This window comes from Caulobacter sp. FWC26, from assembly GCF_002742645.2.
Classification (GTDB): domain Bacteria; phylum Pseudomonadota; class Alphaproteobacteria; order Caulobacterales; family Caulobacteraceae; genus Caulobacter.
Genome location: NZ_CP033875.1, coordinates 911,752 through 968,393 on the forward strand (window position 1 = coordinate 911,752; position 56,642 = coordinate 968,393).

Below are 56,642 nucleotides of genomic sequence, written 5' to 3' on the forward strand. Positions count from 1 at the left end.
ACGAGTTTCCCAACAGCCGCTTCGTCGCCGACTTTATCGGTCAGGTGAACCTGTTCGAAGGCGTCTTGGCCGTCGATGAGCCGAGCCATGCGGTGATCAAGTCGCCGGACCTTCCGGTCGACATCTTCCTGGACCACGGCGTCACCGGCCCGCGCGGCGGCACGGTCTGGGCGGCGATCCGTCCCGAGAAGATCGAGCTGCACAAGAAGGAGGGTGACGAGGTCCCGAACCTCGGTGACGCGCCCAAGGGAACGAACGCCGTGCCAGGCGTGATCAAGCACGAGGCCTATCTGGGTGGTTCCTCGACCTACGAGGTCGAGATCGCCGGCGGTCGCCGGATCAAGGTCCAGCGCTCCAACCTGACCCGTTGGGACCAGGAAGACTTCAAGCTGGGCGAGACCGTCTGGCTGTGCTGGCACGCCTGTTCGCCGGCGGTGTTGCTGTCGTGACCCATGTCTAGTCTCAACCCGACCTTCCCGGCGAATGCCGGGACCCAGATTCAGCCTGAGCGTCGATCGACGTCGCGCTCACTTGATGCGCCAGCCCGTCTGAGCTCTGGACCTCCGATCTGGGCCCCGGCATTCGCCGGGGAAATCGGAGGTCTGGGATGACCGCGCGCCCTGTCGCCGGGATCATCTGTTGCACCCGCACGGTCGGGGTCGAGCCGGCCCAGGCAGTGATGAGCCGCTATGTCGACGCGACCATGGCCTATGGCGATGTGGCCGCGCTGTTGATCCCGTCGCTGCCGGGGCGGATGCGCGCGGCCGAGGTCGCTGAACGCCTGGATGGTTTGATGCTGACGGGTAGCCCCTCGAACCTCGATCCGGCCCTCTATGGCGAGGAGATCGGCGACGCGCCGGGCCCGTTCGACGCCGCTCGCGACGGCATGACCGCTGACCTGATCAAGGCGATGCTGGACCTGGGCAAGCCGGTGTTCGGGATCTGCCGGGGCTTTCAGGAAATCAATGTCGCGTTCGGCGGCACGCTGCGGCGGGACATGGCCGCGAGCTCCGACCTGATCGCGCACCACGCGCCAGACGAGGTCGACTTCAACGGCATGTTTGACCACATGCACGATGTCGGCCTGACGCCGGGCGGGGTCCTTGCGCGGGCGTTCGGCGCGGTCGAGGCGGTGGTGAACTCAGTCCACTACCAGGGCGTCGACCGGCTGGGCGAGGGGCTCGCTGTCGAGGCCCGCGCCCCCGACGGCGTGGTCGAAGCCTTCTCCGCCACCGTCAACGGCGCCCCCGTGCTGGCCGTTCAGTGGCACCCCGAATGGAGGCCGGCGCAGAACCGGCAATCGCAGATTTTCTTTGAAATTTTCGGACGCGCCCTCAGAGGCGCGCCGCTCGTCGAGTCAGGAGCCGCCCCATGAACGCCCCCATCCGCAACCACGACATCGCCGAGCTCAAGCGCCTCGACCTGGCTCACCATCTGCCGGCCCAGGCTGATCACAAGGTCATCGCCGAGCTGGGCGGCAGCCGTATCGTGACCCGCGCCGACGGCTGCTACATCACCGACGGCGACGGCCATCGCATCCTCGACGGCATGGCCGGCCTTTGGTGCGTGAACGTCGGTTACGGGCGCAAGGAGCTGGCCGAGGCGGCGTACGAGCAGATGCTGGAGCTGCCGTACTACAACACCTTCTTCAAGACCGCGACGCCGCCGGCCGTGACCCTGGCGGCCAAGATCGCGCAGAAGATGGGCGGCCACCTGACCCACGTCTTCTACAACGCGTCGGGGTCCGAGGCGAACGACACGGTCTTCCGCCTGGTCCGTCACTACTGGAAGCTCAAGGAACAGCCGCAGCGGACGGTCTTCATCAGCCGCTGGAACGCCTATCACGGCTCGACCGTGGCCGGCGTGTCGCTGGGCGGCATGAAGCACATGCATGCGCAGGGCGACTTGCCGATCCCGGGCGTCGAGCATGTGGCCCAGCCCTATTACTTCGGCGAGGGCTTCGGCGAAGACCCCGCCGCCTTCCGCGACCGGTGCGTCAAGGAAATTGAGGACAAGATCCTGGAGGTCGGCCCCGAGAACGTCGCGGCCTTCATCGGCGAACCGGTGCAGGGCGCGGGCGGGGTGATCATCCCTCCCGACGGATACTGGCCCGCCGTCGAGGCCCTCTGCCGCAAATACGGGATCCTCTTGGTCTGCGACGAGGTGATCTGCGGCTTCGGGCGCCTGGGCCAGTGGTTCGGTCACCAGCATTACGGGATCAAGCCGGATCTGATCGCCATGGCAAAGGGCCTGTCGTCCGGCTACCTGCCGATCTCGGCGGTCGGCGTGGCCGACCATATCGTCGCCGAGCTTCGCGAGAAGGGCGGCGACTTCATCCACGGCTTTACCTATTCGGGCCACCCGACCTGCGCGGCCGTGGCGCTGAAGAACATCGAGATCATGGAGCGCGAGGATCTGATCACGCGCACCCGCGAGGACACCGGCCCCTATTTGGCCAAGGCCCTGGCTGGCCTGAACGACCATCCGCTGGTCGGCGAGACCCGATCGCTGGGTCTGATCGGCGCGGTCGAGATCGTCCGCGAAAAGGGGACCAACCATCGCTTCCTCGACAAGGAGGGCGAGGCCGGGCCGATCGTTCGCGACATCTGTATCAAGAACGGCCTGATGGTCCGCGCCATCCGCGACACCATCGTCTGCTGCCCGCCGCTGATCGTCAGCCACGCCGAGATAGACGAACTGGTCGGGATCATCGGCAAGTCCTTGACCGAAGCCGAGCCCATCCTCCGCGCGCTGAAGCCGGAGGCGGCGTCATGAAGCCGAAGCACAACAAGGCCAAGCGCGACCAGATCCTGGATCGCGGCGTCTCGACGATCGAGGAGGCCAAGGACTGGTTCGCGCGCCAGCACATCGAGGAGATCGAGTGCGTGGTGCCCGATCTGGCCGGCGTGGCGCGCGGCAAGATCATGCCGGTGCGCAAGTTCCTCGGCTCGCCGTCGATGAATTTGCCGCTGGCGGTGTTCTACCAGACCATCACCGGCGACTTCCCCGAGTTCGAGGGCGCGGTGAACGCCGTCCAGTCCGACACCGACATCTTCCTGACCCCGGACTTCGCGACCCTGGCCGCCGTGCCCTGGGCGCAGGATCCGACCGCCCAGGTCATCCACGACGCCTTCCACCCCGACGGCCGTCCCGTAGAGGAGGCGCCGCGCCAAGTGCTTCGACGGGTTCTGGCGCTCTATGCCGAAAAGGGCTGGAGCCCCATCGTAGCGCCGGAGATCGAGTTCTATCTCGTCGATCGCAACACCGATCCGGACTATCCGCTGAAGCCGCCGATCGGGCGTTCGGGGCGTCCCGAGACGGGCCGGCAAGGCTACTCGATCAGTGCGGTCAACGAGTTCGACGCGCTGTTCGAGGACATGTACGAATACTCCGAGCGCCAGGGGCTGGAGATCGACACCCTGATCCACGAAAGCGGCGTGGCGCAGATGGAGATCAACCTGCAGCACGGCCATCCGCTGGAACTGGCCGACCAGGTGTTCATGATGAAGCGTACGATCCGCGAGGCGGCGCTGGAGCATGAGATCTACGCCACCTTCATGGCCAAGCCGATGGCCAACGAGCCCGGCAGCGCCATGCACATCCACCAGTCGATCGTCGACAAGAAGGGGCGCAACCTGTTCTCGGACGAGGACGGCGCGGAGTCGGCGCTGTTCCATGGCTTCATCGCCGGCCAGCAGACCTATCTGCCGGCGATCATGGCCATCCTGGCGCCGTACGTGAACAGCTATCGCCGCATCTCGCGCGACAGCGGCGCGCCGGTGAACACCCAGTGGGGCTACGACAACCGCACCTGCGGCCTGCGCGTGCCGCCATCGGGGCCGGCCAACCGCCGGGTCGAGAACCGCATCCCGTCGTCGGACGCCAATCCGTACCTGGCGATCGCCGCGTCGCTGGCGGCTGGCTATCTGGGCATGGTCCAGGGGCTCAAGCCCAGCGAGCCGGTGGCGATCGACGCCGGCGCGCGGGGGATCGAGCTGCCGCGCAGCCTGTCGGACTCGCTACGCCTGTTCGTCGCCTGCCAGCCGCTGGTCGAGATCCTGGGCCCGACCTTCTGCGCCGCCTATGACCGGGTGAAGCAGGCCGAGTACGAAACCTTCATGCGCACCATCAGCCCCTGGGAGCGGGAGTTCCTGCTGCTGAATGTGTGAGCTTGTGATCACCTTCTCCCAGAGGGAGAAGGAGGGACCCGCGCCCAAGGCGTGGGAGGATGAGGGGTTGCAGCGGTGACTGACCAAACCCCTCACCCCTGCCCCTCTCCCTATGGGAGAGGGAATTGGTACGCCGCCACCGCTCCTGAATTCCCGGGCCTTCTGTCGCTTGAGGGCGATGTCCAAACCGAAGTCTGTATCGTCGGCGCAGGCTTCACGGGCCTCGGCGCGGCGATGGCCTTGGGGGAGAAGGCCGTCGTTCTCGAAGCCGACCGCGTCGGCTGCGCCGCTACGGGGCGCAACGGCGGTCAGGTCCATACCGGCCAGCGGCGCGACCAGACGTGGCTGGAGCAAGCCGTCGGGCGCGACGACGCCATGGCCCTGTGGCGGCTGGCCGAGGATGCTCGCGCCCACTTCAAGACCCTGACGGACGTCATTGCCTGCGACTGGCGCCCAGGCATGATCCACGCGCGCCACAAGCCCCACGGCGAGGGCGAGGACGCCGCCTATGTCGCGTTGATGGCCGAGCGTTATGGCTACGACCAGCTGGAGCTCATCGGCGAGGCCGATCTTGCCCATGAGCTGGGGACCGACGTCTATTTCGGCGGCCTCATGGATCGCGGCGGCGGTCACGTCCATCCGCTGAAGCTGGCCCAAGGCATGGCGGCCCGGGCCAGGGCGGCCGGCGCGATGATCTATGAGCGCACCCGCGCCCGGACCTGGCGTCGCGAGGGCGGCAAGATCGTGGTCGAGATCGCGACCGGCCGCGTGACCTGCGACCGGCTGATCCTCAGCGGCGATGGCCAGCTCAACGCCATGGCCGGGACGGCGCAAGCGCGGGTCATGCCGATCAACAACTTCATCGCGGTCACCGCGCCTTTGGGGCGCTTGGCCGACGAGATCATCCGCTCGAACGCGGCCGTCTCGGACAGCCGCTTCGTCGTCAACTATTTCCGCAAGACGCCGGACGGACGGCTCTTGTTTGGAGGCGGCGAGAACTACCGCCCCGGCTTCCCGAGCGACATTGCCGCTCTCGTCCGCAAGAACCTCGCCAAGGTCTATCCGCGCCTGGCGGGGGTCGAGATCACCCACGCCTGGGGCGGAACGCTGGGGATAACGCTCAGCCGCATGCCCTTTGTCAGCGAGATCGCGCCGGGGGTGCGGGTCGCCTCCGGCTATTCGGGGCAAGGTGTGATGCTGGCCCCCTATGTCGGCAAGCTATTGGCGGAGGGGGACGCCCAGGTCTCGGACCTGATGGCGCGTGTCCCGACCCCGCCGTTCCCGGGCGGTCGCTGGCTGCGTTGGCCGCTGACCGTAGCGGGGCTTAGCTGGTACGCGCTGCGGGATCGGTTGTGAGGCTAGCCTGCCTTCCTCCCCCATGGGGGGAGGGGGACCGGCGAACGCCGGTGGAGGGGGCTCCCGCCGCCGCACGCTTGCGCGACCCCCTCCGTCACGCTGCGTATTCGCAGCGCGCCACCTCCCCCTAATGGGGAGGAAGGTTCGTACGCATTGACACCTCCACCCGGACCCCGCTCTCCTGACCGCATGACCATGACGACCGCTCCCGCCGCCAGTCTCGCCGACGCCTTCGCGCACGCCGAGCGGTTGTTGGAGACCGATCCGCGCCTGGCCGCCGAACAGGCGCGGGCGATCCTGGAGGTCGTCCCGCGCCACGCCGACACTACACGCCTGCTGGCCGCCGCCTTGCGCCTGTCCGGCGACGCCGAGGGCGGGCTGGCGACCATCGCGCCGCTGACCCAGGCCCTGCCGAACCTGCCGTTGGCCCAGCTGGAGCTGGCCCTGTGTCTGGAGCGTCTGGGCCGTACCGCCGAGGCCGCGCGCGCCTTTGACCGCGCCAGCGCGCTGGAGCCTCGCCTGTCCGAAGCCTGGCGAGGCCTGTCCGAGAGTCTGGAGCTTCTGGGTGATCGCCAGGGCGCTGAACGCGCGCTGGCCCGTCAGCTCCGCGCCTCGACCCATGACCCGCTGCTGATCGAGGCGGCCACGGCGCTGTCTGAGAATCGGCTGGGCGAGGCCGAACGAGTGCTGCGCGAGCGCCTGAAAGCCGACGCCGGCGACGTCGCAGCGATCCGCATGCTGGCCGAGACCGGCGCGCGCCTGGGACGCTACGCCGACGCCGAGGCGCTGCTGACCCGCTGCGTGGAGCTGGCGCCCAACTTCGCCGCCGCCCGCCACAACCTGGCGACCATGCTCTACCGCCAGAACAAGAACCTCGAGGCCCTGGCGCAGATCGAGATGCTGGTGGCCAAGGACGCGCGTCATCCGGGCTACGCCAACCTTTATGCGGCGATCCTGGCGCGGCTGGGCGAATATGATCGCGCGATCGCCGTCTACGATCAGGTTCTGGCGGACTATCCCAACCAGCCCAAGGGCTGGATGAGCTACGGCCACGCCCTCAAGACGGTAGGCCGCCAGGCCGACAGCGTCGCGGCCTATCGCAAGGCTCTGGATCTGGCCCCGACCCTGGGTGAGGTCTGGTGGAGCCTGGCCAACCTCAAGACCGTCAAGTTCACGGCGGAAGACCTGGCCGCCATGCGCCAGGCGCTGGAGGCCGAGGGGCTTTCGGACGATGACCGTCTGCATCTCCACTACGCCTTGGGCAAGGCGCATGAGGACGCCGAGGCTTGGGACGCGTCGTTCGCCCACTACGCGGCCGGCGCGGCGATCCGGCGCGAACAGCTGGAGTATGATCCGGAGGAAAACACCGCCGACACCGTGCGCACCAAGGCGGTGTTCTCGCCGGCCTTCATCGCGGCGCGGGCGGGGCAGGGCTGTGCGGCGCCCGATCCGATCTTCGTCGTGGGCCTGCCGCGTTCGGGGTCGACGCTGGTGGAGCAGATCCTGGCCAGTCACTCGCTGGTCGAGGGGACGATGGAACTGCCTGACTTGATCGTCATGGCGCGCCGCCTCGGGGGCAAGACCGCCAAGCGCGCCGAGTCGACCTATCCCGAAAGCCTCGCCGATCTGTCGCCCGAAGACCTCAAGGCGTTGGGCGAGGAGTTCATCGAACGCACCCGCATTCAGCGCAAGACCGACAAGCCGTTCTTCATCGACAAGATGCCGAACAACTTCGCGCACACCGGGCTGATCCACCTGATCCTGCCCAACGCCAAGATCATCGACGCGCGGCGCCACCCGCTGGGCTGCTGCTTCTCGGGCTTCAAGCAGCACTTCGCGCGCGGCCAGGCGTTCAGCTACGACCTGACGGACATCGGCCGGTACTATGCCGACTATGTGGACCTGATGGCCCACTTCGACGCGGTCCTGCCGGGGCGGGTGCATCGGGTGATCTACGAGCGGCTGATCGAGGATCCTGAAACGCAGATCCGCGCTTTGCTCGACCACTGCGGCCTGCCATTCGAGGAGGCCTGCCTGTCGCCCCACGAGAATGACCGCGCGGTGCGAACCGCCAGTTCAGAACAGGTCCGCCGTCCGATCTTCAAGGACGCCGTTGAGCACTGGCAGAAATTCGAATCGCATCTGGGACCGCTCAAGCAGTCGCTGGGAGCGGTGCTCAATGCGTACCCAGGTACGCCTGTTATTTGACCATCTGCCCAACACCTCGCCATTTCTGCAACACTCACAGGAATTGACGACAAACCGGAAATTCAAACTTGCCCACCGATTAGGCGCGGGTCGAACATCGTTCCCTCAAAGCCGCAAGGGGAGCGACTGAATGTCGTCGGGATCGGTTCGTCTAAAGAAAGCGGGGGTCTACTCCGCCGCGTTGTTGGCCAGCAGCATGTTGTCGGGCGTCGCCTACGCCCAGGCGCAGTCCAGCCAGAACACCGCGCTTGAGGAGGTGGTGGTCACCGCCCAGAAGCGCAGCGAGAATCTGCAGGACGTGCCGGTCAGCATCCAGGCGCTGGGCGGGGAGAAGCTGGAGCAACTGCAGGTCAGCGCGTTCGGCGACTATGTGAAGTATCTGCCGAGCGTGTCGTTCACCAGCTCGGGTCCTGGCTTCGGTCAGGTCTATATGCGCGGCGTGGCCAGCGGCGGCGACGGCAACCATTCCGGTTCGCTGCCCAGCGTCGGCGTTTATCTGGACGAGCAGCCGGTCACCACCATCCAGGGCGCGCTGGACATCCACGTCTATGACGTCGCCCGGGTCGAGGCCCTGGCCGGTCCGCAAGGCACGCTGTACGGCGCCAGCTCACAGGCCGGTACGCTGCGGATCATCACCAACAAGCCTTCGACGGCCGGCTTCGCCGCCGGCGTCGACGCGGAGTTGAACCAGGTCGCGCACGGCGATACGGGGCATGCGCTGGAAGGCTTCGTGAACATGCCGCTGTCGGACAAGGTCGCGGTTCGTCTCGTCGGCTGGGATGTCCGCGACGGCGGCTATATCGACAACGTGGCGGGCACGCGGACCTATACGCGCGGCGACACCAACCCGGCCAACGACTATACGATCAACAACAAGGCGCGGGTGCGCGACGACTATAACTCCGTCTACACGCAAGGCGGTCGCGCGGCGCTACGCGTCGAGCTGGACGACAACTGGGTCGTCACGCCGCAGGTGATGGGTCAGGTCCAGAAGTCGAACGGCTCGTTCTCCTACGACCCCAAGGTCGGCGACCTTAAGGTCAAGCGCTTCTATCCGGAAAGCGCCAAGGACAAGTGGTACCAGGCGGCGATGACCATCGAGGGCCAGGTGGCCAATCTCGACGTCACCTATTCAGGCTCGTTCCTGAAGCGGAAGACGGAGACGAACTCCGACTACACCGACTATTCCTACTTCTATGATCAGGTCGGCTACGGCTTCTACTGGACCGACAACGCCGGCAACCTGGTCAACCCGTCCCAGTTCATCCAAGGCCTGGACGACTACAAGAAGGAAAGCCACGAAATCCGTATCGCCTCGCCGCAGGATCAAAAGCTGCGGTTCGTGGTCGGCGGCTTCTACCAGAAGCAAACCCACGACATCTTCCAGAACTACCGGATCGCCGACATCGGCAGCAGCATCTCGGTGCCTGGCTATACCGGCACCATCTGGCTGACCAAGCAGCAGCGCGTCGATCGCGACAAGGCGGTGTTCGGTCAGGCCGAATACGACATCACCGACAAGCTGATGCTGACGGCCGGCATCCGCTTCTTCAAGGCGCACAACACGCTGATCGGCTTCTACGGCTATGGAAAGGGCTACGGCTCCACCGGCGAGAAGGCGTGCTTCAAGGCGGCGGTGGTTCCGGGTTCGCCCTGCACCAACCTCGACAAGGGCGTGAAGGAAAGCGGCAACGTTCCCAAGGTGACGCTGACCTACAAGTTCGACGACGCCAAGCTGATCTACGCCACCTATTCCAAGGGCTTCCGCCCGGGCGGCATCAATCGGCGCAGCACCCTGCCGCCTTATCAGGCTGACTACCTGAAGAACTACGAAGCCGGCTGGAAGACCACGTGGCTGAACAACAGCTTCCGCTGGAACGGCGCGGTGTTCATGGAAGACTGGAAGAACTTCCAGTTCTCGATCCTGGGGGCCAACGGCCTGACCGAGATCAAGAACGCCAACCAGGCCCGCATCAAGGGTATTGAAAGCGACATCACCTGGGTTCCGGTCCAGGGTCTGACGATCAATGCGGCGGCGGCCTATACCGACGCCAAGCTCACCGCCAACTACTGCGGCTTCACCGACACCGCCGGCAATCCGGTCACCACCTGCGCGACCCCGCAGGCGCCGGACGGCACCTCGCTGCCCGTGACGCCGAAGTTTAAGGCCAACCTCACGGCCCGGTATGACTTCAGCTGGGGCGATTGGGACAACTACGTGCAGGGCTCGATCGTCGGCCAGAGCGCGAGCTGGACCGACTTGCGGCTTTCCGACCGCGCAGCGTTTGGCAAGCAGAAGGGCTGGGAAACGTTCGACGTTTCGGGTGGCATGGAGAAGGACGGTCTGTCGATCGGACTCTATGTGAAGAACCTGTTCGACAAGCGCGCCAGCCTGGACCGAAACGCCCAGTGCGCAACGAGCGTCTGCGGAACGCAGTACTACATCACGCCGAACCAGCCCCGTACCCTTGGGGTCAAGGTGGGCAAGGCGTTCTAGCCTGTTGTGGGTAGCGTAACGGGGGGCGGTCCATCGGGCCGCCCCTTTTTGTTCTCGGGGGGAAGCTGAATCGCGATGACGTCCCTGAAATCCAAGCCTCTGGGCATTTGGATGTGCGCCGCCCTCGTGGTCGGCAACATGATCGGCTCGGGCGTGTTCATGCTGCCCGCCTCCCTGGCGCCCTACGGCTGGAACGCCGTCATCGCCTGGCTACTGACCATCGGCGGCTCGTTATGCCTGGCTTACGTGTTCGCCAAGCTGGCGGGCGCCTTTCCGCGCGCCGGCGGACCCTTCGCCTATACCGAGGAAGCGTTCGGGCGCGCGCCGGGCTTTCTGGTGGCGTGGTCCTATTGGATCTCGGTTTGGGTCTCCAACGCGGCCATCGCCATCGCGGCGGTGAGCTACCTCAGCGTCTTCATGCCCGCCATCGCCAAGACGCCGGGCCTGGCGGCGCTGCTGACCGTGGCGGTGGTGTGGGCGGCGACGGCGATCAACTGCGCCGGGGCGCGGTCGGCGGGGTGGATTCAGCTGGTCACCACGATCTTGAAACTGATCCCGCTGATCGCGGTGGCGGGCCTGGCCTTTAGCGTGCTACACGCCAAGGGGGGCGCAGCGATTGCGCCGTTCGAACCCTCGGCCTTGTCCGGCGGCTCCATCACTGCGGCTGCGGCGCTGACGCTTTGGGCGCTGCTCGGGGTGGAGACCGCGACTATTCCGGCCGACAAGGTCAAGGATCCCGCGCGCACCATTCCCCGGGCCACCCTGGCTGGCACTGCGTTCGCAGGCCTTGTCTATCTGGTCGTCTCGTCGGGCGTCCTGCTTCTGACCCCCACCGCCGTGCTGCAGGGGTCCAACGCGCCGTTCGTTGATTTCGTGACCTATCATGGCGGCGGAGACTTCCGGCTTGTTCTGGCGGCCTTCGCCGCGATCAGTGCGCTGGGCGCGCTCAACGGCTGGTCGCTGATCCAGGGGGAACTGCCCGCCGCCATGGCCCGCGAAGGGGTGTTTCCGGCCTGGTTCGGCAAGACCACCGCCAACGGCACGCCGGTTCGCTCGCACGTGGCGTCGAGCGCGCTCGTCACGATCCTGGTGCTGATGAACTACGCCAAGTCGATGGCCGACGCCTTCACCTTCATGGCCCTTTTGGCCACCGCCGCGTCCCTCTTCGCCTATCTCTTCTGTTCCCTGGCGGTGCTGCGGCTTATGCAACAGGGGCGCATGGCGCCGTCCAAGGGGCTGGGCTTGGTGGCGGCCGTCGCGGCGGTCTATTCGGCCTGGACCTTCTATGGCGCCGGGTGGTCCGTGACCTTCTGGGGGCTGGTGCTGCTGGCCGCCGGCGTCCCGATCTACTGGCTGATGCGGAGAGCCGCCCGATGATGTCTCGCCTCGTTTGCGCCGCCGCCTTGGCCGCGCTGGTTCCGGCCGTCGCCTCGGCCCAGGTCACCTATGTTCGCGCGGGCAAGCTGATCGACCCCCAGGCCGGCAAGGTGCTGACCGATCAGATGCTCCGCATCGAAGGCGATCGCATCGTCTCGGTAGGCCCCTGGAAGGGGGCGCCGAAGGAGGGGGCCAAGGACGCGAAGGTCGTCGACTGGTCGGGCCTGACCGTCCTGCCGGGCCTGATCGACATGCACACGCACATGGTCGACGACGAGCAGAGCGAGAACATCGCCCTGCCGCTGCTGCGCACGGCGGCGCAGCAGGCCTATATCGGCGCGGGCCACGCCCGCTTGACCTTGATGGCCGGCTTCACCAGCGTGCGCGATGTCGGCGTCTGGCGGGCGCTGAGCGATGCGGCTCTTCGCGACGCCATCAACGAGGGACTCGTGCCGGGACCCCGAATGTCCGTCGCCGGCGCCTATGTCACCGCGCCGGGCGGGGGCGGGGAGATCACCGGCGTCGCGTCCGACGTGGCGATTCCCGCCGAGATGCGGCGCGGCGTGGTCGATGACGCCGCCGACGTCCACAAGAAGGTCCGCGCGCTGCTGGTCGGCGGCGCCGACTTCGTCAAGCTGATCGCCACCGGCGCGGTGCTCACCGAGGGCACCGAACCTGGCCAACTGGAACTCTCCGAGGATGAGATCCGCGCCGCCGTCGCGGAGGCCGCCAAGCGGGGGACCTATGTCACCGCCCACGCCCATGGCGCGGAGGGGATCAAGATCGCCGTCCGCGCCGGCGTCCGGTCGATCGAGCACGGCTCGCTGATCGACGACGAGGGGATCGCCCTGATGAAGGCCAAGGGCGCCTTCCTGGTGGCTGACATCTATAACGGCGACTTCATCGACACCTATGGCCGCGAGCACGGCTGGCCGGCGGGCATGATCCGCAAGAACCGCGAGACCACCGACGCCCAGCGCGAAGGCTTCCGAAAGGCGGTCAAGGCCGGGGTCAAGATCGCCTACGGCACCGACGCCGGCGTCTATCCGCACGGCTGGAACGCTCGCCAGATGCCCTACATGGTCAAGTACGGCATGACCCCGATGCAGGCGATCCAGTCGGCGACCACGGTGGCGGCCGAGCTGATGGGCAAGACCGGGCAGGTCGGCTGCGACGCGGCCGGCTGCTACGCCGATCTGATCGCGGTGAAGGGCGATCCGCTGTCGGACATCTCGACCCTGACCCAGGTGGCCAAGGTCATGAAGGGCGGAACGATGGTGAAGGACGATTGAGGCGTCGCGCGTCATTCGTTGTGCGCTGCAGCGCAATTTCGTTGTGCGACCGCAAAACAACTGTCATGACGCGGTGAGTAAGTGTCCGCTGAGTTGTCCAAGGAGGTCGCATGACCGAGAATCACTACTACGTCCGTCCCGTCGCCGGCGTGTGGCATGTGACCTGGAACGACTCGGCCGAACTGATCGGCGCCTACTCGTCGCAGCATGAAGCCGAGGCCCTGGCCCAGTTGCTGGCCCGCCACATGCGCGCCCAAGGCCGCAAGGCGGACGTCCACACGGCCGAGGCCGAGGCGCGTACGCCCTCGTGGGGTCGCAACCGCGCCGCCAATCAGGCCGCTTAGAGCCAGCCTTCGACCGCGCGGGTCACGACCGCGCGGGCCTCGTCCGGACTGAAGGTCGCCGGATCCAGGCACAGCTCCAGCCATAGCCCGTCCACCGTCGCCGTCAGGGCGATGGCGGCCAGACGCGTGTCGCGCGCGCCCGCATCGGCCAGTAGAGCCTCCAGCCGGGCGCGGAAATCGGCATAGGAGGCCGCGTGGATCGCGGCCATGCGCGGCTTGGTCTTGACCAGTGACCAGAACCCGATCCACGCGGCCAGCAGCCGTTCGTCCAGCACCGGCGGCGCGAAGCTCGCGCCTAGATAGGCCAGCAGTCGCGCGCGCGGCGTGTCTTCTGCGGTCGCCAAGGCCGCGTCCAGGGCGGCGTCGATACGCTGCGACACGGCCTCGTAGGCCGCCGCGATCAGGTCATCGACACCTTCGAAATAGTGGCGCAGCAGGCCCGGCGAGACTCCGGCCTCGGCGCAGATCGTCCGCACGCTGGTCCCGCCCACGCCCTCGCGCGCCAACACGGTCTCGGCGGCGGCCACCAGCGCCTGCCGACGGACGTCGGGCGCCTCGCGGGTGAAGGCGGCGCGGGTCATCGTCTGACCAATCTCGCCAGACAAGCTGTGTCATCCCGGACGGCCGAAGGCCGATCCGGGACCCAGGGGCGGCTTCCCCAGAGGTTCTTCACCCCCTGGATCCCGGCTCTCCGCTGCGCTCCGGCCGGGATGACACGATGATTCTGCCGAGGTGATCGCCTCACCATCCCTCCGGCGGCTTTGGCATCCGGCTTTCCGGGATCAAAGCGCGCATCTTGCGACCGAAGCTGCGCAAGCTGACCTCGCTGGTCGCCAGCGGGCCGGCGGTAAAGGTGCGCGAGGCCATGCCCTGCTGCACGCGGGCCACCAGCTCGGTATCCTCGGCGTTGACCTGCCGGTTGATGCGCCAGTTCAGATAGCGGGCGGCCTTCATCTCGCGCCGCTCGTCCGGCAGGGCGTAGGCGATCTCACGGATCATCGTCTGTTCGGCCGAGATCGGGATGAACTGCATGAAGTCCACCTGGTCCGGATAGATGTCGAAGGCGAAGTTCGGCCAGAGCTTGAAGTAGGTCCACAGCCGCTTGCGGTCTTCGGGCAGGTGCGCAACATCGGGCAGCAAGTCCTGATAGAGGCGCTCGGACGGGCTCTCGGACGGCTCGTCGATCAGTTGGCCCCACATCTTGTCGACATAGGCCTCCGCCTCGACCCCGTAGCCCTTGCCGAACAGCCGGGTCAGGCCCGGATGTGCGACCGGGATGTGCAGGCCGTCCGAATAGTTATCGCTGATGTTCTTCCAGTTCACCGCGCGCGGCCGCAGCGTGACGCGGCCAAACGGCTGAAGCTCCTCGAAGCGGTAGTGCGCCACCTCGTCCTCGTAGGGCGCCATCATGGTCGCCACCGAGGGGCCGTCGCCCTCGATGCGGACAAAGACGAAACCGCGCCAGATTTCGGTTTCGATGGAGGCAAGACCCTCCTTGGCCATGTCGAGGGCTGGATAATCATCGCGCATCGGCACGCCGATCAGCCGGCCTTCCAGATCATAGGTCCAGGCGTGGTAGGGGCAGACAATCCGTCCGCCGCAGCGGCCGACCGGTCCGTCCAGCAGCCGCGCCCCGCGATGGCGGCACACATTGGCGAAGGCGCGCACGCCGCCGTCCTTGCTGCGCACGACCACCAGGCTTTCGCCGATGAAGTCGAAGGTGTGAAAGTCGCCGGCCTTGGGGATGTCGTTCAGATGGCAGACGATCTGCCACGACGGGCGGAACACCTTGTCCTGCTCTTCCTTGAAGAACCGCTCGCTGGTGTAGATCCAGCCGGGCAGACCCCAGTCGGAGAGGGGGTCATGGTTGGAGATCTGGGTCACTTGCCCCCTCCGCGCGGAGCCTGTCCGCGGGCGCGCGCTGCGCGCGACCCGGGGGCGCTCCTCCCCCGTAGGGGGAAGAAGGTGGCCTTCTGCCCCCTTTGGGGGCGGACGACCTCGCGGAGCGAGGTCAGGTGGGGGGCCTTCTGAGCTTGCCGCATGATCACCGCCCCACCACCGACAGCTTCACGGCCGTGGCGAAGTCCTTGTCGCGCAGGATTTCGCGGGCGGCGTTGCGGCCCGGATTGCCCGAGACACCGCCGCCGGGGTGCGTGCCCGCGCCGCACATATAGAGGCCCGCGATCGGCGCGCGGTGGCTGGCGTGACCCAGCAGCGGGCGTGTGGCCCACAGCTGATCCAGCGACATGTGGCCGTGCATGATGTCGCCGCCGATCAGGCCGAACTTCCGTTCCAGATCCAGCGGCGACAGGATCATCCGCCCCAGCACCGAGGCCTTGAAGCCCGGCGCCCATTGGTCGACCGTGTCGATGATCAGGTCGGCGGCGGCCTCGCGCGCGTCGTCCCAGGAACGACCATCGGGAAGCTCCGGTGCGAACTGCTGGCAGAACAGGCTGGCCACGTGCTGGCCGGGCGGGGCAAGGCTGGTGTCGAGGCTGGACGGAATCAGCATCTCGACGATCGGGGCCTTGCTGATCCCATCGCCCTTCGCGTCGCGATAGGCCGCGTCCATGTAGTCGAGGCTCGGGGCGATCACGATGCCCGATTGGTGATGCTCGGCGGTCTCCCTGCCCGGCAGGCATGTGAAGCTGGGCAGCTCCGACAGCGCCACGTTCATCCGGAAGGTGCCGGAGCCGTTCTTGTAACCCTCGACCGCCTTGCGGAAGTCCGGGGTCAGGGCCGAGGGCGGCACCAGCTTCTTGTAGAGCAGGGCCGGGTTGACGTTGGCGCTGACGATCGGGGCCATGATCTGGCGGCCGTCGACCAGCTGCACGCCGGTGGCCTTCTGGCCATCGACATGCACCGCCTCGACCGGGGCGTCGAGCAGGATCTCCACACCCGCCGCCTCGCAGGCCTTGGCCATGGCTTGGGTGATCGCGCCCATGCCGCCGACCGCGTGGCCCCAGGCGCCCTTCTTGCCGTTCACCTCGCCAAAGGTGTGGTGCAGCAGCACATAGGCCGACCCAGGCGTATCGGCGCTGGCGAAGTTGCCGACCACGGCGTCGAAGCCGAAGGCGGCCTTGACCGGCTCGCTCTCGAACCAGCTGTTCAGCACGTCGCGGGCGCTCTTGGTGAACAGGTCCAAGAGGTCGCGCTTGCGCTGGCGCGACAGAAAGGCCAGGCGTCCGCCCTGGCGCAGAGCGCGCAGCAGACCAGGCAGACCATCGCCCAGATTCGGCGGCGTTTCCTGGGCCAGGTCGCGCAGGATGTCACCGATCTCGTCCAGCATCGCGTAGTAGTCAGGCAGCACTTCGGCGTCGCGCCGGCTGTACTTGCGGAACTCCTCCTGGGTGCGCTCCAGCCCCCCGCCCAGCTTGATGTACTTGTCGTCGCTGATCGGCAGGAAGTTCGAGATCGGCCGTTCCAGGAAGGTCAGACCCAGCTCTCGCAGGCCCATGTCGGCGATCACGCGCGGGTTCAGCAGGCTGACCGTGTAGCTGGCCACCGAGTTGCGGAAGCCGGGGTGGAACTCTTCCGTCACCGCCGCGCCGCCAACGACGCCCCGCGCCTCGCAGACCGTGACCTTCAGCCCGGCCTTGGCCAGGTAGAAGGCGCAGACGAGGCCGTTATGGCCTCCGCCGATGATGACCGCGTCGCGGGCCTGGGTGACCGCCATGGTGTGCTCCCCTGAAGATGGGGAGAGTGTTGCTATACGATCGTATAATAGGCAAGGGGCTTCAATTGCCCCCTCCGGGCCTGCGGCCCTCCTTCCCCAGAGGGGGAAGAAGGTCGCGCAGTCTTTCTGCCCCCTCTGGGGGCGGACGACCTCGCGGAGCGAGGTCAGGTGGGGGCAAGCGTCTGCGCCTTCCCGCGCGCCGTCAGCCAGTACATCACCGGCGTGGCCACCCGGCTCAGCAGCGTGCTGGTGATCAGGCCGCCGATGATGGCGATGGCCAGGGGCGAGTAGAGGCCCGAGCGCTCCAGGGCCAAGGGCAGCAGACCGCCGATCGCCGTCACGCTGGTCAGCAGTACGGGCAGGAAACGGACCTCGCCGGCCTTCTCGATGGCGTCGTGCAGGTTCATGCCCTCGCGCCGCAGCTGCTCGGTGAAGTCGACCAGCAGGATCGAGTTCTTGATCTCGATGCCGATCAACGCGATCAGGCCGATCGTGGCGGTGAACGATAGCGAGTTGCCGGTCAGGGCCAGGGCCAGCACCGCGCCGAACACACCGAACGGGATGATGCCGGCGACCACCAGGGCGGTCTTGAACTTCTGGAACTCCAGGACCAGCACGGCCAGGATGCCGAAGATCGCCACGAGCACCGCCGCGCCCAGGCCTGCGAAGCTTTCCGACTGCGCCTCGGCCTGGCCGCCCAGCGACAGGCGATAGCCAGGCGGCATCGGGACTTCCTTCTCCAGGCGCTGCACGATGTCCTCGGTCACCTTGGCCGTCAGATAGCCGGTCGCGACATAGCTGGTCACCGTCACCGTCCGCTCGCGGTCGAAGCGGTCGATGCGGGCCGGGCTCGAGCGCAGGGTCGGGGTGGCGATCGCGCCCAGCGGCGCGGCCTCGCCGTCGGCGGTCGGCACATAGACGCCGTTCAGGGCTGAAAGTGGATTGCGCGCCGCCCCGTCCACCTGCGCGGTCGGCAGGCGCACCCGCACGGCGTAGTCGTCACCGTCGGGATCGCGGAACCGCGCGGCCTCCTCGCCCGACAGCGCCAGACGCGTCACGCGGCGGGCGGCGCCGGCCGGCACGCCCAAGGCGGCGGCCTTCGCCTCGTCGACGCCGAGATCAAGGTCCGTACGGTCCAGGCGCATCGGGTTGCTGACATCGCGCGCGCCGGGCGTGTCTTTCAGCACCGCCTCGGTCCGGGCGGCCAGGGCTTTTAGCACCTCGAGGTTCTGGCCGGTGATGCGGATGGCGATCGGGGCGTCGATCGGCGGGCCGTTCTCGAAAGCCACCACGGTGATCCGCGCGCCGGGGTACTTGCCGAAGTCGGCGCGAAGGGCGTCCAGAACCTTGTCGCTCTTGCCCGGCTTCCAGGCCTCGAAGCTGGCATAGACCTCGGCGAAGCTGTTGGAGCTCTCGCGCTGGCTCTTGTTGTAGAAAATCTGCGGGTTGCCACGGCCCAGATTGCTGGCGCGCCACAGGATTTCGGGCTCCTTGGCCAGGCGAGCGTCGACGAAGCGCAGCGCCTGATCGGTCCGCGCCAGCGACGCGCCGTCGGGCGTTTCGATCCGGATCAGAAACTGCGGTGTCTCGGCGGGCGGGAACAGCGAGCTGCCGATCACCTTCACCAGCGGAACCGTGGTGGCGCACAGGGCCAGCATCAGGGCCAGGGCCAGCCAGGGGCGGGCTAGCGAGGCGTGCAGGACGGGGCGATAAAAGCGCTGAATGCCGCCGTTCACCGCTCGCAGGATCGCATTGCCCTCGGGGTCGGAGTGCTTGTCCAGGATCCGACTAGCCAGAAATGGAATGATGGTGAGCGACACGAGCAGGGATGCGCCCACCGTGCACAGCACCGTCACCGGCAGCGACTTGATGTAGGCGCCCGAGCCGGCGGGCAGGGCCATCAGCGGCAGGAAGGCCAGCATCAGGGTCGCCGTGCAGCCGACGACCGCCAGGCCGATTTGCCGCGCGCCATTGACGGCCGCCTCCGTGCGTTCTTCGCCCTCACGGATACGTCGGGCGATGTTCTCGGTGATGACGATACTGTCGTCGACCAGAAGGCCTAGCGCCAGCACGAAGCCGGCGATCGACAGCTGGTTCAGGGTGAACCCGAACGCCTGCAGCATCGACAGGCCGATCAGCAGGCTGAGCGGGATCGACACCATCACCACCACACCGGCGCGCGGTCCCAGCGGCAACAGGGTGATCAGCACCAAAACAAGCGCGATGCCGAAGTCGCGGAACAGGTTCTTGAGGCGATGCTTGACGTTCTCGGCCTGGAAGAAGGCGCGCTCCAGCTTCACCCCGGCGGGCAGGGCGCGCTCGTACTCGTCCAGGACCTTGCGGACTTCCTGGGTGATCTTGGCGACGTCCTGGCCGTCCTTCTGTTTGACGGTCACGAAGACGGCGCGTTTGCCGTTGAAGCGGGTGACGTGGGTGGGCTCCTGCTGGGCCCAGCCGATGGTGGCGACGTCCGAGACGCGCACCACCTTGCCGCCGATCGACCGCACGGGGGTGTCGCTGATGGTCTTCAGGTCGCGGAACGCGCCGCCGGACTTGACGTTGAAGCGCCGCTCTCCGGCCTGTACCGCGCCGATCGGCGCCTCGGCGCCGGCCGCGCGCAGGGCGTCGGTGACGGCGGTGGCGGGCAGCTTCAGGGCCGACAGCCGGGCCAGGTCCAGCGTCACCTGCACGTCCGACGGCGGCGCGCCCCAGTATTGCGCTTCACGCACGCCGGGCACGCGGTCCAGCCGTTCGCGAAGACGGTCGGCCACCTTTTCCAGGCGGCGCATCGGCAGGGTGTCGCTGGTCAACGCCACCTGCACGACAGACACCTCGGTGGTGCGAGCGCGCTGGATGTCGAGGCGGGCCAGACCGGCGGGCAGATTGCCCCGGATGGCGTTCACCTCGCGGACCACCTGATCGTACTTGCGCTCGGGATCGACGTCCCAGGTGAAGTGAACCGAGACGACCGCCGCCCCGTCCAAGCTGACCGACTCGACCTTGTCGATATTGTCGAGCCCGTCGACCGCGTCCTCGATCGGATCGACGACCAGTTGCTCCATCTCCGAGGGCTCGGCGCCCGGCAGCACGGCGCGGACGACCACGATCGGAATGGGGAAGTGGGGGTCTTCCGAGCGTGGAATACTGGTGAAGGCGTTGATCCCCAGCATCACCAGGAGGCCAAACGCCACGAGCGTGAACTGCCAACGGCGAACCGCGAACGTCGAAAGATCGAACTTCACGGCCTAGCGCCCCAGCCGGGTGGGATCGACCACGCTGACGGCCTCGCCGTCCGAGACGAAGCCCGCCCCGGCGGTGATGACCTGGGCGCCGTTCGGCAGGCCCGAAACGAGTGCGTTGTCGCCGTCGAAGCCGCCAAAGCCCACGGCCGTCCTCCGGGCCTTGCCGCCGTCGACCCGGAAGACGAAGGCGCGTTGGCCGTTGGCCTCCAGCACCGCTTCGGCCGGGACGCGGGCATAGGTGGTGGTGACGCCCGGTGCGGCGCGGACGCTGAGCGTGGCGTGGGCCACCTGGCCGCTGCGCAGCGCCGGCGGCGGCGCGGAAAGCTCGATCTCGACCAGGATCGCGCCGGTGCGGGCGTCCGCGGCCTCTCCAACCCGCGTGATACGGCCGTTCAGTGCGCTCGCCCCGATTTCCTCGACCGTTACGGTCGCCGTATCGCCGACCCGGACGCGCGCGGCGTCCCGAGCGGCTAGCGGCAGTCGGAGGACAAGCGGGCTATTGAGGTCGGCGACGCGCGCCACCACCTGGCCCGCGCCGACCACCTCGCCCGCCTGGGCGCGGCGCTCCAGCACTACGCCCGAGACGGGAGACACAAGGCTGGCCCAGCGACGATCGAAATGCGCCGCGTCAAAGGCGGCCTGGGCTGACTTCAGCGCACTGGTCCGGTCGTCGATGCGCTGGCGGCTGACATAGCCTTTCTCGAACAGCACCTTGTCGCGCTCCAGGTCGCGGCGCACGCGCTCGAGGTCGGCCTGGGTCTGCTGCTGGCGGGCGTCGACACCGGCGGGGTCAATGGCGGCGATGAGTTGTCCGGCCCGCACGCTGTCGCCGGCCTCGACCTTCATCGCGGTCAGGACGCCGGGAATCCGGAACGACAGCGCCATCTCGCGGCGGCGCTCCAGCGTTCCTGCGCCGGACACCGTGCCAGCGGCGTCAGGCGCGGCGACGCGAGCGGCCTCGACCGGCGTTGGCGCGGGGGGCGCCTCGGTCTTGGTCTTTCCGCCGCAGCCGCCTAGCGTCGCCGCCAAGAGGAGGGCCGCCAGGGGAGGAAGCGGTGTCCGCCACATAAGCTGTTCCAAATCAATCGGTGATAAGTTATCGGTGATTGATAACAGCGTCTTGTCAAGCTGGCCAGACGAGTCCTAGGACGTTTGGATGAAATCGCCGAAGATCAGATCTCCCCGTAAACCCAAGGGGCACGGGGCCGAGCGCCGCGAAGAGATCCTTGACGCCGCCCAGGGTCTGTTCGCGCAGAAGGGCGTGCATGCCGTCTCAACTCGTCAGATCGCCGAGATCGCCGGCATCTCGCAGCCGGCCCTCTACGCTTACTTCACCACCAAGGACGACATCGCCGCCGAACTGTGTGTGCGAGCCTTCGCGATCCTCGGGCAGCGGATGGCCGAAGCGCGGGTAAACTATACCCCGACGACCGAGAACTTTGATCGTTGCCTGCGGGTCTATATCGACTTTGGCCTCGACCACCCCGACGCCTATCGCGTGGCGTTCATGCTGGAGAAGAGCGTCGACGGATCGTTCCTGGAAAAGACCGGCGGAAAGCCGATGGCGGCGGGTCAAGAGGTGTTCCAGGTCTTCGTCGAGATGGTCGGCGAGCTGCACGCCAGCGGGCTAATGGCCGGCGACGACGTCATGGCGGCGACCCAGTCTCTGTGGGCGGGACTGCACGGGCTGGTCTCGCTGCTGATCGCCCGGCCGGAATTCCCGTGGATCGAGCGCGAGACGCTGATCGCCACCCACGTCGCCATGCTGCGCAGAGGGGCCCTCAAATAGGCGGCGCGCCTCTGCCGGGGCGTTGAAGTCGACGCTCTCGGCCTCTAAGTGAGCGCCTCGCTCTTTCGGGAAGGATCCCCCATGGCCAAGCTCCTGCCGCTTCAATCGTTCAGCCTGCAGGAGACCGAGGACGGCTACCGCCTGTTGGTTTCGGCCATCGGGGGCGAGTCGATCTACGTCTCGATCACCCCCGACCAGATGGACGACATCATCGACAGCCTCGAGAACGCCATGGGCGGCGAGGCGGACGGCGCCGAAGCCGAGGACGACGACGCGTTCTAAGGCGTGCTGAGCGATGCGAGCGCTTTCAGTCCTCTCGCCAGCGCCGCTGGCTTGCTCGCCGCGCCGAGCGAAATCCGCAAACCTTCGCCAGTGGCGCCGGGCGGCCTGAAGGCGTCAGCGCCGACCAGGGCCAAGCCGCGCTCGCGCGCCATCGGCGTCGCTGTCGCGTCCGGAAGCCAGACGTGCAAGCTCTCCGGGCCGCCGATGGCCTGGGGCAGAAGCTCCGAAGCCAGCCTACGACGCGCTACGGCCTCGGCGCGCACGCCCGCCAGCACCTTGGCCGCCACGCCCTCACGGATCCAGGTGGTGACCACGCCCGCCATCAGAGGGGCGGGCATCTGAGCTATGGTGTGCAGTGTTTCCGCCAAGCCTTCGGCGCGTCCGGGGGGGCTGGCGACATAGGCTAGCCGCAGCCCCGGAGAGAGCGCCTTGGCGGTGGTCGCGACATGGAACACGCCCTCGGGCCATAAGGCCGCCAGGGCGGGAAGGGGTTGGGCCGGCAACAGGCCATAGGCGTCGTCTTCCAAGACAGTCACCCCTGCCGCGCGCGCCACATCTATGATCGCCGTGCGCCGGGACCGGCTCATGGTCGCGGTCGTGGGGTTCTGGAAGGTCGGGGTGCAGCAGATCAGGCGGGGATCATGCGCCGCCATAAGCTGCGCCAGCGCCTCGGGCTCCAGGCCCTCGGCGTCCATCGGGCAGGCGACAAGTTTTAGTCCGCGCCGCCTCGCCGTCGCCAGAAGGCCGGGGTAGGTCAGGGTCTCAACCAGGATCGTATCGCCGGGCCGCGTCAGGTGATCGATCAGGGCTGTGAGCGCCGTCTGGGCGCCGCTGGTGACCACCACCCGGGCCGGGTCGATCCCATCCAGCGTGGGCGCGAGCCAAGCCGCGCCCGCCGCGCGTTGAGCCAGCGAGCCCGCGCCGGGATGATAGGCCATCAAGGTCGCGGGATCGGAGCGGGCCAGGATCGCACCGGTGGTCTCGCGCAGGAGGCCGGCAAGGTTCACCCCCTGAGGCGGGGGCGGCAGGTTCATCGACAGGTCGACGAGGCCGCTTTCCTCGTCTTCCGTCCGTCGACGGATGAAGGTGCCTCGACCGGTCGTCCCTTCGATAAGGCCCTGCTCGCGCGCGAGGCCATAGGCGCGGGTGACGGTGGTGAAGTCCACGCCTATCCGCAGCGCGACTTCGCGCTGGGCGGGAATCTGGTCGCCGACCTGCAATTCGCCCTCGGCCACCGCCGCCTCCAGCGCCAAGGCGATCCGACGATAGACGGGTCCCTCAAGCGTCTCGATCCGTCGCAGCCAAGCCGCAGCCGGATTCGGCGATCCCTTAGTTGCGGGCATGACGGCATATCCATACATTATGTTCGTAATGTATGGATCAATCCCGCGATTGTAGGAAGGGCTTTTGATGGCCGACGCCACCTATCCCAACGCTCCGACCCCGATAAGGGCCGGCTTGAAGTGCTGCTGCCCCCGTTGCGGCGAAGGCAAGCTGTTCCAGGGGTTCCTGAAGTTGGCGCCCGCTTGCGATCGCTGCGGCCTGGACTACGGATTCGCCGATCCGGCCGATGGTCCGGCATTTTTCGTGATGAGCGGCGTGGGGATCGTGATCACCGCCGTCTTCGCCTGGGTGGAGGTCGTCTATCGCCCGCCGATGTGGGTGCATCTGGTCACGGTGTTTCCCGCCTTCCTGGTGGGCTGTCTGGCGACCTTGCGTCCCGTAAAGAGCTGGCTGGTCGCCGCGCAGTACATCAACAAGGCCGAGGAGGGCCGCTTCGAAAGCCTTGGCCGCCACGACTTCGATCCGCGGCGGCTTTAGGCAGGCTATTTCAGCAGCAGCTGTCCACGACGGCTCAGCTCGTCCTTGATCTTGCCGGCGGCCATGCCGAGCAGGCCCGGCAGCGAGAGGTCGAGGCGGGCATGGTCGTCCAACACCTGCACGACGCCGGTGATGGTCTGACCCATGGCCACGGCCGAGAAGTTCAAGACATCGCCCGCCCAGCTTTGCGAGAAGCGGGCCGCATCGCCGCCAGGGATCTGACCGGCCAGCTGCGAGAGCCCTTCTTCCAGGCGACGCCGGGCTTCGGCCGCGCCCAACTGGTGGGGGATGTTGATGCTGACGGTCTTGGCCATGGTGTCCTCGTGATTCCGAGCCGTTGAAATGCGCGCGGTGGACGGCAAGTTCAATACGTCCGATTTTGTCGCATAAGCCGGTCAAGGTCGTTCCCATCAGATGAGGGACGACGACATGACCGACTTCGCCATGACCCAGCCGTTCGCCACGCCGCGCCGGTCTGCTCGTTTCGTCCGCCCGGGGCGTCCGGGTGGCTTGTGGGGCGCCGTCCACTATGCCGGCGTGCTGCTGGTCTGGCTGGCCCTGTTCGTTGTCGACCGTCCGCTGGCCCTGAAGGTGATGGCCGAACGCCGGGCCGACTCGCCAATCCCGCGTCACTGGGGCTGGTAGAGGTCCGCAAACGGCGCCATGCCTGCGGTCATGTTGATCGCCGCTTCCGCTCGCCCGGTCTCGCATCCGCTGAAGGCCCCGTTCCGCATCTCGCGTGGGGTCAAGACCGCCGCCGAGGTGGTCGAGGTGGTCGCGCGGGCCAACGGGCATGTCGGGCGCGGCGAGAGCGTGCCCTATGCGCGCTACGGCGAGACGGTGGAGAGCGTGCTGGCGCAGTTGTCGCCGGCCCTCGCGGCCGACGACGTCGAAGCCGCCTGCGCCGCTCTGCCGCCGGGCGCGGCCCGCAACGCGCTCGACCTCGCGCTATGGGACCTGCGCGCGCGACGCACGGGGGTCAGCGTCGCCGAGGCGACGGGGCTTAACACCCCGGACGATCTGGTCACCGCCGTCACCATCAGTCTCGACACCCCTGAGGCCATGGGCGCGGCTGCGCGCGCGGTCGCGGATGCGCCGCTCATCAAGATCAAGCTCTCGGCCGAGGACCCCGCCGCCCGTCTGCGCGCCGTGGCCGTCGCCGCGCCGAAAGCACGGTTCATCGTCGATCCCAACGAGGGCTGGACTTTTGAGATCCTGAACGACCTGAGGCCTCTGCTTGCCGATCTGCCCATCGCCCTCGTCGAGCAACCTCTGCCGGCGGGCGAGGACCAAGCGCTGGAGGGCTGGGATCCCCCGTTCACCATCTGCGCCGACGAAAGCGTCCATGTTGGCGGCGACCTCGCCGCCCTGCGCGGGCGCTATGGCGCCGTGAACCTGAAGCTCGACAAGACGGGAGGTCTGACGGAGGCCGTGGCCATGCTGAAGGCTGCGCGCACCCTGGGCTTTCAGGTGATGACCGGCTGCATGGTCGCCTCGTCTCTGGGCGTCGCGCCGGCCCTGCACCTCGGCGGGGCCAGCGACTTCGCCGATCTCGACGGCCCTTGGTGGCTAGCGACGGATCATCCCGGTGGCTTGCGTGTGGACCGGGGAAGGATCGCGCCGCCAAAGCCCGGCTTCTGGGGAGATGGTCAGGCCGCCGAAGGGCTATGGCTGTAATTCGCTTCCCCGCTAGGGGAGGAACCCAGCCGCGTGTTCCCCGTGTCGACCCCGCCGCCGCAAGAGCCGCATCGGACGACTGGCTCAAGCCGTGCGCCACAGCGGTGTGTCAGAATTTCTGGTGGGCCCTCGTTTCCTGACAGCCAGCGATCGCCCCAGGCCATCAGCGCAGCGATCAGTGGGAAAAGGTCACGTCCCTCCTGGGTGAGACGGTACTCCCAGCGCTCGGGCTTTTCCTGATAGCGCACGCGTTCCAGCATGCGGCGGGCGACGAGGCGCTCCAGGCGATCGGTCAGGATGTTGCTGGCGACCTTCAGTTCAGCCTGGAAATCGCTGAAGCGACGCAGGCCGTAGAAGGCGCCCGCGACGACGTGCGCGGTCCAGCGGTCACCCAGCACCTCGATTCCGCGCTCCAGCATGGGATGCAGGCCCTCGCCGCCGACGTCGTCATGGCTGGCGCGGCGCGAGTGTCGGGCGCGGGGGGCGGGCTCCAGGCCAGCGCCCGGGCCGGGCGACAGGGTGATGTCGCGGACCTTGACGATCTCACCGCAAGCGGCGCAGCACAGAACCGGCTTCAGCGGCTCTCCGCAGGTGGTGTGGATGATCTGGTGCGACGGGCAGGCCGGATCGAAGCGCCAGCGCATCTCCCAGCCCAGCAGCATCAAGGCCGAGTCGTAGAGATCGCGGCCCATCGGCGTTAGGCGATACTCCGACCGTGGCGGGCGATCCTGATAGAGCCGTCGCTCCAGTACGCCGCCCGCTTCCAGGCGCTTGAGGCGATCGGTCAGCAGCGAACGCGCAACGCCGGTCATTTCGACAAAGCCGTCGAAGCGGCTCACGCCCATGAAGGCCGCATAGAGCACCAGCAAGGTCCAGCGGTCGCCAATCAGGTTCAGCGCGCGCGCGGCTGAACTGCGGCGCACCAGCGCCGTACGGGCGGGGTCTGAAGCCGTCGGCGGGACCATGGCGGGCTTGGTGGAGCGTTTCGGTCTGGCGAGTCAATGTTCGACGATGGCGTGGACTCCCGACACGTCGCTTGTATAATCGGACTAACTAGAACAAGCGGGGGTGAGGCCATGGTCTATATACTGGGCGGCTGGCAGAGCGATTTCGCCGCCAACTGGAGCCGCGAGGGCCGCGAGCTGGCTGACGCCTTCGCCGAGGCTGTGGGCGAAGGCCTGGCCGCCGTGGATCTGGATCCCGAGGACGTCGAGACCGGTCACGTCGGCAACTTCGCCGCCGAACTGTTCGCCGGCCAAGGGCACCTGGGCGGCATGTTCGGCTTGGTGCATCCCGCGTTCGATGGCCTGCCGACCGCACGCCATGAGGCGGCCTGCGCCTCGGGCAGTATCGCCATCCTGGCTGCGGCCGCCGAGATCGAAGCCGGGCGCTATGACCTCGCCTGCGTGGTGGGCGTCGAGCAGATGCGCAATGTCCCGGGCCAGAAGGCGGCCGAGAACCTGGGCAGCGCGGCCTGGGTCGGGCACGAGTTCCAGGACGCCCGCTTTCTATGGCCGCGCGCCTTCTCCGACCTCGCCGACGAGTACGATCGCCGTTATGGGCTGAAGTACGAGCACCTGATGGGCATCGCCGAGGTGAACTTCGCCAACGGCAAGCGCAATCCCAACGCCCAGACCCGAAGCTGGAACTTTGGGCCCGACGCCTTCACAGCCGACGAGGTCGCCAACCCGGTGGTCGAGGGCCGCACCCGCAAGCAGGACTGCGGCCAGGTCACCGACGGCTCGGCCGTTGTCTTCCTCGCTTCGGAAAAGCGCGCTCGCGCCTATGCCGACAAGCGCGGGATCACGCTCGACAGCATTCCGCGCATCAAGGGCTGGGGCCATCGCTCCGCGCCGCTCAGCTACGCACGGAAGATCGAAGCCAGCCGCGATCAGGACTACGTGTTCCCGCAGGTGCGCCGAGCCATCCTGGACGCCCGCGCCCGGGCGGGGATTGCGCCGGATGTCTCGGGCCTTGACGCGGTAGAGACCCACGATTGTTTCACCGCCACCGAATACATGGCTATCGACCACCTGGGCCTGACCGCCCCGGGCGAGAGCTGGAAAGCCGTCGAGAACGGCGACATCGCCATCGGCGGCAGGCTACCGATCAACCCCTCGGGCGGCCTGATCGGGACGGGCCATCCGGTTGGCGCCACTGGGGTGCGTATGGTTCTGGATGCCTGGAAGCAGACCACCGGGCAAGCCGGCGACTACCAGGTCGAGGGCGCGAGAACCGTGCAAACCCTGAATATCGGTGGCTCCACCACGACGACGGTGAGCTTCGTGGTCGGGACTTAAGGACGAAAATCCTCCCCCTGGCTGAGAAGGATCCATTTCCCGCATCGCCCCGTATCAACCGCATACTTCCGTCCAGAGTCTTTCATGGCCATCCTCAGCATCCTCGCCGTCAACGCCGCCGTCTCGGCGGTCGCGTTCCTCGCCCTCTGGGCTGTCAGTCTACGGACGAAGGACGTCAGCTTCATCGACGCCTGGTGGGGCCCCAGCATGGCCTTGCTGGCCTGGAGCTCCCTGCTACAGGGACCGCACACGCCGCACGGCCTGCTGCTGACCGGGCTCTGCACCCTGTGGGCCGCGCGGCTGGGGATCTATCTGCTGTGGCGCTGGCGCAAGCACGGCGCCGATCGTCGCTATGTCGCGATCTTCGCCCACTATGAGAAGACCAAGCGCTGGAACTTCGCCACCACCTCGCTGATCATCGTGTTCGGTCTTCAGGCGGTGCTGAGCTATCTGGTCGCCCTGCCGGTGCAACTCGGACAGGGACCGGGCCCGCTGGGCGTCCTCGCCTATGCCGGCGCGGCGCTGGCCATCATCGGCATTCTGTTCGAGACCATCGGCGATGCTCAGCTCACGGCCTTCAAGGCCAATCCCGATAACGCCGGCAAGGTCATGGACAAGGGCCTGTGGCGCTATACCCGCCACCCGAACTATTTCGGCGACGCCTGCGTCTGGTGGGGCCTCTATCTCATCGCCGCCGAGACGGGTCTCGGCGCCTGGGCCTTGCCGGGTCCGGTGCTGATCACCTTCCTGCTCACCAAGTGGAGCGGCGTGCCGACCACCGAGGGCAAGATGAAAAAGTCCAAGCCGGGCTATGCGGAGTATGTGGCGCGGACTAGCGGGTTCGTGCCGTGGTTTCCGAAGAAGGTTTGAACAAAAAGCGGTGTCATCCCGGAAGCCTCGTAGAGGCTATCCGGGACCCAGGGGTGAAGGAACGCTGTGCGCGCCGCCCCTGGGTCCCGGCTCTACGCTACGCTTAGGCCGGGATGACACGGATTAGGTTCAGGAGGGGGCGCTTACGCCGCCCCCAGCTTCTCGATCAACGCCATCGCCGCCGCCGGATTCCTCGCCTTCGCCCCCGCGATGAAGTAGGCGAACACGTCGCCGCGCTCGGCCCACTTGCGGGTCTGGGCGACCACGCCGTCAAGCTCCTCGGAGGTCATGCCGGTGGGCTCGTCCTCGCGGCTGCACATCAGGCGGGCGTAGGTGAAGTCGGCGGTGGGCTGGTCGATGCACGGCCACTCAGGCGCCTCGTCATCGACGGCGTAGACGATGGCCACGCCATATTTGGCGCAGAGGTCGTAGAACTGCTGGCAGGCGAAGGTCGGGCTGCGAACCTCCACCGCATGGCGCAGGCGAACGCCCTTCTGCTCGTTTGGCAGTAACTTCAGAAAACCCTCGAAATCCGCCGGATCGAACTTCTTGGTGGCCATGAACTGCCAGTTGATGGGACCAAGCTTCGGACCAAGCTCCTCCAGCCCCTGCGACAGGAATTTCTCCAGCGAGTCGTTGTTCTCCGACAGCACCCGGCGGTTGGTGCAAAAGCGGCTGGCCTTGACCGAGAACACGAAGTCGTCCGGCGTCTCGTCGCGCCACTTCATCCAGCTGTTGGGCTTGAAGGTCGAATAGTAGGTGCCGTTGATCTCGATGCTGGTCAGCTTGGAGGACGCGTATTTCAGCTCGTCTTTCTGCTTGAGGTCATCGGGGTAGAAGGTCCCGCGCCAGGGCTCGAACGTCCAGCCGCCGATGCCGGTTCGGATCTTGCCCATGTGCAAATGTTCCCTTGATGTTCCGGTGGCGCACCGTAGAAAAAGGAGCGGGGACGGCAAGCCTCGAGACGCCCCACCTGACCTCGCTTCGCGAGGTCGTCCGGCCCCAGAGGGGGCGGAAGGCGCCCTTCTTCCCCCTCTGGGGGAGGAGGGCCGTCAGGCCCGGAGGGGGCGAGTGATCAACACTCCACCCGGTTGACCGACAGGCCCACCGCCAGGCCGCCCATCGAGGTCTCCTTGTAGATCTCGTTCATGTCCTCGCCGGTGCGCTTCATCGTGGCGATGACCTTGTCGAGCGACACCGAGTGCTGGCCGTCGCCCAGCAGGGCCAGGCGGGCGGCGTCGATGGCCTTGATGGCGCCCATGGCGTTGCGCTCGATGCAGGGGATCTGCACCAGGCCGCCGATCGGGTCGCAGGTCAGGCCGAGATTATGCTCCATGCCGATCTCGGCGGCGTTCTCGATCTGGGCGTTGGTCCCGCCGAGCGCGGCGGCTAGCCCCGCCGCCGCCATCGAGCAGGCGACGCCCACCTCGCCTTGGCAGCCGACCTCGGCGCCGCTGATCGAGGCGTTCATCTTGTAGAGCGCGCCGATGGCGGCGGCGGTCAGCAGGAAGGTGCGAACCTGTTCGGGCGTTCCCTTGTGGAAGCGGACGAAGAACCGCAGCACGGCCGGAACCAGGCCCGCCGCGCCATTGGTCGGGGCGGTGACCACACGGCCGCCGGCGGCGTTCTCCTCGTTGACCGCCATGGCCCACAGGTTGACGAAGTCCATCGCCGCCAGCGGATCGCTCATCTGGCGCTCCATCCGGCCCAGGATGGTCTGGTGGATCTGGCGGGCGCGGCGCTTGACGGTGAGGCCGCCGGGCAGCACGCCCTCCTGGCGCATGCCGCGATCGATGCAGGCCTCCATGGCGCCGAAGATACGGTCAAGACCGGCGTTCATCTCGCCCTCGCTCATCCGCGCGCGCTCGTTGGCGGCCATCACCTCGGCGATGGAAAGGCCCGCCTGCTCGGCGCGGTCCAGCAGGTCGGCCGCGCTTTCGAACGGGAAAGGAATCTCAGGGCCAGCCTCGGGCGGGGTGTTGCGGCCCATCTCGCTTTCGTCGCGAACGAAGCCACCGCCAATCGAGAAGTAGGTCCGTTCAGCCAAGAGGGCGCCAGCCTTATCGAAGGCGCTGAACGTCAGGCCGTTCGGATGCTGGGGCAGGCGCTCATGGCCCAGCCAGACGATGTCTGTCGCCGCGTCGAAGGCGATATCGACCTCACCGCCCAGCTTCAGCGACTGGCTGGCCTGGCTTTCCAGCAGGGTGGCTTCGCCGGCGTCGGGATCGAGCTCCGCCGGCACGAAGCCCATCAAGCCCAGGATCACGGCGCGATCGGTGGCGTGGCCTTTGCCGGTGAGGGCGAGGGACGCGTAGAGCCGCGTTTCGACCCGCGCGACGGAGGTCAGCTTACCGGCGTCGCGCAGCCGACCGATGAACAGCACTGCCGCCGTCATCGGGCCCATGGTGTGGCTGCTCGACGGGCCGACGCCGAGTTTGAAGAGGTCGAAAACGGAGGCGGTCATGGGGGAGGTCGCAAACTCAAGGTGTCATCCCGGAAGCCTCGGAGAGGCTATCCGGGACCCAGGGGCGGCGCGCACGGCGCTTTGTCACCCCTGGGTCCCGGCTCTACGCTACGCTCCGGCCGGGATGACACGGGAAGGAGCGTTTCGGACGAACCCTACTTCCGCTCGGCCTTGCTGGCGTCGCGCGCGGCCTTGAACTCCGAGCCCGCGCCCCAATCGGGCCAGCGGGTCGAGCCGGCCAGATCGCGGCCAACGCTGTAGACCAGAGCGATGTCGGCGCTCATGCCGTCCAGACGCCAGTTGTCGTTCCACTCGTCGGCGGGCTGGTGGTAGGCGTTGATGCGATAGGCGTCAGCGGCGGCCTTGCCGGCGGCGACACCCCCCTCGACCAGATCTTCGCCGGAACCAAACGAGATCGCCGGCACGCCGCGCTTGGCGAAGGGGAAGTGGTCAGAACGGTAGAAATAGCCGGCCTCTGTGGCCGGGTCGGGCGTATACACGCGGCCGACGGCCTTGCCCTTGGCGATCAGGTCGTCGAGCAGGTCGAGCTTGGCGTTGCCCGAGATCGTGAAGTCCTTGGCCGGGCCGGTCGGATCCAGGGCGTCGGTGTTGATGACGCCCGCCGTCTTGGCCAACGGATACAGCGGATTGGCCGCATAGTACTCCGAGCCCAGGAGGCCCTTTTCCTCGGCGGTTACGGCCAGGAACACCATCGAACGGTCCGGCTTGGGGCCGCTGGCGGCCAGACGGCCCATCTCCAGCATGGCGGCGATGCCGGTCGCGTTGTCGACGGCGCCGTTATAGATCTTGTCGCCCTTGGCGTCCGGCAGACCGACGCCCAGGTGGTCCCAGTGGCCGCTGAAGATCACGGTCTCGTCCGGACGCTTGGCGCCGGTGACCTTGCCGACCACGTTCTTGGAGACGATCACCTCGTGCTTGACCTTGTAGTCCGCCGAGAAGGTCGCGCCCTTCAATTCCACCGGCTTGAAGTCGCGGCTCTGCGCGGCCTTCTTGAGGGCGTCGAAGTCGAGCCCGGCCTTCTTGAACAGATCCACGGCGACGTCGCGCTGAATCCAGCCCTCCATCGGCGGGTGCGACTTGGCCGGCTCCTTGCGGACGATGTCGAACATCGTGTTGGTGTTTGAGTTCTTCACCGTGGCCCAGCCGTACGAGGCTGGCGCGGTCTCGTGGACGATCAGCAGGCCGGCCGCGCCCTGGCGTGCGGCTTCCTCAAACTTGTAGGTCCAGCGGCCGTAATAGGTCATCGCCTTGCCGCCGAAGTCGCCGGAACCGGTCTCGAAATCGGGATCGTTGATCAGGACGACGACGACCTTGCCCTTCAGGTCCATGCCCTTGAAGTCGTCCCAATTGCGCTCGGGCGCCTTGACGCCGTAGCCGGCGAAGACGATCGGGGCGTCCTTGATAGAGACGGCGTTCACGTTGGTCATCGCCGCGCGGATGGCGACCTGTTCGCCCTGGTTCAGCATGATGTGGTCGGCGCCGACCATCACGTGGGCCATCACCGGTCCGTCGATGTCGAACTTGCTGAGCGGCACGTCCTGGGTCCACAGGCGCTTGCCGTCCTTCAGATCGCCGCCCGGCTCTAGGCCCACGGCCTTCATCTGTTCGGTGATGTAGGCGACGGTCTTCGTCTCGCCGGCTGTAGCGGGGCCTCGGCCCTCGAAGGCGTCCGAAGACAGCGTCTTGATGTGGGCGGCCAGCTTGGCGGGGTCGATCTTGGGCGCGTCCGACGCGTGCGCCAGCATGGGCGCGGCGAACAGGGCGGTGGCGAGCAGCAGGCGTTTCATCGGTAAGCCCTCTTGGAGCAAATCTTGTCGTTGGGCGCGGACCCTAGAGCGCTCTTGCCCCAAGGGGAAGCGGTTTACCGCTACTCCTAATTCCGATCTCCCCGGCGAATGCCGGGGCCCAGATCCATCCGGCGCCTCTTGGGTGTTCGCGCCAATAGACAGCGCACTTTTCGGAGGCGCTTGCGGGCTCGATCTGGACCCCGGCGTTCGCCGGGGAAGCCGGTTTAGAGGGCGCTGACCCGCCGTCCGTCCACCGGCCAGCGTTCCAGCGTCGTCCCATCCCAGACGTGCAGGGCGTCATAGAGGTTGATGGTGGGGTCGCAGTGACCCGGTTGCAGCCAGACGATGTCGCCGACTTGGGGCGCGTCGGAGGGCCAGGCGCGGGCCGGATCGGCGTCGGCGCTGGCGACGGCCTTGTCGAAGCCCAGCGGGTCGCGACCGCCGGCCTTCAGCACGTCGATCAGGGCCGGATGGGCGATCATGCCATGCTCGTCGCCCATGGCCCGCCATAGCGAGCCCGTAGCGGCGCCGGCCACGACGCGGGCGGGCGGCCCGTCCATCGACACGGCCTTGAAGCCGGCGTCGCAGGTGACGTGGCTCTTGTGATTGGCCGAGACCACCGAGCTGGCGATGAATATCGCCGGCTCGAAGCCCCAGGCCTGTCCGTCCGGCGCGCCGCAGGCGTCGTACTCGACGTCCATCACCGCATAGGAGCCCGCCTGCAGCTCGGTGTAGACGCCGGAAGCCAGATCGTAGGCGTGGGTTCCCGTCCCACCGCCCGTCACGACCGGCGGCGGAAGCCCCGCCTCGGTCAGCTCCGCGACCAGGGCCTTGAGCGTGGCGAACGCGGCCTCGTCGGCCGATCTGCGCAGGCCAAGATCTTCCATGTGCTGCAGGTGGCCGAGATAGGCCTGGATTCCCGCGAACCGCAGCCCCGGCGCGGCGTCGGCGGCGCGCGCCAGCCGCAGGGCGTCTTTCGGATAGGCGCCGGCGCGGTGGGTGCCGAGGTCCAGGTCGATCACCACGTCCAGCGTCGCGCCCGCCGCCACCGCCGCGTCCGACAGGCGATCGATTTGACCCTCGTCGTCGGCGACCGCGCCAACCGTCGCTCCGGTCTTGGCCAGGGCCGCCAGCCGCGCCGCGCCCCAGGGCGGGGATGGGGCGGTGACCAGCACGTCCCGTACGCCGCCCGCGACATAGGCCTCGGCCTCGCCGACGGTCTGGCAGCACAGGCCAACCGCGCCGCCCTCGATGATCAGGCGGCCCAGAGCCGAGCATTTGTGCGTCTTGCCATGCGCGCGCAGGCGCACGCCGGCCGCATCGCACAGCGCTTGCATCCGGGCGAGGTTTCGCATCAGCGCCGTGCGGTCGATGACCAAGAGCGGAGTCTGAGGGAGGGCGGTCGCGGGCGGCAGGTTCATGTCTCTCCCCAATGTTTCTATCGTCATCCCGGGCGGCGAAGCCGACCCGGGACCCAGGGGCCAGAGGCAGTGTGGCGGCCCCTGGGTCCCGGCTCTCCGCTATGCTGCGGCCGGGATGACACGGCTTTATGAGCTAGATTTGACCGCTCAAGACCTGCGCGAACAACCCCGGATCGACATTGCCGCCCGACAGGACGATCGCGACCGTCTTGCCCGCCACATCGACCTTGCCGGTGAGCGCCGCCGTCAGGGCCACGCAGCCGCCGGGCTCGACCACCAGTTTCAGGGTCGAGAAGGCGTAGCGCATCGCCTCGGCCACTTCGGCGTCCGTCACCGCGACCACGCCGGACAGGGTCTTCTGGTTGATCGGCCAGGTGAGGTCGCCCGGAATCGGCGTCAGCAGGGCGTCGCAGATCGAGCGGGCGTCCTTGTCGATCGTTTCCCGCTGGCCGCTTTCGAGCGAGCGGCGCGTCTCGTCGAAGCCGGCGGGCTCGACGCCCCAGACTTCAGTAGCGGGCGAGAGGGCCTTCACCGCCGTCGAGGTTCCCGCGATCAGCCCGCCGCCGCCGACGCAGCAGATCAGGCTGTCCAGGCTCGCGCCCCGTGCGGCGGCCTGGGCGACGATCTCCAGGCCCACCGTCCCTTGGCCGGCGATAATGTGCGGATCATCATACGAGGGCACGACCACGCAGCCGCGCTCAGCTGCGATCTGATCGGCGATGGTGATACGGTCCTCGGTGAAGCGGTCATAGAAGCGAATTTCAGCGCCGAAGCCTCGCGTGCCCTCGACCTTCACCGACGGCGAGTCGGAGGGCATCACGATCAGGGCTGGGCAGCCGATCAGCTTGGCGGCCAGCGCCACGCCCTGGGCATGATTGCCGGACGAGAAGGCCACGACGCCACGCGACCTCTCCGCGTCGGTCAGTTGGCTAAGGCGGTTGTAGGCCCCGCGGAACTTGAAGGCGCCTGCACGCTGCAGCGTTTCGGGCTTCAGGAAGATCCGCCCGCCCAGACGTTCGTTCAGAGCAGGGCTCTCGATCAGCGGCGTCTCGACGGCAAGGCCCTTCAGGCGTCCGGCGGCGGCTTGGATATCGGCGAGGGAGATGGTCATGACGCGACGCTAGCGTGTGGAGCGGAGTATCGAAACCCTTCCCGACCTCTGCCGTTAGCGCCATATAAAGACGGGCCATAATGTTCAGGACGACTCGATGAAGACCGCCGCCTCCGCCGCCGTGGCTTGCTTGACGCTTGCGGGCGCCGCGCTTGGATGCGCCGCGCCCGCCTTCGCCGGGGAAGCGTTCGTCGGCGTCTACAAGCATGACGTGACCTTCATCGGCAAAGCCGTCGGTCTGGGCGCCGCCGGCCGCGAGGGCGGGGCCGACATCCATCTGGGCTATCGCACCAACCGGATCGAGAGCCTGGACTGGCTGGGTAAGCCCCAGGTGCACGCCATGGTGTCGATCAACACCAACAACACCTCCAACTTCGCGGCGGTGGGCTTCAACTGGAAGGTCGAACTGGGCCAGCCAGGCGGCTTCTATCTGCGCCCCGGCATGGGCCTGGCCTACACGGACGGCAAGGCCGGCCTGCCGCCCGCCAACGCGCCGAACCTGACGCCGGAGGAGCGTGCGCGCCGCACCTGGCTTTACTACAACCGCATCGACTTCGGCTCGAAGGTGTTGTTCGAGCCCGAGCTGGCGCTGGGCTATCAGGTCAATGACAAGGTGTCGGTCGAACTGTCGTACACCCACCTGTCGAACGGCCAGATCTTCCACCAGGGCAAGAACCAGGGGCTTGACGACGCCGGGGTCCGGCTGGTTTACGCCTTCTGACTTCGCGAGAGGCCGTTTGACGAGCCTCCCGGCGCCGCCCACAACTGATCGAACGCTCGGGGTCGAGTCCTGTCGAAGGACCTCGCGGCGTCACCCGGCAGGCGACAAGGCGTATCTCAATCATGGCTAACGTGACCGTTGTCGGCGCCCAATGGGGCGACGAGGGCAAGGGCAAGATCGTCGACTGGCTCAGCAACCGCGCTGACGTCGTGGTGCGCTTCCAGGGCGGCCACAACGCCGGCCACACGCTGGTGGTCGACGGTAAGGTCTACAAGCTGGCCCTGCTGCCCTCGGGCGTGGTTCAGGGCAAGACCTCGGTGATCGGCAACGGCGTGGTCGTCGATCCCTGGCACCTGCTGAGCGAGATCGACAAGATCGCCGACCAGGGCGTGGCGATCACGCCGGACCTGCTGATCCTGGCCGACAACGCCTGCCTGATCCTGCCGCTGCACCGCGATCTCGACCAGGCCCGCGAGGCCGCCTCGACCCAGAAGATCGGCACCACTGGCCGCGGCATCGGTCCGGCCTACGAGGACAAGGTTGGCCGCCGCGCCATCCGTGTCGCCGATCTGGCGGACCCCGAAGCCCTCAAGCCGAAGATCGACCGCCTGCTGGCCCACCACGGCGCCCTGCGTCGCGGTCTCGGCCTGCCCGAGGCGTCGGCCCAGGAACTGTTCGACGCGCTGATGGAACTGGCACCGCGCATCCTGGCCTACGCCCAGCCGGCCTGGCGCGTGCTGGACCAGGCCTACAAGGCCGGCCGCCGAATCCTGTTCGAAGGCGCGCAAGGCTCGCTCCTGGACGTCGACCACGGCACCTATCCGTTCGTCACCTCGTCCAACACGGCGGCGGGCCAGGCTTCCGCCGGTTCGGGCATGGGCCCGTCGGCGACCGGCTATGTGCTGGGCATCGTCAAGGCCTACACCACCCGCGTGGGTGAGGGGCCGTTCCCGGCCGAGCTATTCGACGACGTTGGCAAGCACCTGTCGACCGTCGGTCGCGAGGTCGGGGTCAACACCGGCCGTGCGCGTCGTTGCGGCTGGTTCGACTCGGTGTTGGTGCGGCAATCGGTGGCCATCAACGGCATCCACGGCGTGGCTCTGACCAAGCTCGACGTGCTGGACGGCCTGAAGACCCTGAAGATCTGCGTCGGCTACAAGATCGGCGACAAGGTGCTGGATTACCTGCCGGCCGGCCTTCGCGATCAAGCCGCCGCCACGCCGGTCTATGAGGAGATCGAGGGCTGGACGGAAAGCACCGCCGGCGCCCGCTCTTTCAAGGACCTGAACGCCAACGCCATCAAATATGTGCGTCGCGTCGAGGAACTGATCGGCGCGCCTGTGGCCTTGCTGTCGACGAGTCCCGAGCGCGACGACACGATCCTGATGCGTGACCCGTTTCAGGGATAAACTGGTTTAGGCCGGGCCATCCCGGTCGCGCTTAAATGCTTATTGAACATTGTGGGCGTTAACTCTCGCGACTTTTGGTTCGCGGGAGTGAGCGCTTGGCTCTCCGGGATATTCTCGATGACGGTCAAGCGGGCTCAATGCTTGGGGTCACTCGACGTAGCCGTGTAGCGCGGTTGACAGCAACCGCCATGGTCGCCGCTCTGCTCGGCTTTTATATTGGCCGTTCGGCGCTGATCGTGTGGGTGATTGCTAACGCCGTTTGCGAATTTTCGCTGCTCTACCTTGAGCGAGCGTATCGGCCTGACTGGGGGCAGGGCATCGTCCGGTTCATGCGGATCGCGCCGCCCTCGGCCTTCGCGATGGTCTGGTCGTTCATGGCCGCCTATTGCGTCATCAACGGTCCGATGGCGATGCGATACGCGGCGATGCTGATTTTGTTCGGCATGGTCGTGGAGGGTGTCCGCTACGCCATGAACAGCTTGGCGGCGATGCTGGCGCTGACTGTCTGGCCGTTCCTGATGCTGGCGGCGCTGCCGCTGTTGGCCAAGCACTTCGTTCTTGTGGACCGGCTCGCGGCCTTCATGATCCTGCTGGGCCTGGTCGGCTATGTCGCCGACGCCGTGCGCACCATGCGGGCCTCAGCTAAGGCGCGCGAGGAGGCCGAGGCCAAGGCCCTTGAGGCCAGCCGCGCCAAATCCGCCTTCCTGGCGATGATGAGCCACGAGCTGCGCACGCCGATGAACGGCGTGCTGGGTCTGGTCCACGCGCTACGGGGCACGAGGCTGGACAAGCGGCAGGCCGAGTATCTGGAAATGATCGAAGAGTCGGGCCACGGCTTGATGACGATCCTCAACGACATCCTGGATCTCTCCAAGATCGAGGCCGGCAAGCTGACCTTGGAGACGGCGCCCTTCGACGTCCGCAAGCTGACGCTGCAGACCCGGGCGATCTGGAGCGAGAGCGCTCGGCTCAAGGGGCTGGACCTGATCCTGGAGATTGATCCAGGCGCTCCTGTTTGGGTTTTGGGGGACGCCGCGCGCGTGCGTCAGATCCTGATGAATCTGGTTTCGAACGCCCTCAAGTTCACCGAGACCGGGCGCGTGGTCATGCGCCTGGAGGCCGCAGACGCCGGAGGCGTCGTGCTCGTGGTGAGCGATACCGGTGTGGGCATCGCCGCGGACCAGATCACCCGCCTGTTCACGCCATTCGGTCAGGTCGACCCTTCGATCGCCCGGCGCTATGGCGGCACCGGTCTGGGTCTGTCGATCTGCCGTCAACTGGCGGCTCTGATGGACGGCGAGGTGCTGGTTTCCAGCGAGGCAGGCGTTGGGTCGACCTTCACCGTTCGACTGCCGCTCGCGGCGACCCCGGCGCCGACGACGGCTTCTGCCCGGGCTGAGACGCCCTCCCTGGAAGGCGCGCGCGTGCTGGTTGTCGACGATAACGTGGTCAATCAAAAGGTCGCGTGCGCGATCCTCGAGGCCGTGGGCGCGGTGGTTGCGGTCGCGGAGGATGGCCATTCGGCCCTCGCCCGCCTGCGGATCGAGGACTTCGAGGTCGTTCTGATGGATGTCCATATGCCGGGCATGGATGGGGTTGAGGCAGTACGCCGCATCCGCGCCGGCGAGGCCGGGCGCACCGATATCCCCGTCGTGGCTCTAACCGCCGACGCCATGGCCGGCGACGCCGAGCGTCTGATGGCGCAGGGGTTTGACGACGCTCATCCAAAGCCGATCCAGCCGGCGGGACTGCTGGCGACGGTGGCCGCCCAGCGCAGGAGCGCTTCGCCCATGACGACGGACCGACGGCAGCCGGCTTTGCATTAGGCGAGCTTCCGGTTGCAACGGCCAAGTTGGCGTCGCTCTGGTTAGCGTTTGTTAGCCAACGCCGTTCTATGAAAGCTTGTCTTTCTGGGGGATCTTTTTGTCCGCTCTCGCGCGTATTCGCCGGCCCAAGCTCAACAAGGCCGATCGCATGATGCGAAGTCTACGCGCTTTGGAGCGTACGGCCTCGACCAGTCGCGTCCTCAATCTTCTCGCCGTGGAGGCCGATAGCGCGCATCGCCCCGAGTACGGCGAGGCGCCGCTCTTTCGCAACCGCTTGCTGAATACCGCGATCGTGCTCAAGCACCGTCTGCGGCACGACGACATCTATCTGTTCGACGACGCGCGCCCGACCGCGACCAAGATCATCATTCCGTTCGACCGCAAGGACCTTGGTCTTGGCGGGCAGTCGCTCTTTGTCGGCCAGCGCGGCTGGGTCGATCTGGTGGTCGAGGCCTGCAACGCTTCGGGCGACATGAGCCGGGACCTGACGACCCTGCGCTTAATCGACATGTTGCCCTCGCTGGACCCGTTCCTGTTGCGCGAGCACCTACGCCGCCACGGCGTCTTCGTGGCCAACTGCTATTTCTCACTGTCTGCGGCCGACTACGAGAACATGCAGGGCTTCGTGACCCAGGAGATCGCCCGTCTGATTGAGCTGGCTTATCGCGGCTCAGGGGGCGTAGGGCGCGCTCACGCCGCGCGGCTGGTTGAAGCGCTCCTCTCGTCCGACGTCGATGAGCGCCTGGAGCCGCTGCGCGCCACCCTGGTCATGGAGGGCGAGAGCTTCAAGGAGGGCGTCTTCAGCTGGAAGGGTTTCCTCTACTACAAGTGGATGCTCACCAAACTCTGGTCTGATCTCGCCTCGGTGGGACAGGAGATCAGCCGCCTTGTGGTGACCGGAAACAAGGACGCCGAGGCCGCTAAATTTATCGACGATAGCCGGCGTCGCCTGCAGGGCGGAATTCTCGTCGAGCGCGCCGCGGTCATGCGCACGCTAAAGGTCTATGACAACGCATTTGAGGACCTGATCGAGAACGGCCGCCCGATCGCGTTCCGCGACTTTTTGTTGCGGGCGCCCGAGATGTTTCTGTCGTTGGGCGAGCGGGTGGGGGTGATTTCCCATATCTCCAGCTATTGGCGCTACCGCTTCCCTCTGGGTGAGCCGCTGACGGTCGACATCGAAGAAGGCATCGACATCCTGATGGACTTCGAAGCCGGCCTGGCGGTGCCTCTCTCAGACTAGATCGACCGATGGGTCACCCACCATTGGCCAGGCTGGCCGATAAGTGGATTTTTACACTCTGACGCTAAGGCTGAACGGCAGTCTCGGGAGTCGTGTTCGTGTTCGACGGTAACGTCCGCACAATTCAGCGTGTCGCCGCCAAGGTGCAGCGGGTCATGGTCGTGGACCCCAATCCCGCGACCGCACGCCTGTTGTCGGAACAACTGCGCCCCTTGGGCGGCGTGCAGATTTTCTCGGCCCCGACCGCCGAGAAGGGCTACGCCATGGCCCGCGCGGTCGACCCCCAACTGATCTTCGTCGAACACGGCGCGTCTTCGGGCGTCGATGGATTGGCTTTCACGCGCAAGCTGCGTCGCAGTGATCTGGCTTCCCGCGAAGCCCCCGTGATCATGTGCACCTCCGAGGCGACCGCCGAGGTGATCTTGGGCGCGCGCGATGCAGGCGTACACGAGTTCATGCGCAAGCCTTTCAATTTGAAAGACCTTGAGCGTCGTCTGGAAGCCGTCACCCTGAAGCCCCGCGATTGGGTCGAGGCCGTGGCCTACGTCGGTCCCGACCGTCGCCGTTTCAACTCGGCCGACTACAAGGGCCCCCGCAAGCGCAAGGCTGATGGGGCGGGCACGCCGGCGGCGCGCCTGTCCCAGGCCTTGCGTATCGTCAAGTCGGCCGCCCAGGCGTTGGACTCCGATCCGGCTCAAGCCCGACGCGCCCTGGTCGCCCAGGCGGTGGAACTGCGGCGTGTCGGCGAGGTGGTCAAGGAGCCCCGCCTGATCCAGGCCGCCGACGCCTTGATGAGTTGCATGCAGTCCGACGTCGCCGGTCCCGTCGCGCGTCAGGAACTGGTCAAGCGCATCGACGCCCTGATGGGCTTCATGGCTCCGGAAGACAAGGTCCGCGCAGCCTGACGCCGTCAGCGATGTCCGGCGGGACGTTGCAGCCAGTGGCGTAGCGCGCCATTGACCGCACCCGGGGCTTCCATCGGCGTCATGTGTCCCGTCTGCGGGATCACCACCAGGTGAGAGCATCCGATCGCCGTCGCCATTTCCCGATGGCCTTCAGCGGGCGTGATCTGGTCGTTCTCGCCGACAATCACCACCATTGGAACGCGCAGAGCGCGTAACGCGGCTTCCCCATCTTCGCGCTCCAGGCTGTTCTGGCGCAGGAACACCTCGCGACCGAGGCGCTGGGTCATGTCGACGATGCGGGTGGTGAGTTCGACATCGTCGAGGCGCGAGGAGTCGATATAGCTCTTGATGATCGTCTGACCGATGCCGAGGAACGTTCCGCCCTTGGCCGCGGCCTTGTTCAGCGCCTGACGCTGGGCGGCGCGCTGCGGTGTGTCGACATGGATCGAGGTGTCCAGAAGCGCCAGGCGCTCGATGCGGTCCGGCGCGATCCGGGCGATGTCCTGGGCGACGTAGCCGCCCATAGAGAAGCCGGCCAAGGCGAAGGTCGGCTCCGCACTCGCCAGCACATGCTCGGTCATCTCGCGGATCGTGGCGTAGGGCGTCAGGTCAGGAACCCATATCCGCGCGACGTCTGAGAGGCCGCTGATCTGGTCGCGCCACAGCTCGGCGTCGTTGAGGAGTCCGGGGAGCAGGATCAGCTGAGGCGGGCGCGCAGTCATGCGGGGCCTTATAGCCTTCGTGCTCAACGGTGAAACGGGGGAGGGGAACCCGGGAAGCGGTGGAGGGGCGCAAAACGTCCAAAGAAAAGAGGAGCGCCGGAAAGCGCCCCCTCTGTCTCGCTGCTCGCGCGGCGATCCGCCTCCCCCGCTAAGCGAGGGAGGACGGCGATGTTTAGGCCTCGACCATGTTCTTGGCGATCGCCGCCTCGCGCATGGTCTTTTGCAGCTTCTCGAACGCGCGGACCTCGATCTGGCGCACGCGCTCGCGGCTGACGCCGTACTGGGCGGCGAGTTCTTCCAGGGTGGTCGGCTCGTCCTTCAGGCGACGTTCGGTCAGGATGTGACGCTCGCGGTCCGTCAGTTCGACCATCGCCTCTTCCAGAAGCGACATCCGCAACGACTTTTCCTCGTCCTCGGCGACGCGGGTCTCCTGGGAGACCTGCTCCTCGTCGGCCAGCCAGTCCTGCCACTCGCTCTCGCCGTCGGCGCGCAGCGGCGCGTTCAGCGAGGCGTCGGGGCCCGACAGGCGACGGTTCATCGAGATGACTTCGCTGTCCAGCACGCCCAGCTTCGTGGCGATGGCGCTGACCTGGTCAGGGTGCAGGTCGCCTTCCTGGAAGGCGGCGATCTGGCTCTTGGCCTTGCGCAGGTTGAAGAACAGCTTCTTCTGCGCGGCGGTCGTGCCCATCTTCACCAGCGACCAAGAGCGCAGGATGTATTCCTGGATCGAGGCGCGGATCCACCACATGGCGTAGGTCGCCAGGCGGAAGCCCTTTTCAGGCTCGAACTTCTTGACGGCCTGCATCAGGCCGACATTGCCTTCGGAGATCACCTCGCCGATCGGCAGGCCGTAGCCGCGATAGCCCATGGCGATCTTGGCCACGAGGCGCAGGTGGCTGGTGACCATCTTGTGGGCCGCTTGCGGGTCCTGATGCTCTTTCCAGCGCTGAGCCAGCATGAACTCCTCGTCCTTGCTGAGCATCGGGAACTTGCGGATCTCGGTGAGGTAACGCGACAAGCCGCCGTCCGGCGACATCACCGATAGAGAATTCACGGCCATCGTACTCATATCCCCTTGCGTGCGGATCCGCTCGCCAATCGCGCGCGATCATCCCCCACACGGAGGACTAGATAGTTCGCTGAGCGGCGGTTTGAAGAGCGGTAACGTATTTGTAATGTCCGAGTTCCGGAGTTGGGTATTCGCGCGCGACTTGATCCTGGCCGCGCATGGGCCAATCTGCGGCTCGAACCGAGGAGTCTCCGCCGTATGCTACGTCTCATCTTTCGCATCCTGATCGCCGCCTTCGGTCTCTGGCTGGCGACCCAGATCGTGCCCGGCGTTTCGGCGGACGGCTGGAAGACACTGGTCATTGCGGGCTTGCTGCTGGGGATCGTCAACGCGGTGGTGCGTCCGATCGTTACTGTGCTCACCTTCCCCCTGACCCTGGCGACGCTGGGACTTTTCCTGCTGGTGGTGAACGCCGGCATGATCGGGCTGGTGGCCTGGATGCTGGAGGGGCTCAGGGTCCAGGGCCTCTGGGCGGGGATCCTGGCGGCGGTCGTCACCGGCGTGGTCAGTTGGGGCGGCCAGATCCTTCTTGGCGACACCAAGAGCGAGCGGGAATAGGCGCCCCAGCGTCATGCTGTACGGCCGCCGGCTTTCGCGTAACTTCGGTTTCCGGGAGGAAGCCGAGATGAAGATCACCGGCGTCAATCACCTTGCTCTTGTGTGCCGCGACATGGCCGAGACGGTGAGGTTCTATACCGAGATCCTGCAGATGCCGCTGGTCAAGACCGTGGCCCTGCCGGACGGCGGCCAGCACTTTTTCTTCGACTGCGGCGGCGGATCCTGCCTGGCCTTCTTCTGGTGGCCCGATGTCCCGCCAGCAGCGCCCGGCGTGGCGTCCGTCAAGGCGTTTCCAGCCGAAGCCAAGACGGCGGTCGGCTCGATGAACCATGTGGCCTTCAGCGTCGATGAGGCCGATCTGGACGCCTGCCTTGAGCGTCTGCAGGCGGCCGGCGTTCCGGTGTTTCCGATGGTCGTGAACCACGACGACAGCGAGATGGGTGTCGCCCGCAAGCTGCATTCGGGCGTCTTCGTGCGTTCGGTCTACTTCACCGATCCGAACGGGATCATGATGGAGCTGGCCGCCTTCACCCGCGCCTTTGGGCCGGGCGACGTGCGGCACGAACCGGCCCGCGCCACGGCGGACGCCTGATGCCGCGCCTGCGCCAGATCCCCCGCGCCGAGGTCACCGACAAGGGGACCCTGCGGCTCTACGATCTGCTGTTCGGCGACCGCGATCCGGTGGCCCAGCCGGGCACCGAAACCGGCACGCGCGGCGACTGGTGGACAGTCTTCGCCGGCAGTCCCGACATCCTGCGCCACGCTGCGCAAGGCTTCGCTCTCTACCGCGATCCGGCCCGCAAGCTTGACCCTGTGCTCCGCGAGCTGGCGCAGACGCGGGCCGGCTGGGCGCGGGGCAGCCAGTTCGTTTTCTCGCAGCACTGCAAGTCGCTGCGCGGGCTGGGTGTGTCGGAGGAGAAGATCGCCGCCGTTCCGCAATGGCAGGTCTCCGAGGTCTTCGACGCGCACGAACGCGCGGTGCTCGCTTATGCCGACGGTCTGGTCCTGGACGGCGGCCGGGTGGCCGACGGCGTGTTCGCGGCGCTGAAGGCGTTCCTTTGTGACGAAGAAATCCTTGAGCTGACCTACATCACCTGTCTCTACGAGATGCACGCGGTGATGAGCCGGGCCCTGCGCACTGAGTTTGATGATCGCGATGAGCCCGTCGTCGAGGTCGCAGCGCCGGAGGCGTTCAGGTCTAGGGACTTCCTGGATACCGGCCGTTAAGCATAACTGGAAGTATTCGGTTTCACTCCGTAAAAATCGCCGCAAACACTGTGACGAAGCTGTGAAGTTTTCGCGAAATTCGCTAGCCTGATCGCGTCCATTAGGATCGCGTTAGGTGCGCGCTGGCCTCTTGCTCTCGCGAGTGGAGGCGTATCAATGTTCACCCTGCGTGACACTGTTTCTTTCCTGGAGCCGGCGCGAGAGGATCACCTCGGCAAGGCGCTGTATGATCGATTCCGGGAAGAGCCCGACACCCTGATTATTCCGGTCTTGGACCGGGACGACCGTCCGATCGGACTGGTCGAACGCAACGCTTTCTTCCTGCGCATGGCGGCCGAGTACGGGCGTGCGCTGTATGCCAACCGGCCGATCTCCACCCTGATGGACCGCGAGCCGCTGGTCGTAGACGCAAACACCGAACTGGCCGAGTTCACCTCGGACAGTCTGTCCTATCGCGCCTCGGACCTGCTGCGCGGGTTCATCGTCACCGACAACGAGCGCTATCTGGGCGTTGGCACGGTGCTGGCCCTGCTGCAGGCTAGCAACGAAACCAACCGCCGGGGCGTAGCCCAGATCGCGCGGCTGGCGCACTACGACCCGCTGACCGACCTGCCCAACCGCGTTCTCTTCCAGAAGTCGCTGAGCGAAGCTCTGGCGCGGCGTTCACGCAAGGGTGACGCCTTGGCGGTGCATTTCGTGGATCTGGATCGCTTCAAGACCGTCAACGACACCCTGGGTCATCCGCTGGGTGACGCCTTGCTGAAAATCGCCGCCGAGCGTCTGCGCGGCTGCGTGCGCGAAGGCGACACCGTCGCGCGCCTGGGTGGCGACGAGTTCGCCGTCGTTCAGACGGGACTGGACGACGCCAACGGCGCGACGCGCCTGGCGGCCCGGATCGTCGAGGCCATGTCCGCGCCGTTCGATCTGCAAGGTCATCAAGTCGTGATCGGCGCCAGCGTCGGTGTCAGCCTAGCGCCCACAGATGGTGATGAAGCCGACGAACTTTTGAAGAAGGCCGACATGGCGCTATACCGCGCCAAGGCCGACGGGCGCGGCGCCTACCACTTCTTCGAGCGCGCCATGGACGAGCAACTGCAAGCCCGTCGCGCCCTGGAGCTGGATCTGCGTCGCGCGGTGCAGGCGGGTGAGTTCGAACTGGTCTACCAGCCCCTTTATCACCTCGGGGACGAACGGGTGACCGGTTGCGAGGCCCTGCTGCGCTGGCGTCACCCCGAGCGCGGCACAGTCTCGCCCGCCGATTTCATTCCTCTGGCCGAGGAGATCGGCCTGATCGTCCCGCTGGGCGAGTGGGTTCTGCGGCGCGCCTGCGCCGAGGCCGCCAACTGGCCCGACCATGTCCGCCTGGCGGTCAATCTGTCGCCGGCCCAGTTCCGCGATCGTGGGCTTGTCCGCACCGTCATCTCGGCGCTGGCAAGTTCGGGGCTGGCGGCCGAGCGGCTGGAACTGGAGATCACCGAGTCGGTCCTGCTGCAGGACAGCGCCGCCAACATGACCATGCTGCACGACCTCAAGGCGCTGGGCGTGCGGATTTCGATGGACGACTTCGGCACCGGCTACAGCTCGCTGAGCTATCTTCGCAGCTTCCCGTTCGACAAGATCAAGATCGACCAGACCTTCGTGCGCGACATCCTGCATGACAGCGACGCCCTGGCGATCATCAAGGCGGTGCTGGACCTGGGCGCCTCGATGGGCGTCACCACGACGGCCGAGGGCGTCGAGACCCTGGAGCAGTTGAACGCCCTGCGCGGTCAGGGCTGCGCCGAAATCCAGGGCTATTTCATCAGCCGTCCGGCTCCCGCTAGCGAGATCGCCAAGATGCTGGGGATCACCGAGACCTCGGCCACCGAAGCGGCGGCGCCCCTGGTTTCCTTCTCGCAGAGGGAGACGGAGGGGCCCGCGCCCCAGGCGTGGGAGGGTCAGGGGTTGCAGCTTCAAACTGAGCGCCGCCACGCCGGGTGAGGGCGCAACCCCTTACACTGGCCTTTCGCTAGGGGAGGGTGACTTCAGGCTACCCGCCTCAGCGCTTCGCCGAGGTCCTCGACCATCTCGGGCGTCGTGGCCCACGAGCACATGAAGCGGACCGTGCCGTCCAGGAAGCGGTAGACGAACCAACCCTCGCCGCGCAGACGCTCCAGGGTCGGTTCGTCCATCTGGACGAAGATGCCGTTGGCTTCGACAGCGTGTTTGATCGGGAACGGCATCAGGTCCGCCAGCTTGCGCGCCATAGCGTTGGCGTGAGCGGCGCGGGCGGCCCAGGGACCAGTGTCGCCATTCTCCCCCAGCAGGCCCAGCCACGGCGCGGCCAGGAAGCGACCTTTCGAGATCAGTTGACCGGCGTGCTTGAGGCGAGCGTCCAGGCGTCGCGCGTGGTCGGGGTTCAGGAACACCACGGCCTCGGTCGGGGTCGAGCCGGCCTTGGCGCCGCCCATCACCAGGATGTCGACGCCCATCTTGGCGATGCTCTTCAGATCAAAGCCCGCCGCGACCGCATTGGCCAGTCGCGCGCCGTCAAGGTGGACGCCGTAGCCCTTGGCCTTCACCGGCGCGATCAGGCTCTCCAGATGCGCCTGCGAATAGACCGTGCCGTACTCGGTGGCGGTTGTCAGCGACAGGGCCGCCGCAGGCTGGCGGTAGGAGACGTCCGGCTGCGCCAGCGCCGCCTCCAGCGGCGCCAGCTCCATCTTGCCCGAAGCGCCCGGCAGGCCGATCAGGCCGACGCCCTGACCAAAGAACCCCGGCGCGCCGGTCTCGTCGGTGCAGATGTGAGCATGCTCATGGGCCAGGACCGCCTCGTGCGGCGCGGCCAGCAGGGTCAGGGCGAAGGCGTTGGCGGCGGTGCCCGAGGCGGTGAACCGAACCTCGGCGTCAGCGTCCAGCGCCGCGCGGATGCGATCGGCGGCGGCGCGGCTGACGTGGTCGGTCCCATAGCCCGAGGCGGTCCCGGCGTTGGCGGCGATCAACGCCTCCATGACCTCAGGCATGGCGCCGGCGACATTGTCGGACGCGAAATCGTAGCGGGCCATGGGTCCTCGGTGCGCAAACTTCGGCCACCGGATGCCACGGCTAGATGGGGGCGTCCAGAAGCTCGCTTCCCATCAGAGGGAGGGGAGTTCTCGCGCCCACGCCCGCACATCGTCGACGAACAGGCCGGGCTCTTCCATCGCGGCGAAGTGGCCGCCACGCGGCATCTCGCTCCAGCGCGTGATGTTGTAGGCGCGGTCGGCCCACGAGCGGGGCGGGGGCTTGTAGATGCTCTCGCCCGGGAAGTTGGCGAAGGCGGTGGGCGTCCCGCAGCGCTGGCCCTCGGTCAGCACCGGGCCACCTTCTTCCAGCATGGCGCGGTAGTACCAGGCGCCGGTCGTGAAACTGCCGGTCATCACGTAGATCATCAGGTTGGTCAGCAGTTGGTCGCGGGTGAAGACCTGTTCGAACGGCTTGGTCGACAGGTCAGCCCAATCGTGGAAGCGCTCGAGAATCCAGGCTGCCTGACCGACCGGGTTGCCGGCGCCCAGCCACGCCACCGACTGCGGCTTACTGGCCTGCAGGCGGAAATAGGCCCCCCAAAGGTCCATCTGGGCGCCGAAGCCGGTGATCCAGTCGATCTCCTCCTGGGTGCGCGGCGGACCGGCGGGACGCAGGCCGATCATGTTCAGATGGATGGCCTTCACATGCGCGCCGTGGTCGAGGCCCAGCCACGAAGTGACCAGCCCGCCCCAGTCGCCGCCTTGGGCGAGGTAGGTCTCGTAGCCGAGCTCACGGGTCATCAGGGTGTTGAAGAGGCGCGCGGTCGCCCGCTGGCCCAAGGGGCGCTTCGGCTTTCCCGAGAAGCCGAAGCCCGGCAGCGACGGGATCACCAGATCGAAGGCGTCCGCCGGATCGCCGCCGTGGCGTGAGGGGAAGGCTAGCGGCTCGATCGCGTCCCAGAACTCGAAGTGACTGCCCGGCCAGCCGTGGGTGATCAAGAGCGGCCGCTTGCCGTTCGCCTCGCCAACCACGTGAACGAAGTGGATGTCGAGGTCTTCGATGGTGGCGCTGAACTGCGGGAAGCGGTTCAGATTGGCCTGCACCGCGCCGACGTCGAAACCGTCGGTCCAGTAGGCGCAGAGGTCCTTCAGGAAGTCCGCGTCGCAGCCGTAGCCCCAGCCGCCGCCTTCGGGCGCGGGCGGGAAATCGTAGGCGCGGACTTGGCTCAGAACCTTGTCGACGGCCTCGCGGCTCCAGTTGACCTCGAACGGCTTTGGCATGACGACCTCCCTGTTTTGTTGGGTAGGGTCCTTTGACTTCCCCGACGGAGGTCAAACCCAAACCGTGTCATCCCGGCCGAAGCGCAGCGCAGAGCCGGGACCCAGGGGGCGGCCGGCACAGCGCTTCTTCATCTCCTGGGTCCCGGATAGCCTCTGCGAGGCTTCCGGGATGACAAGGCAAAGGGATTTCAAGCCGCCGCCGCTCTCCAGGCCCGCACCTTCGGCCACAGCATGTTCACCGCTAGGCCCGTCAGCACCAGGGCGGCGGCGATCAGCTTCCAGGCGGGCAAGGGTTCGTGCAGCAGGAGGGCCGATGCGCCCATGCCAAACACCGGCACCAGCAGGGCCATCGGCGTGATGGTGGCGGCCGGATAGCGGGCCAGGAGCCAGCCCCAGGCGGCGTAACCGAACATGGTGTTGCCCACGGCTTGCCACGCGACGGCGGCCCAGGTGAGGGCGTCGGCATGGATGACGCCCTTGACGATGGCCGGCCAGCCTTCCAACCACAACGACATCGCAAAGAGTGGCGGGATCGAGAAGAGACTCGCCCAGACCACATAGCCCAGCATATTCACCGGGCCAGCCTGGCGCGCCACCATGTTGCCAGCCGACCAACTGGCCGCCGCCAGCAGCACCAGCATGACGCCGAGCGGAGTCGCTGAGCCGCCGCCGTGCGCGGCGATCAGGATGATCCCAGAGGCGGCCAGCAGCAGGGCCACGACCTGAAAGCCCTGCACGCGCTCGCGGCTGATCCACATGGCCATGCCGATGGTGAAGAACACCTGGGTCTGCACCACCAGCGAGGCAAGACCTGGCGAAATGTGGCCCTTCATGGCCACGAACAGCAGGCCAAACTGCCCTGCGCCGATCGCCACGCCGTAGGCGGCGAGGTTGCCCCAAGACACCGCCGGCCGCTTGACGAAGAACGCCATCGGCAGCAGCACCATCGAGAAGCGCAGGGTGGCGAACAGCAGCGGCGGCAGGTGATCGAGGCCCACGCGGATGACCACGAAATTGGTGCCCCACACCGCCACCACGGCCAGGGCCAGCAGGAAGTGGCGTAAAGGCAGGGCGACTTGGGGCATGGGCGCTCCATCGGCGGTGGTCGCCTTCGATTGCGCCCCGCCCCGCGTCACGGCAACCGAAACATTGTCCCGATGACAATGCGGTCAGGGCTCAGATCAACAGGGATGCGGCGTTGCCCAGGTTGTGCATCAGCACCGGCAGCAGGATGCTTCCCGTGCGCAGCCGCACCCAGACCGCGATCAGCGAGGGGCCGGCGGTCAGGGCGAAGGCGAGCGGCTCGAACGAGATCTCGCCCTTGGAGACGCCGAACGCGTGCGCCAGCCCAAAGAGGGCGCAGGACAGCGCCGCGCCCCAGCTCCAGTCGACCCCCAGGAGCCGGACCCGGCCCGTGAAGGCGCGGTCAAGGGCCAGCAGGAGCACGCCGCGATAGAACGCCTCTTCCTCAAGGCCGGGCATGGTCAGCTGGAATGCCAGGGTCTCGGCGTCGGCGGGTTCGTTCGGAAAGGCCAGGGCCAGGCCGACGAACAGCAGAGCATAGAGGCCGGCGACGATCAGCGGTCCCTTGAGATGCTGCTGTCGCCAGGTCAGGCCGCTCGCGCGCCAGCCCAGGACGGGCAGGGCGGCCAGGGCCAGGGTCGCGGCCAGGGCCGCCAGCTTGCCCTGCCAGTTCCAGTCGCCGCCGATCAGGTCGGGGACCAAGCGATAGACCCGGGTGAGCAGGGCGTCGTTGAGAAGCACCAGACCCGCCGCCGCCAATAGCCAGCGGAACGAGACGGCGCTGCGTCCGCCCAAAAGCGCAATGGCGCCGCCCGCTAACAGTAACAGCGCCAGGATCGCGCCGATGCTCAACAAACCGTCCATGATCTTGCCTCGTGATGGGAGGCGACGGCTTAGGCCGGCGGCGGATCGCGCGCTTCTCAGAACACGGCCGGGCGTTCCTCAGAAGCCGGCGCGTTTCGGAAGGCGCTGGGCGGACGTCCTTCCAAGGCCTGGAAGGCGCGGTTGAACGAGGCCAGCGACGCAAAGCCGCTGTCGAGCGCGATGGCGATCAGCTTGTCGTCGGCCCGGCTCGGATCGGCGAGCAGCCGTTTGGCCTCGGCGACCCGGCAAGCGTTCAGGAAGGCGCGGAAATGGTCGTGTCCGAGGCGGTGGTTGATCAACTGCCGGACCGTGCGTTCCGGCGCGCCCATGCGGCGTACGATGTCGGCGAAATCGAGATCGGGCGCCAGGTGGATCTTCTCGACCTCGACCAGAACGCGCAGGCGCTCGACCAGACGCGCTTCTTCGCCCTGGGAGGGCGGGGGGCTGGGCGCCCGCGTGCTTCGGTTCACGGGCCCGGGAACCGGCAGCAGGCGCAGGGCCAGCCACGCGGCGAAGGCCAGGAAGGCGGCGTTCTGAAGGATCGTGAAGCCGTGGGGGGACCAGTCCAGGCCCATGACCAAGTCGACCACAAAGTCCGCCCCCAGTTGACCGGCCAGCAGCACCACCACGAGCAGGCGGGCGCGGCGGCTCTCGTCGACCAGATCGCCGGCGCGGTCCCGCACCAGGCGCCAGGCCAGATAGGCCAGCATTGAAACGCCCAGCGCGATAAGCGCCCAAGACAGTCCGCGGCTTGCCAGATCGGGACCAAAGAGGCCGCGGTCGGCGCTGGCGATGATCAGCCAGGCCAGCCCCATGACAAGTACGCCGCCGCGCGGGCGGAATAGCGGATCGAAGCTGGCGAGACAGAACCACCAAAGGAAAACGGCGGCGTAGCCGGCGATCAAGGCCCCGACCGTTCCGAGCGGACCGCTCAAGCGGAGGGACGGGTCAGGTGTATTGCCCGCCAGGAAGCCGACGAGGCACACGGCCATCGGGGCGAAATAGACCGCCACGCGGCGCGTCCTTGGGTCGCGCGACAGAAGGATCGTCAGCAAGAGCAGCAGGGTCGCGCCGGCGACCCGAACGATCACATCGAGCTGGCTGATATCCATGAATCTCCAAGGGACGATTTAAGCGCAGGTCTAGCACGAACCGGCGCGCCTGATCTCCCGCGCAATTGGCGAACGCCTGTTTGACGGCGCCATCGCCGCCGCCTAGCCTCGCGCCCAAACAGGGAGAGAACGCCATGGCCTGGGACCTGCTTGTCGCCAAGACCGACCTGCGCCGAACCGAGATCCGCGAGGCCGAGCCGTCGCCGTTGGCGGATGGCGAGGTGCGCCTGGCCATCGAAAGCTTCGCCCTGACCGCCAATAACATCACCTATGCCGTGTTCGGCGAGATGATGAAGTACTGGGATTTCTTCCCCGCGCCGGAGGGCTTTGGCCGGGTGCCGGTGTGGGGCCATGCGCGCGTCGAGGCCAGCGCCCATCCCGAGATCGCCGTGGGCCAGCGCTTTTACGGCTACTGGCCGATGTCGACGCACCTGACGGTTCAGGCACGGGCGGGCAAGAGCGGTTTCCTCGACGCGGCGCCGCATCGCCAGCCGATGGCGGTGATCTATAACCAGTACGCCGCCGTCGGGGCCGAGGAGCCGCTGGAGGCCTATCGCGCCCTGCTGCAGCCGCTGTTCATGACCTCGTTCCTGATCGAGGACCAACTGGACGAGGCCGGCTTCCACGGCGCGGCCAGCGTGGTCCTGTCCAGCGCCTCGTCCAAGACCGCCATCGCGCTCGCGGCGCTGCTGCATCGGCGCGGCGGCGTGAAGGTCGTGGGTTTGACCTCGCCCCGCAACAAGGCGTTCGTCGAGGGCCTGGGATTCTACGACCAAGTCGTCCTCTATGACGAGATCGCCGGTGCGCCGATGCCGTCGCCGGCCGTGTTCGTCGACTTCGCCGGCGACAGTCAGGTGTTGGGCGGGGTCCATGGCCGCTTTGGCGACGACCTAAAGGCCTCGATCCTGGTGGGCGGCACCCACTGGGAGGTCCCCCGCGCCCAGGCGCAACTGCCCGGCCCGCAGCCTGTGTTCTTCTTCGCCCCCGACCGCATCGCCAAGCGTCGCCAGGATTGGGCCGGCGGCGAGTTCGAGCAGCGCTACAGCGCGGCCTGGACGCCCTTCGTCGCCGACGCCCCGCGCTGGCTGAAGGTCAAGGAAGGGCAGGGACCGGACGCGATCACGGCCGCCTATCTGGAGCAGGTCGAAGGCGGGACTGCGCCGGACGTGGGCGTTGTGCTGCGGCCTTAGGGGGCCGCCTAGGCCGCGACCTGGCCCTCGTCGTCCAGGCTCACGCCCAGCAAGGCGCGCAAGGCCCGTGTTCCGTCGGGTGTCAGCCGCGCCGCGCGTCCCTTGGCCTCCAGCGTCAGCCAGCCCCGTTCGGTCATGACCGTCAGCAGCCTCACGCCTAGCGGGCCGGTCAGGTGATGGCGGCGCTCGGTCCAGTCCAGGCATTGGCGGGCGACGCCGCGGGGCGAGCGCAGGCTATCGACCGACACGCCCAAGTCCTCGAACCAGGCGCGGCCTTCGGGCGTGATGCTGTAAAGCTTGTTGGCGGCGGGGCGGAGAAGGTCGCGGGTGACCAGCGCTTCGCAGACTCGAACGCCCAGGCGGCCAGCCAGATGGCCGTAGCAGCAGCGAGCGTCGCGCAGCGCGCGGGCCTTTGGCGAGCGGGGGATCTCCAGCGACCGCACCGGCGCGGCGAGGACCGACAGGGCCTCGAGCGCATGGGCGACCTCGGCCGAGGCGAGCCGGTAGTAGCGATGGCGCCCCTCACGTTCGACGGCCAGCAGGCCGCCATCGACCAGCTTGGTCAGGTGGTTGCTGGCCGCTTGGGCGGTGACGCCGGCGGCCCAGGCCAAGGCGCTGGCGGGTTGGGCGCGACCGTCCTGCAGCGCCTGCAGCATCGCCGCGCGGGTCGGGTCGCCGATCAGAGCGGCGGGGGTGGCGATGTTGGCGTCCATGTCGCCATCCTAGACCCGATCAAAGCGGAATGGTTCATCGGCGCGTGTAACATCGGCGCGTCTCATCCGGGCAAAGGCGGGGCATGAGCACCGCGCCCTCCCGTCTCCTCTGGATCACCGCCGCCGCCAGCTTCGGCTTTTTCGTCACCCAGTTGGACGTGACGATCGTCAATGTGGCGCTGGATGCGGTCGGGCGCGCCTTCGGAGCCTCGACCGCCCAGTTGCAGTGGGTGGTGGACGCCTATGTGCTGGCCTTGGCGGCGATGCTGCTATCGGCCGGAGCAATCGGTGATCGGATCGGGCCGCGCCGCGCCTTCGTAGCGGGGCTTGTGCTGTTCGGCCTGACCTCCGCCGCCTGCGGTTTCGCAAGCGGTCCCTTGGCGCTGATCACGGCGAGGGGGGCGCAGGGCGCGGCCGGAGCGCTGCTGATCCCGCCGTCGCTGGCTCTGATCGCTCACGCGGCGGATGGCGACGCCCGCCAGCGCGCCGCAGCCGTGGGCTGGTGGACCGCCGCGGGCGGGGTGTCGATCGCCGCCGGGCCCGTGCTGGGCGGCCTATTGGTCGAGACCCTTGGTTGGCGCTGGGTGTTCTTCGTGAACCTCCCCGTCTGCGTTGTGGGCGCGATCCTGACCCTGATGGTCGCGCCGCACACCCCGGCCAAGCCCAAGGTTCCGCTGGACCTGCCTGGTCAGGCTCTCGCGGTCGGCGCGGTCTCGCTCCTGGTCGGCGGGCTGATCGAGGGCGGCCATCGAGGCTGGACGGGCGCGCCGCTGGCGGCCCTGATCGCCGGCCTGGCCCTGGCGGGAGGCTTCATGCTCTTCGAGCGCCGAACGCCGCATCCGGCCATACCCCTGAACGTCTTTCGCAAGCGTCCGGCCTGGACCGCGCTGGTGGTCGGCCCGGCGCTGAACTTCACCTACTACGGCCTGATCTTCGTACTCAGCCTCTACATGCTGCGCGCGCTGCATTGGCCGCCCAGCAGGACGGGGGTGGCGTTCCTGCCGCTGACGGCGACCTTCATCGCGTCGAACCTGCTGAGCGGCCGCCTCGTCGCCCGGCTTGGAGCGCGAGCGGTGACGGCCGGGGGCGTGCTGATCGCGGCCATCGGTTATGGGCTGACGGCGCGACTGGACGCGACGAGTAGTCTCGCCGAGATGCTGCCCGGCTTCGCCTTGATCCCGGGTGGCATGGGTCTGGCGATCCCAGCCCTGACCAGCGGCTTGTTGGCCAGCGTCGATCGCCATGATGCCGGGGCTGCCTCGGGGGTCCTGAACGCCTGCCGCCAGGTCGGCGGCGCGGCGGGCGTGGCGATCTTCGGCGTGCTGGCGGGGGCGGACGCGGTGGCAGGGCTTCGGCTGTCAGGGACCAGCGCGGCGGCGCTGCTGGTCGGGGCGGGTCTGATCGTCCTTATCCCTCACAGAAAGAGGACGACGTAAAAACGCCCGCCCCGGTCTCCCGGGGCGGGCGTCTTCGTCTTTAGGTTAGCTCAAGCCTCAGACCAGTGAGCCGTGGCACTGCTTGAACTTCTTGCCCGAGCCGCAGGGGCAGGGGGCGTTGCGGTTGGTACGTTCCCATTCCTCGGGCAGGGCCGAGATCGGCAGGGCCTGGCGCTGTTGCGGTGACAAGCCTTCCGGGATGGCCCCGGCGACGGCGGCGTTCTCGCCGGTCAGCGGATCGAGGTGCACCTCGACCAGATTGTCCAGCGGCGCGGTCGGGACTTCCGGCTCGGCATAGGCGATCTCGACCGTCATCAGCCAGCGGGTGGTGTTGGTGCGCAGGTCGCCTAGCAGTTTCTCGAACAGCGAGAAGGCTTCGGTCTTGTACTCGTTCAGCGGATCGCGCTGGCCATAGCCGCGCAGGCCGATGACGTTGCGCAGGTGGTCCAGGTGCATCAGGTGTTCGCGCCACTGCAGATCGATCATCTGCAGCAGGAAGTTCTTCTCGACCGAGCGCATCTGCTCGGGGGTGATGATGGCCTCGCGCTGGGCGGCGTATTCGTCGGCCGCCTTGGTGATGCGTTCCTTCATCTCTTCGTCGGCGATGCCTTCCTCGGCGGCCCACTCGGCGATCGGCAGGTCCAGACCCAGGATC

General features: G+C 67.2%; 50 protein-coding genes and 2 pseudogenes (2 of these 52 only partly in view). 28 read left to right on the top strand and 24 right to left on the bottom strand.

Annotation, left to right across the window (positions count from 1 at the left end; translation table 11 throughout):
- The 5 genes from CSW63_RS05845 to CSW63_RS05865 form a co-directional block, all read left to right on the top strand.
- On the top strand, positions 1–449 hold the 3' end of the coding sequence (locus tag CSW63_RS05845; RefSeq protein ID WP_082749367.1) for an ABC transporter ATP-binding protein. Its footprint begins 697 nt before the window's first position; only the last 449 of its 1,146 coding nucleotides appear in the window; its start codon lies off the left edge, out of view; its stop codon occupies positions 447–449.
- 158 nt (positions 450–607) lie between these two features.
- Positions 608–1,375, top strand: a complete 768-nt coding sequence (locus CSW63_RS05850; RefSeq protein WP_062094260.1) for a gamma-glutamyl-gamma-aminobutyrate hydrolase family protein — start codon at positions 608–610, stop codon at positions 1,373–1,375.
- Positions 1,372–2,775 (top strand): aspartate aminotransferase family protein, encoded by a 1,404-nt coding sequence (locus CSW63_RS05855; RefSeq protein WP_062094261.1) that lies wholly within the window; start codon positions 1,372–1,374, stop codon positions 2,773–2,775. The genes CSW63_RS05850 and CSW63_RS05855 overlap by 4 nt, the downstream gene beginning before the upstream one ends.
- Positions 2,772–4,169: a glutamine synthetase family protein gene (locus tag CSW63_RS05860; protein WP_062094262.1), complete on the top strand. Its 1,398-nt coding sequence runs from the start codon at positions 2,772–2,774 to the stop codon at positions 4,167–4,169. The genes CSW63_RS05855 and CSW63_RS05860 overlap by 4 nt, the downstream gene beginning before the upstream one ends.
- Positions 4,170–4,244: 75 nt before the next feature.
- The gene (locus CSW63_RS05865) at positions 4,245–5,525 is read left to right on the top strand and encodes an FAD-binding oxidoreductase (protein WP_062094263.1); all 1,281 of its coding nucleotides are present in this window, start codon (positions 4,245–4,247) and stop codon (positions 5,523–5,525) included.
- Positions 5,526–5,527: 2 nt separating this feature from the next.
- Here the strand turns inward: CSW63_RS05865 and CSW63_RS23675 are convergent.
- Positions 5,528–5,590 (bottom strand): annotated as a pseudogene (locus CSW63_RS23675) (hypothetical protein); the annotation flags it as partial.
- Positions 5,591–5,714: 124 nt separating this feature from the next.
- On the opposite strand from CSW63_RS23675, the gene CSW63_RS05870 reads away from it, so the two are divergent.
- The 5 genes from CSW63_RS05870 to CSW63_RS05890 all read left to right on the top strand — a co-directional run bounded on the left by CSW63_RS05870 (position 5,715) and on the right by CSW63_RS05890 (position 13,243).
- Entirely contained in the window at positions 5,715–7,733 is a 2,019-nt protein-coding gene (locus CSW63_RS05870) for a tetratricopeptide repeat-containing sulfotransferase family protein (RefSeq protein WP_062094264.1), read from the top strand.
- A gap of 130 nt (positions 7,734–7,863) precedes the next feature.
- Positions 7,864–10,230, top strand: a complete 2,367-nt coding sequence (locus tag CSW63_RS05875; RefSeq protein ID WP_062094265.1) for a TonB-dependent receptor — start codon at positions 7,864–7,866, stop codon at positions 10,228–10,230.
- A gap of 75 nt (positions 10,231–10,305) precedes the next feature.
- Positions 10,306–11,607, top strand: a complete 1,302-nt coding sequence (locus tag CSW63_RS05880) for an amino acid permease (protein ID WP_062094266.1) — start codon at positions 10,306–10,308, stop codon at positions 11,605–11,607.
- Entirely contained in the window at positions 11,604–12,899 is a 1,296-nt protein-coding gene (locus CSW63_RS05885; protein WP_062094267.1) for an amidohydrolase family protein, read from the top strand. Before CSW63_RS05880 ends, CSW63_RS05885 begins: the two co-directional genes overlap by 4 nt.
- 110 nt (positions 12,900–13,009) lie before the next feature.
- Positions 13,010–13,243 carry a hypothetical protein gene (locus CSW63_RS05890; protein ID WP_062094268.1) on the top strand — a complete coding sequence of 78 codons (234 nt, stop codon included), beginning with the start codon at positions 13,010–13,012 and terminating at the stop codon, positions 13,241–13,243.
- Here CSW63_RS05890 and CSW63_RS05895 read toward each other — a convergent pair.
- The 5 genes from CSW63_RS05895 to CSW63_RS05915 form a co-directional block, all read right to left on the bottom strand.
- Positions 13,240–13,824 carry a TetR/AcrR family transcriptional regulator gene (locus CSW63_RS05895; RefSeq protein WP_062094269.1) on the bottom strand — a complete coding sequence of 195 codons (585 nt, stop codon included), beginning with the start codon at positions 13,822–13,824 and terminating at the stop codon, positions 13,240–13,242. The genes CSW63_RS05890 and CSW63_RS05895 overlap by 4 nt on opposite strands.
- Before the next feature lie 160 nt (positions 13,825–13,984).
- On the bottom strand, positions 13,985–15,127 hold the full coding sequence (locus CSW63_RS05900; RefSeq protein WP_062094270.1) for an aromatic ring-hydroxylating dioxygenase subunit alpha: 1,143 nt from the start codon (positions 15,125–15,127) through the stop codon (positions 13,985–13,987).
- Between the two features lie 160 nt (positions 15,128–15,287).
- On the bottom strand, positions 15,288–16,919 hold the full coding sequence (locus CSW63_RS05905) for an NAD(P)/FAD-dependent oxidoreductase (RefSeq protein ID WP_062094271.1): 1,632 nt from the start codon (positions 16,917–16,919) through the stop codon (positions 15,288–15,290).
- 164 nt (positions 16,920–17,083) lie between these two features.
- A complete protein-coding gene (locus tag CSW63_RS05910) occupies positions 17,084–20,161 on the bottom strand; it encodes an efflux RND transporter permease subunit (protein WP_062094272.1) in 3,078 nt (1,025 codons plus the stop codon).
- Positions 20,162–20,164: 3 nt separating this feature from the next.
- Positions 20,165–21,241 (bottom strand): efflux RND transporter periplasmic adaptor subunit, encoded by a 1,077-nt coding sequence (locus tag CSW63_RS05915; protein ID WP_168193607.1) that lies wholly within the window; start codon positions 21,239–21,241, stop codon positions 20,165–20,167.
- Positions 21,242–21,317: 76 nt separating this feature from the next.
- On the opposite strand from CSW63_RS05915, the gene CSW63_RS05920 reads away from it, so the two are divergent.
- Both CSW63_RS05920 and CSW63_RS05925 read left to right on the top strand, forming a co-directional pair.
- On the top strand, positions 21,318–21,950 hold the full coding sequence (locus tag CSW63_RS05920; protein WP_062094274.1) for a TetR/AcrR family transcriptional regulator: 633 nt from the start codon (positions 21,318–21,320) through the stop codon (positions 21,948–21,950).
- 81 nt (positions 21,951–22,031) lie between these two features.
- On the top strand, positions 22,032–22,232 hold the full coding sequence (locus CSW63_RS05925; RefSeq protein WP_082749368.1) for a hypothetical protein: 201 nt from the start codon (positions 22,032–22,034) through the stop codon (positions 22,230–22,232).
- Here CSW63_RS05925 and CSW63_RS05930 read toward each other — a convergent pair.
- Positions 22,229–23,644: a PLP-dependent aminotransferase family protein gene (locus CSW63_RS05930; RefSeq protein WP_082749376.1), complete on the bottom strand. Its 1,416-nt coding sequence runs from the start codon at positions 23,642–23,644 to the stop codon at positions 22,229–22,231. The genes CSW63_RS05925 and CSW63_RS05930 overlap by 4 nt on opposite strands.
- Here CSW63_RS05930 and CSW63_RS05935 point away from each other — a divergent pair.
- On the top strand, positions 23,643–24,053 hold the full coding sequence (locus CSW63_RS05935) for a DUF983 domain-containing protein (protein WP_062094276.1): 411 nt from the start codon (positions 23,643–23,645) through the stop codon (positions 24,051–24,053). The two genes, CSW63_RS05930 and CSW63_RS05935, sit on opposite strands and share 2 nt — an antisense overlap.
- 5 nt (positions 24,054–24,058) lie before the next feature.
- Here the strand turns inward: CSW63_RS05935 and CSW63_RS05940 are convergent, their stop codons facing one another.
- On the bottom strand, positions 24,059–24,367 hold the full coding sequence (locus CSW63_RS05940; RefSeq protein WP_062094277.1) for a polyhydroxyalkanoic acid system family protein: 309 nt from the start codon (positions 24,365–24,367) through the stop codon (positions 24,059–24,061).
- A 115-nt stretch (positions 24,368–24,482) separates the two neighbouring features.
- Between CSW63_RS05940 and didA the strand changes: the two genes are divergently transcribed.
- Together didA and dgcA are read left to right on the top strand one after the other, a co-directional pair.
- A complete protein-coding gene (gene didA / locus CSW63_RS05945; protein WP_062094278.1) occupies positions 24,483–24,698 on the top strand; it encodes a DNA damage-induced SOS-independent cell division inhibitor A in 216 nt (71 codons plus the stop codon).
- Between the two features lie 30 nt (positions 24,699–24,728).
- Positions 24,729–25,730 carry an N-acetyl-D-Glu racemase DgcA gene (gene dgcA / locus CSW63_RS05950; RefSeq protein WP_062094342.1) on the top strand — a complete coding sequence of 334 codons (1,002 nt, stop codon included), beginning with the start codon at positions 24,729–24,731 and terminating at the stop codon, positions 25,728–25,730.
- Here the strand turns inward: dgcA and CSW63_RS05955 are convergent.
- Positions 25,703–26,695, bottom strand: a complete 993-nt coding sequence (locus CSW63_RS05955; protein ID WP_062094279.1) for a helix-turn-helix domain-containing protein — start codon at positions 26,693–26,695, stop codon at positions 25,703–25,705. The genes dgcA and CSW63_RS05955 overlap by 28 nt on opposite strands.
- A 111-nt stretch (positions 26,696–26,806) precedes the next feature.
- Here CSW63_RS05955 and CSW63_RS05960 point away from each other — a divergent pair, with 111 nt between their 5' ends.
- Positions 26,807–28,030, top strand: a complete 1,224-nt coding sequence (locus tag CSW63_RS05960) for an acetyl-CoA acetyltransferase (RefSeq protein ID WP_099503913.1) — start codon at positions 26,807–26,809, stop codon at positions 28,028–28,030.
- A gap of 8 nt (positions 28,031–28,038) precedes the next feature.
- Positions 28,039–28,900 (top strand): annotated as a pseudogene (locus tag CSW63_RS05965) (DUF1295 domain-containing protein).
- A 143-nt stretch (positions 28,901–29,043) separates the two neighbouring features.
- Here the strand turns inward: CSW63_RS05965 and CSW63_RS05970 are convergent.
- From CSW63_RS05970 to CSW63_RS05995, 5 genes are all read right to left on the bottom strand, one after another.
- Entirely contained in the window at positions 29,044–29,796 is a 753-nt protein-coding gene (locus tag CSW63_RS05970) for a DUF72 domain-containing protein (protein ID WP_062094281.1), read from the bottom strand.
- 179 nt (positions 29,797–29,975) lie between these two features.
- Positions 29,976–31,364 (bottom strand): L-serine ammonia-lyase, encoded by a 1,389-nt coding sequence (locus CSW63_RS05975; protein ID WP_099503911.1) that lies wholly within the window; start codon positions 31,362–31,364, stop codon positions 29,976–29,978.
- A gap of 155 nt (positions 31,365–31,519) precedes the next feature.
- Positions 31,520–33,172, bottom strand: a complete 1,653-nt coding sequence (locus CSW63_RS05985; protein WP_062094283.1) for a M28 family metallopeptidase — start codon at positions 33,170–33,172, stop codon at positions 31,520–31,522.
- A 224-nt stretch (positions 33,173–33,396) separates the two neighbouring features.
- Positions 33,397–34,620, bottom strand: coding sequence for an alanine racemase (locus CSW63_RS05990; protein ID WP_082749370.1), 1,224 nt, complete (start codon positions 34,618–34,620; stop codon positions 33,397–33,399).
- 106 nt (positions 34,621–34,726) lie between these two features.
- Positions 34,727–35,704: a threonine/serine dehydratase gene (locus CSW63_RS05995; protein WP_062094285.1), complete on the bottom strand. Its 978-nt coding sequence runs from the start codon at positions 35,702–35,704 to the stop codon at positions 34,727–34,729.
- 97 nt (positions 35,705–35,801) lie between these two features.
- Between CSW63_RS05995 and CSW63_RS06000 the strand changes: the two genes are divergently transcribed.
- From CSW63_RS06000 to CSW63_RS06020, 5 genes are all read left to right on the top strand, one after another.
- Positions 35,802–36,425 carry an acyloxyacyl hydrolase gene (locus CSW63_RS06000; protein WP_062094286.1) on the top strand — a complete coding sequence of 208 codons (624 nt, stop codon included), beginning with the start codon at positions 35,802–35,804 and terminating at the stop codon, positions 36,423–36,425.
- A gap of 122 nt (positions 36,426–36,547) precedes the next feature.
- Positions 36,548–37,834: an adenylosuccinate synthase gene (locus CSW63_RS06005; protein ID WP_062094287.1), complete on the top strand. Its 1,287-nt coding sequence runs from the start codon at positions 36,548–36,550 to the stop codon at positions 37,832–37,834.
- 95 nt (positions 37,835–37,929) lie between these two features.
- Positions 37,930–39,660 (top strand): ATP-binding protein, encoded by a 1,731-nt coding sequence (locus tag CSW63_RS06010; RefSeq protein ID WP_062094288.1) that lies wholly within the window; start codon positions 37,930–37,932, stop codon positions 39,658–39,660.
- A gap of 97 nt (positions 39,661–39,757) precedes the next feature.
- Entirely contained in the window at positions 39,758–40,903 is a 1,146-nt protein-coding gene (locus CSW63_RS06015; RefSeq protein WP_082749372.1) for a hypothetical protein, read from the top strand.
- A gap of 92 nt (positions 40,904–40,995) precedes the next feature.
- Positions 40,996–41,808 carry a response regulator gene (locus tag CSW63_RS06020; RefSeq protein ID WP_062094289.1) on the top strand — a complete coding sequence of 271 codons (813 nt, stop codon included), beginning with the start codon at positions 40,996–40,998 and terminating at the stop codon, positions 41,806–41,808.
- Between the two features lie 5 nt (positions 41,809–41,813).
- On the opposite strand, the gene CSW63_RS06025 is transcribed toward CSW63_RS06020, so the two are convergent.
- The 3 genes from CSW63_RS06025 to CSW63_RS06035 form a co-directional block, all read right to left on the bottom strand.
- Complete coding sequence (locus CSW63_RS06025; protein WP_062094290.1) at positions 41,814–42,530, bottom strand: alpha/beta fold hydrolase; 717 nt, start codon at positions 42,528–42,530, stop codon at positions 41,814–41,816.
- 172 nt (positions 42,531–42,702) lie between these two features.
- On the bottom strand, positions 42,703–43,599 hold the full coding sequence (rpoH, locus tag CSW63_RS06030; RefSeq protein ID WP_082749373.1) for an RNA polymerase sigma factor RpoH: 897 nt from the start codon (positions 43,597–43,599) through the stop codon (positions 42,703–42,705).
- Entirely contained in the window at positions 43,596–43,700 is a 105-nt protein-coding gene (locus CSW63_RS06035) for a hypothetical protein (RefSeq protein WP_127847009.1), read from the bottom strand. The genes rpoH and CSW63_RS06035 overlap by 4 nt, the downstream gene beginning before the upstream one ends.
- 97 nt (positions 43,701–43,797) lie before the next feature.
- On the opposite strand from CSW63_RS06035, the gene CSW63_RS06040 reads away from it, so the two are divergent.
- The 4 genes from CSW63_RS06040 (at position 43,798) to CSW63_RS06055 (ending at position 47,364) form a co-directional block, all read left to right on the top strand.
- Complete coding sequence (locus CSW63_RS06040; RefSeq protein WP_062094292.1) at positions 43,798–44,157, top strand: phage holin family protein; 360 nt, start codon at positions 43,798–43,800, stop codon at positions 44,155–44,157.
- Between the two features lie 13 nt (positions 44,158–44,170).
- Positions 44,171–44,749: a VOC family protein gene (locus CSW63_RS06045; RefSeq protein ID WP_168193608.1), complete on the top strand. Its 579-nt coding sequence runs from the start codon at positions 44,171–44,173 to the stop codon at positions 44,747–44,749.
- The gene (locus CSW63_RS06050) at positions 44,749–45,384 is read left to right on the top strand and encodes a carboxymuconolactone decarboxylase family protein (RefSeq protein ID WP_062094293.1); all 636 of its coding nucleotides are present in this window, start codon (positions 44,749–44,751) and stop codon (positions 45,382–45,384) included. The genes CSW63_RS06045 and CSW63_RS06050 overlap by 1 nt, the downstream gene beginning before the upstream one ends.
- A 156-nt stretch (positions 45,385–45,540) precedes the next feature.
- Positions 45,541–47,364: a bifunctional diguanylate cyclase/phosphodiesterase gene (locus tag CSW63_RS06055; protein WP_062094294.1), complete on the top strand. Its 1,824-nt coding sequence runs from the start codon at positions 45,541–45,543 to the stop codon at positions 47,362–47,364.
- Between the two features lie 44 nt (positions 47,365–47,408).
- Here the strand turns inward: CSW63_RS06055 and CSW63_RS06060 are convergent, their stop codons facing one another.
- The 5 genes from CSW63_RS06060 to CSW63_RS06080 form a co-directional block, all read right to left on the bottom strand.
- On the bottom strand, positions 47,409–48,428 hold the full coding sequence (locus tag CSW63_RS06060) for a beta-eliminating lyase-related protein (RefSeq protein ID WP_062094295.1): 1,020 nt from the start codon (positions 48,426–48,428) through the stop codon (positions 47,409–47,411).
- 72 nt (positions 48,429–48,500) lie between these two features.
- On the bottom strand, positions 48,501–49,649 hold the full coding sequence (locus CSW63_RS06065; protein ID WP_062094296.1) for an epoxide hydrolase family protein: 1,149 nt from the start codon (positions 49,647–49,649) through the stop codon (positions 48,501–48,503).
- A gap of 188 nt (positions 49,650–49,837) precedes the next feature.
- Complete coding sequence (locus CSW63_RS06070) at positions 49,838–50,785, bottom strand: EamA family transporter (RefSeq protein ID WP_168193609.1); 948 nt, start codon at positions 50,783–50,785, stop codon at positions 49,838–49,840.
- Positions 50,786–50,825: 40 nt separating this feature from the next.
- Positions 50,826–51,536: a CPBP family intramembrane glutamic endopeptidase gene (locus tag CSW63_RS06075; RefSeq protein ID WP_062094298.1), complete on the bottom strand. Its 711-nt coding sequence runs from the start codon at positions 51,534–51,536 to the stop codon at positions 50,826–50,828.
- A 56-nt stretch (positions 51,537–51,592) separates the two neighbouring features.
- The gene (locus CSW63_RS06080; RefSeq protein WP_062094299.1) at positions 51,593–52,648 is read right to left on the bottom strand and encodes a helix-turn-helix domain-containing protein; all 1,056 of its coding nucleotides are present in this window, start codon (positions 52,646–52,648) and stop codon (positions 51,593–51,595) included.
- Positions 52,649–52,782: 134 nt separating this feature from the next.
- Here CSW63_RS06080 and CSW63_RS06085 point away from each other — a divergent pair, with 134 nt between their 5' ends.
- The gene (locus CSW63_RS06085) at positions 52,783–53,838 is read left to right on the top strand and encodes a DUF2855 family protein (RefSeq protein ID WP_062094300.1); all 1,056 of its coding nucleotides are present in this window, start codon (positions 52,783–52,785) and stop codon (positions 53,836–53,838) included.
- Between the two features lie 8 nt (positions 53,839–53,846).
- On the opposite strand, the gene CSW63_RS06090 is transcribed toward CSW63_RS06085, so the two are convergent.
- Positions 53,847–54,551 carry a helix-turn-helix transcriptional regulator gene (locus CSW63_RS06090; RefSeq protein WP_062094301.1) on the bottom strand — a complete coding sequence of 235 codons (705 nt, stop codon included), beginning with the start codon at positions 54,549–54,551 and terminating at the stop codon, positions 53,847–53,849.
- Positions 54,552–54,634: 83 nt separating this feature from the next.
- Between CSW63_RS06090 and CSW63_RS06095 the strand changes: the two genes are divergently transcribed.
- Positions 54,635–55,987 (top strand): MFS transporter, encoded by a 1,353-nt coding sequence (locus CSW63_RS06095; RefSeq protein ID WP_062094302.1) that lies wholly within the window; start codon positions 54,635–54,637, stop codon positions 55,985–55,987.
- A 57-nt stretch (positions 55,988–56,044) separates the two neighbouring features.
- Here the strand turns inward: CSW63_RS06095 and secA are convergent, their stop codons facing one another.
- Positions 56,045–56,642, bottom strand: the final stretch of a protein-coding gene (secA, locus tag CSW63_RS06100; RefSeq protein ID WP_062094303.1) for a preprotein translocase subunit SecA. The gene runs 2,171 nt beyond the window's last position; only the last 598 of its 2,769 coding nucleotides appear in the window; the start codon falls outside the window, past its right edge; its stop codon occupies positions 56,045–56,047.

Bases quoted from the DNA above. Each gene is read 5' to 3' on its own strand.
- CSW63_RS05850 (WP_062094260.1), top strand. From the start codon at position 608: ATGACCGCGCGCCCTGTCGCCGGGATCATCTGTTGCACCCGCACGGTC.
- CSW63_RS05855 (WP_062094261.1), top strand. From the start codon at position 1,372: ATGAACGCCCCCATCCGCAACCACGACATCGCCGAGCTCAAGCGCCTC.
- CSW63_RS05860 (WP_062094262.1), top strand. From the start codon at position 2,772: ATGAAGCCGAAGCACAACAAGGCCAAGCGCGACCAGATCCTGGATCGC.
- CSW63_RS05870 (WP_062094264.1), top strand. From the start codon at position 5,715: ATGACCATGACGACCGCTCCCGCCGCCAGTCTCGCCGACGCCTTCGCG.
- CSW63_RS05875 (WP_062094265.1), top strand. From the start codon at position 7,864: ATGTCGTCGGGATCGGTTCGTCTAAAGAAAGCGGGGGTCTACTCCGCC.
- CSW63_RS05880 (WP_062094266.1), top strand. From the start codon at position 10,306: ATGACGTCCCTGAAATCCAAGCCTCTGGGCATTTGGATGTGCGCCGCC.
- CSW63_RS05885 (WP_062094267.1), top strand. From the start codon at position 11,604: ATGATGTCTCGCCTCGTTTGCGCCGCCGCCTTGGCCGCGCTGGTTCCG.
- CSW63_RS05890 (WP_062094268.1), top strand. From the start codon at position 13,010: ATGACCGAGAATCACTACTACGTCCGTCCCGTCGCCGGCGTGTGGCAT.
- CSW63_RS05895 (WP_062094269.1), bottom strand. From the start codon at position 13,824: ATGACCCGCGCCGCCTTCACCCGCGAGGCGCCCGACGTCCGTCGGCAG.
- CSW63_RS05905 (WP_062094271.1), bottom strand. From the start codon at position 16,919: ATGGCGGTCACCCAGGCCCGCGACGCGGTCATCATCGGCGGAGGCCAT.
- CSW63_RS05920 (WP_062094274.1), top strand. From the start codon at position 21,318: ATGAAATCGCCGAAGATCAGATCTCCCCGTAAACCCAAGGGGCACGGG.
- CSW63_RS05925 (WP_082749368.1), top strand. From the start codon at position 22,032: ATGGCCAAGCTCCTGCCGCTTCAATCGTTCAGCCTGCAGGAGACCGAG.
- CSW63_RS05935 (WP_062094276.1), top strand. From the start codon at position 23,643: ATGGCCGACGCCACCTATCCCAACGCTCCGACCCCGATAAGGGCCGGC.
- CSW63_RS05940 (WP_062094277.1), bottom strand. From the start codon at position 24,367: ATGGCCAAGACCGTCAGCATCAACATCCCCCACCAGTTGGGCGCGGCC.
- didA (WP_062094278.1), top strand. From the start codon at position 24,483: ATGACCGACTTCGCCATGACCCAGCCGTTCGCCACGCCGCGCCGGTCT.
- dgcA (WP_062094342.1), top strand. From the start codon at position 24,729: ATGTTGATCGCCGCTTCCGCTCGCCCGGTCTCGCATCCGCTGAAGGCC.
- CSW63_RS05955 (WP_062094279.1), bottom strand. From the start codon at position 26,695: ATGGTCCCGCCGACGGCTTCAGACCCCGCCCGTACGGCGCTGGTGCGC.
- CSW63_RS05960 (WP_099503913.1), top strand. From the start codon at position 26,807: ATGGTCTATATACTGGGCGGCTGGCAGAGCGATTTCGCCGCCAACTGG.
- CSW63_RS05970 (WP_062094281.1), bottom strand. From the start codon at position 29,796: ATGGGCAAGATCCGAACCGGCATCGGCGGCTGGACGTTCGAGCCCTGG.
- CSW63_RS05975 (WP_099503911.1), bottom strand. From the start codon at position 31,364: ATGACCGCCTCCGTTTTCGACCTCTTCAAACTCGGCGTCGGCCCGTCG.
- CSW63_RS05985 (WP_062094283.1), bottom strand. From the start codon at position 33,172: ATGAAACGCCTGCTGCTCGCCACCGCCCTGTTCGCCGCGCCCATGCTG.
- CSW63_RS05990 (WP_082749370.1), bottom strand. From the start codon at position 34,620: ATGACGATAGAAACATTGGGGAGAGACATGAACCTGCCGCCCGCGACC.
- CSW63_RS05995 (WP_062094285.1), bottom strand. From the start codon at position 35,704: ATGACCATCTCCCTCGCCGATATCCAAGCCGCCGCCGGACGCCTGAAG.
- CSW63_RS06000 (WP_062094286.1), top strand. From the start codon at position 35,802: ATGAAGACCGCCGCCTCCGCCGCCGTGGCTTGCTTGACGCTTGCGGGC.
- CSW63_RS06005 (WP_062094287.1), top strand. From the start codon at position 36,548: ATGGCTAACGTGACCGTTGTCGGCGCCCAATGGGGCGACGAGGGCAAG.
- CSW63_RS06025 (WP_062094290.1), bottom strand. From the start codon at position 42,530: ATGACTGCGCGCCCGCCTCAGCTGATCCTGCTCCCCGGACTCCTCAAC.
- rpoH (WP_082749373.1), bottom strand. From the start codon at position 43,599: ATGAGTACGATGGCCGTGAATTCTCTATCGGTGATGTCGCCGGACGGC.
- CSW63_RS06040 (WP_062094292.1), top strand. From the start codon at position 43,798: ATGCTACGTCTCATCTTTCGCATCCTGATCGCCGCCTTCGGTCTCTGG.
- CSW63_RS06045 (WP_168193608.1), top strand. From the start codon at position 44,171: ATGCTGTACGGCCGCCGGCTTTCGCGTAACTTCGGTTTCCGGGAGGAA.
- CSW63_RS06050 (WP_062094293.1), top strand. From the start codon at position 44,749: ATGCCGCGCCTGCGCCAGATCCCCCGCGCCGAGGTCACCGACAAGGGG.
- CSW63_RS06055 (WP_062094294.1), top strand. From the start codon at position 45,541: ATGTTCACCCTGCGTGACACTGTTTCTTTCCTGGAGCCGGCGCGAGAG.
- CSW63_RS06060 (WP_062094295.1), bottom strand. From the start codon at position 48,428: ATGGCCCGCTACGATTTCGCGTCCGACAATGTCGCCGGCGCCATGCCT.
- CSW63_RS06065 (WP_062094296.1), bottom strand. From the start codon at position 49,649: ATGCCAAAGCCGTTCGAGGTCAACTGGAGCCGCGAGGCCGTCGACAAG.
- CSW63_RS06075 (WP_062094298.1), bottom strand. From the start codon at position 51,536: ATGGACGGTTTGTTGAGCATCGGCGCGATCCTGGCGCTGTTACTGTTA.
- CSW63_RS06080 (WP_062094299.1), bottom strand. From the start codon at position 52,648: ATGGATATCAGCCAGCTCGATGTGATCGTTCGGGTCGCCGGCGCGACC.
- CSW63_RS06085 (WP_062094300.1), top strand. From the start codon at position 52,783: ATGGCCTGGGACCTGCTTGTCGCCAAGACCGACCTGCGCCGAACCGAG.
- CSW63_RS06090 (WP_062094301.1), bottom strand. From the start codon at position 54,551: ATGGACGCCAACATCGCCACCCCCGCCGCTCTGATCGGCGACCCGACC.
- CSW63_RS06095 (WP_062094302.1), top strand. From the start codon at position 54,635: ATGAGCACCGCGCCCTCCCGTCTCCTCTGGATCACCGCCGCCGCCAGC.